Raw genomic sequence first — 57,671 nt, forward strand, 5'->3', positions numbered from 1 at the left:
CGTATCGTCCGATTATTTTTGAAGATGACATCTTTATCATTGCCCCACAGCTCATTGCGGTATTTGATGATCTTTTGCATATGGACCTTTTCACCGTGACTGCTGAATCTTTTACAAAAAAAGACTTTTTTAAAGTCCTGTATGATCCACATGGGGCTATGGAAGAATTTAGCGAAAGCCAATCCCTAACAATCAGCCCGCAAGAGTTCAAAGATGCGGTGATCGATGTGGCTTGGTTTATGTTCCAATACAAAAAAGCGGCTGGCCGGGGAAATGATGTATGGGCTTCCCGCATGTTGACCAGTTCGACGGACCATCTTGCACGAGTGTTAATGCATAAGTACAAACCGGAACGGGCACAGCTCGGTTTGAAAGCGATGAGTGATTCTTTGCCGAATAGAATCATGGACAGTCTCGTGGCAATATTGGAAACCATCACACCCGGCCGCCACGGGGAAGCGGTAATCGATTTAAGCAAATTGATCCATAACGATATGGAATGGATCATCGGGAAGCTCGAAGGCGACAAACAAACGGAAGAGCTCCTCAGAAGGATGGTTGAATTGCATTTGCCAGTGGAAGAGAAGATTTAAGTTTACAATATAAATATTATGCTCCTCCGCAAAAACAGCTGCCTAATTTTTAGGAAGCTGTTTTTTTAACCGGTTGGAATAGTAGAAGGGCGTACCCAAAGTTTCGAGAAATCCACATAGCCAAAATGACTGATGGAAATATTCATCAAGTCTGCAGAAAACGGAATTTGCCTCCTTTCGTAATAAAGAGGGACCATCAAGGAAGATTCGACCAAGTATTTTTCGAGTTCCAAGTTTAACTGGGCCCATTCCGAAAATGGGGTGGAAGCGTAGCGGTTTAATCGATCCGTTAGAATAGCATCTGTTTTGCAAAGGGATGCGAAGGGAGAATACCCATTTCTGAAAAAATGATAGAAAGAAAAACTTTGGTTCATTTCAAAAACTTCACCATGGACAAAAAGGTCGGCTTGTTGATCCAAGCCATTGTCGTCCATTTTGCCTTCAAACGAGAGATGCTGGATTTCGACAGGGATTCCTTCCTCTTCGAGCGCCTCTTTCAGCCATGCGGTGGCACCTTCCAAATAATCGGTCGTTTTAATGACGAGCGGCCGATCTAATTCAGGGCGAGCTGCGTTAGGAATTTCATAATTCGGGTTTTCGCCAATCAGGATGCTCTGGTAATTGGCTTTTGCCCTTGGGTAATAGGCTTCGATTTTATGGCGATGCTTGGCTATCGCGAAATGTACATAGTCGCGGACTTCTTTACGTTGGATGGCTGAATCCCGAAAAGCATTGAAAATCATCATGCCGACACCTGAATCACTTTCTACAATAAATGTATCGCATGCTGCGTCTTGAGTCGTCGATCGGTAAATGATCGAATCGAAATCTTTCGGTACCTGGATGAATTCCACGGCATCCAGCAAGGGGCGTTCCCGGAAATAATCGTTAAAAGCCCTAAGTGTTGTCTTGCTCTTTCCGTCCCCTTCAAAATAAAAAGGGCCTGTCCCAATCACGTCTCCTGAGATTTCCTTGAATACGCTGGAATTGATCATCCCGAGCATTTGAAGGCAATAACTGCAGCCTTCCGGAAAATTGATTTCCAAAACGAGCGGACCAACCGCTTTGATCGAAGTGATCGGTTTCCATAATTCGTGGAAATGGCTGTGTTCACGTAAACGGTTTAAGCATGTTGCAGCATCTTCAGCAGTTAGCGTGGAGCCGTCATGGAATTTCACATCTTTTCTCAAATACAGGACGAGTCTTGTATCACCCATTTCCCAGCTATGGGCTAGTTCCGGTTCTACAATGCCCAAACTGTCCACGGAAACTAAACGATTGAAGACATTGGCAATCATATTGGCACTGTAGATGTCTGCAGCTTCCAATGGATGTTTGGTCAGCAAAGGATTTTTCTTTGGGATGATCAGTTTATCGGCTTCACTGAGGTCATGAAAATAACCGAAGCTCATCCGGAATTTATCGATCAGGCGCATTTTGCTTTCCACTGACCAATCGTATAAAAGATACTTGCTGCTGACTTCGACCGACTCCTGTTCAATCATCTCCATCAATTCTGCCTCAAAGTATTTTTCTACGTTTTTCAGCCAATCAAGTTTGGATACTTTCCCTCTCCCTTTCCCTGCCGTAAAGACAAGCCAGCCTTCGTTGCTCCATTTTTGAAGAAGGCGTGATGTTTGCTTCAAACTCAAATCGAGGATTTCAGCGAGATCTTGTTTTTTGGCTGCTCCTGACGGAATGGCATGCCACATTTTCAATAATTGATTATCCATGAGCCGCTCCTTTTAAAGTGGACATTATTTTTGGAAAATGTCCATTTTCTAATTGTTTTGTCTAGTTTAATATACATAAGACAAAGGAGGTTGACAACATGAGATGGAAAGATTATCCACAAAACATTAAAGTCCGTTTAATCACCTCTTTCTTTAACCGGGCGGTATCTTCTGCGGTCATGCCTTTCATGGCATTATTTTTCGCGCAAGAAGTCGGAAAGATTTGGGCTGGGGCATTTTTAGTCTTTACAGTCATCATCGGTTTTTTTATCAATTTAATCGGCGGCTATGTTTCGGACCGTTTTCCGAGAAAACAAGTGGTCGTTTGGACTTCCGCATTGAGTGCGCTCTTTTTCCTGTTAATGACGATCAGCTTATTGCCTGATCAAAATTGGATTTTGCTTTTTGCTGCTGCATATTTATTTTTTGTAGTCACCAGCAGTTTAGGGCGGCCGGCTATGCACGCACTTATTATCGATTCCACTACTCCCGAGAACCGGAAAGCGGTTTACACAATCGAGTATTGGCTGACGAATCTTTCGATGGCAATCGGGGCAGCGCTTGGCGGATTGCTGTACGTTAATCATCAAATTGAATTATTCATTCTTTTGACCGTGACGGCTTCAGGGCTTCCGGTTGCTTTCCAAATCTGGTTGAAAGACGGCGGAGTGGAACAGCGGAAGCAGCAGCATAAAAACGTTTTTATGGATGTGCTGCAAAATTACCGTGTAGCTTTTCGCGATTTGCCTTTTGTTAAAGTCGTGGTTGGATCGATGTTCATCTTTGCGGCTGAATTTTCTTTGAACAGCTACATCGGTGTCCGATTGGCGGAGACGTTTGAAGCTGTCAGCATCGGCAGCTTTGAAATTGTCGGGGTGCGCATGCTCAGCATATTGAATATCCAGAACATGCTATTGGTCGTGTGCTTGACGTTTTTTGTCAGCCGGATCACAGATAAATTTTCAAAACAGAAAGTCTTGCTGACCGGCCTCATCATCTACAGTATCGGCTATATCACGATTACATCAGCGGATGCCTGGTATATCTTAATCGTATTCAACTTGATTGCGACAATTGGAGAATTGATTTATTCGCCGGTCCGCAATGCCGAGCAGGCGAATATGATTCCGGCGGACAAGCGCGGCTCGTACTCCGCCTTTTCAAATATTTCGTTCAGTGGAGCAGACTTGTTGGCACGTTCGACCATCATCATAGGCGCTTATCTTATGCCTTCCATGATGTCCGTGTATATCGGAGTCTTATTGATGATCGGAACATTCTTGGTTTATACAGGTTTATTCGTCAGAAATTATTCGGTTCATAAAGAAATAATTACCAAATTACCTTAGTAGAACGCAATAGAATAGTGTACTATTAATGAAAGAAATAAAAAATTCTGATTAATAGCAAGGAGGAAATAGCTGACTTAAGCTATTTCCTTTTTGTCGAGTCAGCTCGGTTTAAGGAGGAAGCAATTTATGCAGATCAGAAAAGCAGCACCGGAAGACGCAGAGAAATTAGTAAATTTAATGAAGCATGTAGAACAGTCGGAATTTATGTTATTCGAGCCGGGAGAACGAAAAACAGAGCCGGAACAATTGAGCAAAAGAATCGAAGCTCTAGGCGAAGACTCTGCCATTTTGTTAGCTGAAGATGCCAACTGCCTTGTCGGTTATTTGTTTGCCATGGGTGAAGGGGTAAGGCGAAAGCGGCACTCCGCATATATCGCTTTAGGCATTGCCGAAGGACAAAGAGGAAAAGGGATCGGAACCGAGTTATTTCGGGCATTGGACAGTTGGGCGGCTTTAATCAGCCTTCATCGCCTCGAACTGACGGTCATGGAAACAAATGCAGCTGGACTCGCATTGTATAAAAAAGCGGGATTTGAAGTGGAAGGGACGAAAAGAGATTCGCTCCTCATAAATGGCCAATTCGTCAATGAATATTATATGGCGAAAATTATCGGATAACCCAACTTGATAAAAGGAGATAGATACTTGATTATTCAAAATGAACTTCTTGCTATCCGTGAATTAACCCGCAAAGATAAAGACAATATGGTTCGTTGGCTATCAGACCCGCGTGTCCTCGAGTATTACGAAGGACGGGATAACCCCCACGATGAACAGCTAGTCGAGTCCCATTTCCTCAATCGGCAGGACGAAACAGGAAGGTGCATCGTGGAATATGAAGGGAAAGCGATTGGCTATATTCAATTCTATCCAGTCTTGGCGGAAGAACGGGAAATCTATGGTTACGGAAGCCAAGAGAAAATCTTCGGCACCGATCAATTTATCGGAGAACCGGATTATTGGAATAAAGGGATCGGCACCGACTTAGTGGGTTTGATCAAATATTATTTATTCGATTCATTAGGAGCCGATCGCATTGTTATGGATCCGCAGGCAGAAAATAAACGGGCCATTGCCTGCTACGAGAAATCCGGATACCGGAAAATAAAACTCCTTGAAAAGCATGAAATGCATGAAGGGGAGATGCGGGATTGCTGGTTGATGGAATGCAATCGGTCATAAAGAAAGGGTGATTTTATGGGGTGGGTGTTTATTATCGTGATAGCTTATCTTCCTATTTTTTATCGAATCCATAAACGTTTGGGTTCATTAGAAAATGAAGTGATGCGTTTAAAGGATGAGAAAAATCTATAGAGTGGATTGGCAAAGGGGATAAAGGTATGAAGAATAAAGCTGTTTTTGCTTTTTTAGTGGTGTTGACGACCAGCTTGATGGGATCCTCTTTTGCAGTCGGCAAAATCGGCTTGGAATACATTTCACCGCTGCTGCTGGTCGGCATGCGTTTCACGTTAGCAGGCATTATGATGGCGGTCATTGTAATAGTTTTAAAGAAAAAGCATCCTGTAAAAGTGAATGACTGGCTGAAAATCTTTTTAATCGGCGCTCTCCAGACGGCGGGCGTCATGGGTGCGATTTTTTTAAGCCTGCGAACGATTACAGCTGGGGAATCTGCAATTCTCACTTTCATGAATCCCTTGTTGGTCGTAATCTTCGGTACATTTGCCTTGAAGATCTCCTATCGATTATTGCAATGGGCAGGTGTGGTTTTAGGGTTTTTAGGTGTGGTCGTCACGATGGGCGGCCAAGTCCAGTTGGAAGTCGGAACTGTTTTCGGTTTTGCGAGCGCAGTTTTCTGGGCTATCGGAACTTTATTGATCAAAAAATGGGGCGGACAGTTTGATACATGGGTATTGACCGCTTACCAGATGTTTTTTGGCGGCATCCTTCTTTTAGCAGCGAGCTTGTTATTGGAAAATGCCGTCCCAGTCTTCACGTCAGCTTCCGTGGCTATTATTTTATGGCTGGCCATTCCGGCATCGATCGTCCAATTTTCCGTTTGGTTTTATTTGCTGCAAAATGGCAATCCCGGAAAAGTCAGTGCCTTTCTTTTCCTTGCGCCGTTTTTTGGCGTCATCACGGGTTGGCTATTGTTGGACGAAAAAATTGGAATCTCCCTTTTAATTGGCGGAACCCTAATTTTTGCAGGGATTTTCTTGGTGAATTGGCCTGATAAAAAGGCCGAAGAATCAGGAGAGGTTGAAGTTGTAAGAGGATGAAGAGGTGGAATATGGGAACTTACACGTTGCTGGAACATTTTTTATTTCCGCCGGTTCTATTCAATCGCCCAAAACTGGTGAAGGCATTGAGCGGCAAAACCATTTTGATCACGGGAGCGAGTTCTGGCATTGGCCGTTCACTCGCTTATTTGCTGGCAGATATTCCTTGCCATTTGATCTTAGTGGCCAGAAGAGAAACTATCCTTTTGGAGATCAAAGAGGAAATTGAATCTCCGCATACCGAGGTTAGTGTATTCGGCGCGGATTTGCGCAATCGGGAACAATTGGCGGGTTTGCTCAAGTTTCTTCATAAGCTGCCCAAAGGCTTGGATATAGCGGTCAGCAATGCAGGCATTTCCATCTATCGTCCGATTGAAGATTCTTTAGACCGCTTCCATGATTTCACCAGGACAATGGCGATCAATTATTTTGCACCAGTCGAATTGATGCTTTCCATCATTCCGCTGCTGAAGAAAAATAGCGGCCACGTTGTGAATGTTTCGACGATCAATGCCTTGCTCGTTCCGTTTCCTTTTTGGGCCGCGTATCAAGCATCCAAAAGTGCATTTGATGTCTGGTTCCGCTCAGCTTCACCGGAAATGAACGCAATGGGCATTGCGACGACGACGATCTACTTGCCTTTAGTGAAAACGCCGATGATCCTGCCGACTCCCGCATATCAAAAAGCCGCTGCAATGGAACCGGACCATGTTGCCAAACTGATCGGTACGGCTATCTACAAGAAGAAAAAGCGGCATATGCCATGGTGGCTGATTTTTGGACAGTTTGGCTCAGTTATTTTTAGGAGATTCTTTGAAACGGCACTTCCTCGGATCATCAGGAAAGGAGAAAGGCTTTGAACATCTTTAAACTAGTCCGTGTGCTGAAGCAAATTCAGCTGCTAAGCCGCGTAATTTGTTCGGTTTGTTAACCGCATTTTATCGCCAAGGCGTCAATTTAATGATGCTGGCCGATTTTGCCAATCAACTATATGGCCAAAAACCTGTCTTGACTTCTGACAAAGGAACCACGCTTTACTCAGTGCTATTTACGAGAAGCCAACAACTTTCAACCGTCCTCTATCAATCTTATGGAATCAAAAAAGGAAAGAAAATCGCCTTTTTGTGCAAAAACAACGACGCCTTGATTCCGTCGCTTATTGCAGGATCACGTCTGGGCGCAGATTTGTATTTATTGAATGCAGAGCTAGGACGGAAGCAATTCCTCCGATTGGTCGATCACCACAATTTCGATTTGCTGGTCTACGGCGAAGAACTGGAAGAAACGATCAGTCAAGCTTTGGAGGAAATGGATGTAATTTGTTTGCAGCTTCAAAAACTGGTAGCGAGTTTGTCCCCTGATCCGAGCGATTTTAATGGAGTTCCACGGACGTTTATGGGCAAATTGGTCTTAATGACCGGTGGGACGACAGGGCATGCGAAAGAGGCACAGCATAAGATTTCGCTCTTTGCTTACTTACATCCGTTTGCTGCGATCATTACGCAATTGAATTTATTATCCTGCCGGACAGCTTATATCGCGACCCCTCTTTATCATGGCTATGGCATTGCAGTGCTCCTGATCTTTTTCGTCCTTGGCAAACATGCCATCATCACAAAGGAGTTCCATGAAAAAGAGGCTTGCCGGCTGGTCGATGAACATCAGGCGGAAGTGATGACAGCAGTGCCATTGATGGTTCATAAAATGCTGCAAGAAAATCGGGAAGCGATGCAGTCTTTGAAATGCATTGTTTCCGGCGGCGCGGAACTCAATCCGCAGCTTGTAAAAAGGGTTGCTGGCGAATTAGGGCCGGTGCTTTTTAATCTATACGGGACGTCTGAAACCGGTTTGAACACGATTGCTGGCCCGGAAGATTTGGCGATTTCTGCTAAAACCATCGGCAAGGCGATTGACGGAGTAACCATACGAATAATGGATGCAGATGGCAGGATTATGCCTATTGGTGAAATCGGGCAACTGCATATTAAGAATAGAGGCGCAGTCAGCGCTTCCTCCGGTTCCTGGATCGCGACAGGAGACCTTGGCTATAGCGACAAGCAAAATAATTATTTCTTAGCCGGAAGAACGGATGACCGAATTGTATCGGCGGGCGAAAACGTTTATCCCCATGATTTAGCCGCCATCCTTTTCTTACATCCCGCCATTGAAGACTTGGCGGTAGTAGGGGTTCCAGACCCTGTCTTCGGACAGCGACTAAAAGCATTTATTCAACTGAAAAACGGTGTGAAAGAAACTCCGGAAGAAATTAAACAATGGCTTAAAGGCAGGGCTGCCAGATTCCAGATGCCGAAAGAACTGGTAATTGTCGATCAGCTTCCTTACACAGCAATCGGAAAACTCAATAAAAAAATGCTTTTACGCAATGAAGAAGCGAAAAGCGAAATTTGACCTGAACTTTCAGGTCTTTTTTTATTGATTTTTAATGAAAAGAGGTTTAAAGCAGAAAGGAAAAGTGTATACATAGTTGGGAGTTATGAAACGCATCACAGCATGAATTTGACATCACCTGAAAAAGAGGGGTAGCAGAATGTTAAGCCGATACAAGAAATCCTATAGAAAAATAGCGATGGGTCTTCTCGCTTTGGTTGTGAAAGAAAAAGAATTAAGAAGCCTTCAACAATTAATCGATCTTTATGAAAGCGATCCGCTTTATCAATTATATATTTGGAAAGAAAATGAAAAAATTGTCGGTTTAATCGGAGTTGTTAAAGAAGACGAGGATTTTAAAGTCCAGCATCTATCCATCATTCCTTCTTATGCAAAAGATGAAATCGCAGAAAAAATGCAAGCGAGCCTACAGGAAATTTCGCGATTTGAAAAAATGCGCCTTGCGAATGAAGTTGATCAGGCCCTTATGGAAGCGTTGCCTATTTCCAAAGGAAAAGGACCTACAGAACAAGCCATCTCATAAACCATTAAACTTCAAGTGGAATCCGTTGATTCCACTTGAAGTTTTTTTATTCCTTTTTCTTCTATCCAATCGGTGAATAAATTGGTGCTAGGACGAAAAGGAGGGTTGACTTGTAAAAAAGACATGATAAGATTTAAAGAAATTAGAAATGCGATAGAAAATGTTGAATGATGAAAAAGTAGTTTGATTGTGTGCAGCAGAAAGAGACTGAGCGGTTGGTGAAAGTTCAGGCAGCAAATCGAATGAATTACACCATCTGTCTTTTCAGCAAACAATGAAGTGGATGCATCGATTAAAGCGAGGCATCAAATTGGGTGGTAACGCGGAGAAAACCTTCGTCCCTTTACAGGGATGGAAGGTTTTTTTTATTTGCATAATCTAGTAAAGAATCAGTAAGAGGAGGCGTTTCCATGTTCCAGATCAAAGCAGTCATTTCACCAAGTTTTAAAGAAGCGATTGCCCTAACGGCTATGGTTGTGGCCATCATCAGTGTTTGCATCATCTTTTTTGAAGCGGCACCCCATATGCCTATATTATTTTCGATTTTTTTGTTGATTTGCTACGGGCTTGCAAAGAAAGTGCCTTACCGTGAACTTGAAAAAGGGCTGGTCGAAGGTGCCGGAGCTGGGATGAGTGCAGTTTTCCTGTTTTTCCTCATCGGAATTTTAATCAGCAGCTGGATGATGAGCGGTACGATCCCGACTTTGATCTATGCCGGCTTTAATCTGGTTACGCCCTTATTCTTTTTCGCCATCGTTTTTGTGGTGACTTCCTTAATCGGACTTTCAATTGGCAGTTCGCTGACCACTGTTGCAACAGTAGGAGTGGCTTTTATCGGAATAGCGGGGGCGATGGACTTGTCATTGGCGATCACTGCTGGAGCGATTGTATCCGGCGCTTTTTTCGGGGATAAAATGTCGCCGCTGTCTGACACGACGAATCTTTCAGCTTCCATTGTCGGAGTCGATTTATTTGAACATATTCGGAATATGGGGTGGACGACCATTCCGGCATTTGTTTTGACATTTCTTTTCTTTGCCATCCTTTCGCCGAGCGTGGAACTGAAAGATACGGCAAATATTGAAATTTTCAAGAGCGGCCTCGAAGGAACTGGCTTGATCCATTGGTATGCTTTGCTTCCTTTGCTTGTATTGATTTTCTTAACTTTGGCGAAAGTGCCAGCTTTGCTGACATTGGCCGTCAGTTCGATAAGTGCCGTCGGGTTGTCTTTCATTCACCAGAGCATCCCGTTTTCTAAAATGCTCGGAACTTTATTCGGTGGATATGTGTCTAAAACAGGGGTAGAGCAAATTGACGTATTGCTTACCCGCGGCGGAATGCAAAGCATGTTCTTTACAATCGGATTGGTGCTGCTTGCTTTAAGTATGGGCGGAATACTTTTCAAACTGGGCATCATTCAATGCTTGCTTGCCAAAATTGAAAGCTTATTAAGAAAAGTTTCCTCGGTCATTGCAGCATCCGCAATGACAGCAATTGGCGTCAATATTTTAATCGGCGAACAATACTTATCCATTCTTTTGACGGGCCAGGCTTTCCAGGAGTCCTATGCCAAGCTCGGACTTGCAGGCAAAAACTTAAGCCGGGTCATGGAAGACGCTGGGACCGTCGTAAATCCGCTAGTGCCGTGGAGCGTGTGCGGCATTTTCATTACATCTGTCCTTGGAATTTCTACGCTCGAGTATTTGCCATTCGCTTTTTTCTGTCTGCTTTCGCCAATTTTAACGGTCTTGTTTGGCTTTACCAATAAAACATTGACCTATATGGATAAGACGTGATTCTTTCGAAAGAGTTAAAAGTATCAGGAAATTAAATGGAAAGTTATAATGAAAAAATAGTTAGCTTTTAGCAAATCTACTGAAAATGGAGGAACGCCTGATGAACGAACTTCCGAATTGCCCAAAATGCAATTCTCCTTATACATATGAAGACGGCAATTTGCTTGTCTGCCCGGAATGCAGTTATGAATGGAATCCGGCTCCAGAAATTGAAATCCAAGACGAAACGAAAGTCAAAGATGCCAATGGCAATCTATTAGCAGACGGGGATTCTGTGACCGTCATTAAGGATTTAAAAGTAAAAGGGAGTTCTTCGGTGTTAAAGATCGGAACGAAAGTGAAAAATATTCGCCTTGTAGAGGGCGACCATAACATCGATTGTAAAATTGATGGATTCGGTCCGATGAAACTGAAATCGGAGTTTGTGAAAAAAGGATAAAAGGCACCTGAAAGTTAGGGGGAGTTTCAATGTACTGGACAGACAGATGGACAGAAGCAAATGGTGTGAAATTGCACTATATGGAAACCGCTATTTTCGACGATATGATGACTCCTTTAGTCTACGTGCCGGGAGCTTTGAACCATGCGGCACAAGCAACTGAGCTATTGGGCTATTTTAAAGACAGAAGGCGGATCAGCATGAGCTTGAGGGGAAGAGGCAAGAGCGAAGCGCCGCTTTCAGGCTATGCATTCAAAGATCATGTAACGGACATTGAAGCGGTAGTAGGCAGAAGCGGCGTAACAGAGTATTGCCTGCTCGCTTATTCTATGGGCGTCCCCTATGCCATTGATTTTGCTGCTCATAACCCCCATATAAAAGGGATGATTCTTTGCGATTATCCCTCCAAATATCCCGCTTTTCCAGAAGAGTGGAAAGCTCGAGTGAAAGCCGCTGGTTTTATCAGCGAGGAAAATTTCCATGTGCCTGAAGGGATCCAACGAGAATCAGCAGCGCTCAGCCTAGAAGACCAATTGGCAAAAATTGATGTTCCGGTTTTAGTCATTCGGGGAGAAAAGGATGGCTCGCTGTTAAAAGACAGCGACGTGGAATTTTACCAAAAGCACCTAAAAGACGTACGATTCATGACAGTAAAAGATGCAGGGCACGAACTTTGGGAGCCCGATAAGGAAAACTTTATCCGGTTAATTGCAGGGTTTCTGAAATGGTTGGATAAAAAAGAAAAATTTCTTGGATAAGCAGAAGCGGATGATTCGTTTAAAATCATCCGCTTCTTTTTCTTTTCGTAATTTATTAGACAAATATTCAATAATTGTTCATTTTCTGAAACCTTTTAGTTTGATTCCTCGTATATACTAATAGGAAAAACATAGAATATATGGAAGTTCTCATTATTGATATACATAAGAGGTTCAATTGAGGAGGCGCGTTGTGAAACACACTTGGGGATGGGTTTTAGGAATCGTATTGTTTAGCGGTTTGTTTTTTTACTTTACTACCTTCTTTTCTTATGAGGCATCGTCGGCCGCATTATCAGGATTTCCCGTGCCGAAAAGCGCAAAGCTGACAGAAGAAAATGAAGTGGCGAAATTGTACGAGTGGAACCGGGCATCTGAGGAAAACGGGATTCCTTTGGGCTATGAAGTGGTATTGAAAGCGAATGGATGGGAAAAAGGTTCAAGGCAAGGCGCTTCTGTACGCTACACGAAAGGCCAAGAACAAATAGATGTTATTTCAGCTACAAATCGTTTAATCTTGATCCGAATCCAATAAAATATTGCGTAGACATATCAAAAGCTGTATCCAGAACTTCTGGATACAGCTTTTGAACTTTTACCGGCGTCCGATATCTGATCCGACATCCGTTTTCCCCGAATCTTGGAGCGGTGTTTTATCGCCGACAATATAATCATTGGGGCTATTGCTTTCTAATTCGTCGCTTGTACGGTATGTGCTGGCATCGATATCATTGTCTTCGACATCTTCTGTGCGCACGACCAATACATCGCATTTAGCAGAACGGACGATATGTTCAGAAACGCTGCCGATCAAGAAACGTTCAACTGCGTTCAATCCAGTAGCACCGCAAATAATTAAATCGGCAGTTACTTTTCCTGCTAGTTCCCGGGAAATCATCGTTTTTGGAGAACCGTAATCGACCAGAACGTTTTACTTTTTCAACACCTGCTGCCTGCGCTTCTTTTTTATATCCGCCAAGCAGATCTTCCGCGAATTTTTGGGCGCGGTCTGCAATGGATCGGTCATAAGCTTCGATTGCCGCAAATGAACGGGTGTCGATGATGTTCACCAAGTTCAATGTGGCATGGTTCCGCTTCGCAATCCCGACCGATTTTTTAAATGCCCATTCTGCTTCTTTGGAGCCGTCAACTGCTACTAAAATTTGTGAGTATTTCAATGTCATATTGCATTCCTCCTTGTCTATACTGTTTTAATTCTCTATAGGTATATGAAACTCCTTCATATTAATCAGAATTTAATACAGAAAAATGGCTATTTTGTGAAACGAATGTTTTAGTACAATAACTTTATCGCATTAGCGAATAAAGAAATTCAGTACTCCAAGAAGAATAAACGGAAAAGATGCATTAAAGACAGTAAAAGGGTAATACAGGTAATGAAGGCCGATGGAGCAAGGCCATTTATTTAGCAGTTTCAAGAAATGCTTCAAAAGTGTAATTTATTCCAATTGGAGGGTTTGATATGCGAATAGGTATACCGAAAGAAGTTAAGAATAATGAAAACCGGGTAGCGATGACCCCTGCCGGTGTGGTCAATTTGGCGATGCATGGCCATGATGTTGTGATCCAAACGGAAGCAGGGACAGGATCAGGATTTACGGATGCAGATTACCAGGCGGCTGGAGCGCAAATTGTGCAATCAGCAGAAGAAGCGTGGAGTCAGGAAATGGTGATGAAAGTAAAAGAACCGACTCCTGAAGAATACGGATACTTTAGAGAAGGCATGATTCTCTTTACGTATTTGCACTTGGCACCGGAACCAGAATTGACGAAAGCGATGCTAGAAGCAAAAGTGACAGGCATTGCCTATGAAACGGTGCAATTGCCGAATAATTCTTTGCCGTTGCTGACGCCGATGAGCGAAGTGGCGGGCAAAATGTCCACGCAGATTGGAGCGCAATTTCTTGAAAAAATCCATGGAGGCGGCGGGATTCTTTTAGGTGGCATCCCGGGCGTGTCGCGCGGAAAAGTCGCGATAATCGGTGGTGGAGTGGCCGGAACCAATGCTGCGAAAGTGGCCATTGGCATGGGGGCAAACGTGACCATCCTTGACTTGAATCCCGATCGCCTTCGTCAACTGGATGATTTGTTTGGAACAGACGTTCAAACCATGATTTCCAATCCGATGAATATTACAGAATCGGTGAAAGAAGCGGATCTCGTTGTCGGCGCTGTATTGATCCCGGGAGCGAAAGCACCAAAACTGGTGACGGAAGAAATGATTCAATCGATGAAACCGGGGTCAGTAGTCATCGATATTGCCATCGACCAAGGCGGCATATTTGAGACCAGCGACCGGATTACAACACATGACAATCCGACCTATATGAAGCATGGCGTCGTTCATTACGCAGTAGCCAATATGCCCGGGGCGGTTCCGAGAACTTCCACCATCGGTTTGACAAATGTCACCGTGCCCTACGCGGTGCAAATAGCAAATAAAGGATTTGAAAAAGCCATTTTGGAAAATGAAGCATTAAAAAAAGGCGTCAACACGTTTAATGGTTTTGTTACTTATAAAGCAGTGGCAGACGATCAAGGCGAAGAGTACCGATCAATCGATGAATTGATCGGATAATTGAAAAGGCGGTCCAGGAAAAAATCCTGGACCGCCTTTTTGCTTTTATGAATGATGGATTATCTGCAATTCTTTTGGAAACTTCGTCAACACTTCTACACCGGTTTCAGTAACTGCGACATCATCTTCGATGCGGACGCCGACTTTACCGGGCACATAAACTCCGGGCTCTAATGTAAAGACCATCCCAGCTTTCATTTCCATCTCATTGGAACCGTGAAGTGAAGGGAACTCATGGACGGAAATACCAAGGCCGTGGCCAAGGCGATGAGTGAAGTATTCGCCATATCCTGCTTTTTCGATTACATCGCGGGCTGTTTTGTCCAGTTCAGCAGCTGTCACCCCTGGTTTTACTGCGTTCAATGCCGCTTCTTCCGCTTGTCTGACAATTTCATAGATTTCTTTTTGCTCTGCAGAAGGTTCGCCGAGAGCCAAAGTACGTGTGATATCAGAACAATAGCCTTTATGGACGACGCCCAGGTCAAACAACACGAGATCGCCATTTTGGAGTTTTCGGTCTCCTGTTTTGCCGTGGGGAGAAGCGGCTTTAGAACCAGCTAAAACCGTTGTATCGAATGACATATGAGTGACTCCGCGTTTTTTCAGCGCCAGCTCAATTTCCGTCATCAGCTCGATTTCGGTGATGCCTTCACGCAAATTTTTTGCAGCCACTTCGATTGCGTAGTCTGCAAGTGCCGCCGCTTCTCTTAAAATTTCCAACTCTGCTTCATCTTTGATGACGCGCATCGCGTTTACTTTGTCGTCTAATGCAGAGAATGACGGATTGCCGAAAAATTCGTTCAATGCTTCGTATCGGTCCACTGTCATATGAGATTTTTCTATCGCCAATGTACGGATGGACTCCGCTTTAGCTGAAGCTGTGCGGTGAAGGACTTCTATCGCATTTTCAGTATCTACGTGTCCGACGATGTCGCCAGACCAGCCGGCGCTTTTTGCATCCGGAATTTCCATCTGCGGGCAAATCAGGAACGGTGCCGCATTTTTGAAAACCATCACACCAAGAAGGCGCTCATGCGGATCACTCTTGAAACCGCTGACGTAAAACACGTTATCCGGGTTGGTGATAAACGCTGCATCGATTTCCATTTCGTTCAAATAATTTTGCAATTGTTCAATTTTATTCATATGTATTCCTCCTTGTATATGTGTAGCATATCAAAATTCTGGGTATAATACAGCTTGGAAAGATTGATAATAAGAGCTGGAGGGGATTAAATGAAGGTATCATTCCATGGGCATTCTGTAGTGAAAATTCAAACAGCAGGTAAAGTTATTTTAATTGATCCATTCATTTCCGGAAACAGTTTGACAGATTTAACGGCTAGCGAAGAAAAGCCGGATGCCATTCTGTTAACGCATGCGCATAACGACCACGTAGGCGATACGATCGAACTTGCGCTGCGGAATAATTCGCAAGTCGTGGCGCCGGTAGAGCTCGCTAACTACCTGGCTGGCCAAGGTGTTGAAACAGTTGGCATGAACCTTGGCGGCGCAAAAGAATTTGAATTTGGCACTGTCAAATACACGAAAGCCTTCCACAGTTCTTCGTATACCACACCAGAAGGCGAGGCCATTTACGGTGGAATGCCAGCGGGCATCCTTTTCAAAGCGGAAGGGAAGACGATTTACCATGCAGGTGATACCGAAGTGTTCGGTGACATGGAAATCATCGGGAAACGCCATGGAGTGGATTTGGCATTCGTGCCGATCGGCGATTTCTTCACGATGGGGCCGGATGACGCAGCTTATGCTGTGGAGTTGATCAACCCGAAAACTGTTGTGCCGATCCATTACAATACGTTCCCGCCGATCAAGCAGGACCCTGAGTATTTCAAAGGGCTTGTAAAAGGCGCTGAAGTCAATATCATGCAGCCTGGAGATGTAATCGAATATTAATCGGCAACCCTTGAGAATTTTCTCAAGGGTTTTTTATTGCTTGCCGGTTCAGTCTGTTTTTTCTATGACTTATGATACACTTGAAAGTATAGAATGCGAGAAAGAACAGGTGAAATTATGGCGACGAAACATGAACAGATACTGGAGTATATCGAAACGCTCCCAGTCGGCGAAAAGATCTCCGTACGCCGTATTGCAAAGGATCTCCAAGTCAGTGAGGGGACGGCTTACCGGGCGATCAAGGAAGCTGAAAACCAGCGTCTTGTTTCGACGATTGAGCGGGTTGGGACCATCCGGATCGAGCGGAAGAAAAAAGAGAATATCGAGCGGCTCACCTATGCGGAAATTGTCAATATCGTCGATGGCCAAGTGATGGGCGGAAGATCCGGATTGCATAAATCGTTGAACAAATTTGTCATTGGAGCCATGCAGCTGGACGATATGATGCGCTATACAGAAGCCGGGGAACCTGTTGATTGTCGGCAACCGCTACAAAGCACATGAATACGCCTTGCAGGCGAGTGCTGCGGTTCTTGTGACTGGCGGTTTTGAAGCTTCGGAAACAGTGAAAAGATTAGCCGATGAATACGAGCTGCCTGTTATTTCAACAAGTTATGATACGTTTACCGTAGCGACGATGATCAACCGGGCTATCTACGACCAATTGATCAAGAAAGAGATTTTGCTAATCGAAGATATTTTGATTCCTTTGGAAAATACAAACTTCCTGCAGGATAAAGACACCATCAGAAACTACCACGAATTGAATAAGGAAACCACGCATGGCGGATTTCCGGTCGTCGATGAAAACGGCAAATTGGTCGGCATCATCACCTCACGAGATGTTATCGGCCACGGGGATACCGAATTGATCGAGAAAGTGATGACGAAAGACCCCATTACGGTTTCCATGCAGACAAGCGTGGCTTCTGCGGGGCACCGGATGATCTGGGAAGGCATCGATCTATTGCCGGTGGCAGACGACCACGGCAAACTGAAAGGCGTCATCAGCCGGCAAGATGTATTGAAAGCCATCCAGATAGCCCAGCGCCAGCCGCAGCAAGGCGAGACGATCGATGATTTGATCATGGGCCAAATGCATCTTCAGTCGACAGACAAAGTGACGCTGAATTTCCGCGTTACACCGCAAATGACGAATGCTTATGGTTCGATTTCGTATGGCGCCTATTCCGCCATATTAATAGAAGCCGCTTCAACGGCTTTAAAAACAAAAAATCGGAAAGACAGTGCGCTTGAAAAACATGACGGTCTATTATTTGAATCCTGTTCAATTGGATTCAACAGTGGTGATCAAACCGGTAATTCTGGACATGAGCCGGAAATCCGCAAAAGTCGATGTCGAAGTGAGCTTTGAAAATAAGATCGTCGGAAAAGCGCTGTTAACTTTCCAATTGCTGGACCGTTAGAAAAGCGCAAGCGCCCGTTCAGCCCCGACAAGCGACATAAAAAAACCCCTCCTTTTCAGGAGAGGTCTCTTATTGGTTCAACCGTGCTTCTTCCGCTACGAATGAATGATAATGCTTAGCCGCTTTGTAATTGTAGACCATCAAAGCGAGACCAAGAATGATGAAGATGCCGGAAATGATGTAAGTCACGACCGATTGGAAAACAAACAATTGGTTGATGCCGAAAAACAGCACGAAGCTGCCAAGCGCTACAGAAGCGATAGAAGCATACCATTTCTTCCGGATTGGCAAAGTTGCACGGAATTGTTTTGTTTTATAATAAAAATAAAAAACAAATGATATAATTATCATACCTACTAATACGATCATTGGAGAACCTCCTGTATTCCATAACTCATTCCTATTGTACTGAGAAATGGACAAAAATGCGAATGGATTTCCTTAAAAAACGGAGGAACTGAAAAATGTATAGTCAAATCATCGACACAATTAAACAATACGAAACCATCATCATCCATCGCCATGTACGGCCAGATCCGGATGCATACGGCTCGCAGCTAGGCTTGAAATACTTGCTTCAGCACAATTTTCCGGAAAAGCGGATTTTGGCTGCGGGGGAGCATGACTTCACTTTAGACTTTTTGGATTTTCCGGACCAAGTGGAAGATGCCGATTTTAACGGAGCTTTAGTCATTGTGACGGACACTGCGAATACGGAGCCGGTCGACGATCAACGCTACGAGAATGGCGAGAAAATCATTAAAATCGACCATCATCCAAATGACGACGCATACGGCGATTTATTGCATGTGGACACGAATGCGAGTTCAGCATCCGAATTGATCTACGAATTGTATACATACGGCCATGAACAGGAAAACTGGGAAATGCCGGATATGGCTGCCCGTCTCCTATATGCTGGGATCATCGGGGATACCGGACGGTTCTTATTCCCGAGCACGACAGAAAAAACCTTTAAAATTGCCGGAGAATTGATCAAATACAATTTCAACCGCGATGAATTGCATAACGGCATGTACGAAATGGAGCGGAAACTGCTTCATTTGCAAGGCTATATCTACCAGAATTTCGTGATGAACGAAAGCGGTGCGGCGTATGTGAAAATCACGAAAGACGTGTTAAGCGAGTTTGATGTAACCGCATCGGAAACTTCTTTATTAGTGGGATCCCTTGGCAATGTCAAAGGCTTGAAAGCATGGGTTATCTTTATCGAAGAAGATACAGAAATCCGCGTTCGCCTGCGTTCAAAAGGGCCGGTCATTAATGGCCTTGCCAAAGAATTTGGCGGCGGTGGACATCCGATGGCTTCAGGAGCAACAGCCTATTCATGGGAAGAAGCCGAACAAGTCATTGAACGTTTAACAAAAATTTGCGCATCTTAATAAAGGAGGGATTGGATTGTCAATGGTTTACCCGCATATAAGCACCTCGGCAGATTTGCTGAAAAGTACGGTTCGCCTTGATGAACTTTTCCCTTTTCTGATAGAACAGGGAACGGCATCTGCAGCGATTGTCAATTCCAAATTATACGGCATCCTCCCTTTTTGGGAAGCTTGCCACAAGGCCGGCATCCATGGGGTGGTCGGCCTTTCTGTGTTTATCGAATTTGAAGGGCAGGAGTATCCAGCCGTGTTGTATGCCCAGTCAAATACCGGCTATAAAAATTTGCTTAAAATTACGTCCGCTTTATCCACGCGGACAAAGCGGCGATCCCTGAACAATGGCTGAAGGCGTACCGGCAAGGCTTGATTTGTGTTATTCCGAGTAAAGCGGAATGGGTGATGACTGATAGAAGCGAAGCGGTCCACTTTCTCCATGAAATTTTCGGCAGCCTTTGCTATGGCAGCATCGAACGGCCCGGAGGACAGCGCATAGAGCAAGAAGAAAACTTTATCGCTTTATGCGAAAATGAAAACTTGCGCATCATGGCGACACAAGAAAGCCGTTATTTGCACGAAAGCGATGCCTTTTCCCACGAAGTCGCTTCTGCAATCGGCCAAGGCCAGAAAATGAACGATCCGGAACGCAAGCGGCCTGAGCATCAAAAAGCGTATGTTCCTTCTGCAGCAGAATTTTCATCTTGGTTTTCAGAGCGGCCGGAATGGCTTGAGGAAACAAAAAATATGCTTGAAAGCTGTAATGTGACAATTCCTCTGCATCAGCAGCTGCTGCCTGTATTTCCATTGCCGGATGGTACAGACCGCTTAGCTTACATTTGGGATCTTTGTGTGGCTGGATTGTCCGAGCGAATTCCGAATTATGGTGAAAACTACATTGAGCGGTTGAAATACGAACTCTCAGTCATTCGGAAAATGGGCTTTATCGATTATTTTCTAATCGTTTCTGATTTTATGAAGTTCGCAAGAGACAACGAAATTCTGACAGGGCCAGGACGGGGATCTTCAGCCAGCTCACTTGTTGCGTTCAGCTTACGGATTACGGACGTTGATCCGTTGGAACACGATTTGCTCTTTGAACGTTTCTTGAATCCGGAACGGGTAACATTGCCGGATATCGATATTGACTTCGCTGATCACCGGCGCCATGAAGTCGTAGAATATGTCGCCAAAAAATACGGAGCAGTGCGGACTGCTCAGATCATCACATTCGGTACCTTGTCAGCGAAAGCGGTCGCCCGTGATACGGCACGCGTATTTGGATTTGAACCGGAAGAGCTCGATGCCATCTCGAAAATGATTTCGAACCGTCCGGGAACTACATTGCGGTCTGCCTTGAAAGAAAATCAGCGCTTGAATGATTGGATCATCGAAAAGGAAGAACGCAAAAGCTGGTTTAAAACAGCTTTGAAATTGGAGGGGCTGCCGCGCCATGCCTCTACCCATGCTGCCGGAGTGATTTTGAGCCCGACGCCGCTCGTCGACCATGTGCCGATTGAAAAAGGAAGCGAAGGCATTTATATCACCCAGTGGCCAATGGCTGAACTCGAAGCCGTCGGATTATTGAAGATGGATTTTCTCGGTCTCCGCAATTTGACGATTCTCGAGCAGATCCGGCGCTTGCTTTATCATGACACGAAAAAATGGATCGATTACCGCAAGCTGCCTTTGATGGATAAAGAAACCTATGCTCTTTTGGCGCAAGGGGATACGACGGGGATATTCCAATTGGAATCGGATGGCATGCGCGGCGCTTTAAGGCAGATCAAACCGACGGCTTTTGGGGATATCGTGGCAGTCAACGCGCTTTTCCGTCCAGGTCCGATGGAATTTATCCCTTTATATGCGAGACGGAAGCATGGCCAGGAAAAAGTGGAGTATATCCATCCGATGCTTGAGCCGATTTTAAGTGAAACTTACGGCATTATTGTTTACCAAGAGCAGATTATGCAGATTGCTTCCCGCATCGCTGGATTTTCACTTGGCGAAGCGGATTTGCTGAGAAGGGCAGTCAGCAAGAAAAAGCGGGAAATACTCGATGAAGAACGGGTCCATTTTACACAAGGGGCCGTGAAGAAAGGGTTTACCGCAACGGAAGCTTCCGAAGTCTATGATTTGATCGTCCGATTTGCGGATTATGGTTTTCCGAAAAGCCATGCCGTGGCCTACAGCATGATTTCTTATCAGCTAAGTTATATGAAAACACATTACGCCGTTTACTTTTATGCAGCTCTACTTGCGAACAGCGCAGGCAATGCTGAAAAGACCGGCCAGCTCTTGCAGGAAATCAAGGACAAGGGAATAGCGGTTCTTCCGCCTTCTATTCAAAAGAGCCGCTATTCGTTCTCTGTGGAAGAAGGCAAGATCCGTGTCGGCTTAAACGCAGTGAAAGGCGTACCGGGAAGCGCTATAAAAGCTCTGGTGTCGGCCCGGAAAGAAGGTCCGTTTTCCAGCCTCTATGCCATTGCAGAACGCATTTCGGCCATCCATTTTACCCGGAAGGCCTTTGAACCACTAGTGAAAGCTGGAGCTTTAGATGATTTTGAACTGGATCGTTCAACTTTGCTTGCCTCACTCGATAGTGCCGTCAAGCATGCCGAATTGGTAAAACCCAATGAAGACCCCGGGTTGTTTGATGAAATGGGGTCGAGCTTTATGAAGCCGAAATACATCAAAGCTTCTCCTATTCCAGAAACTTTAAAACTCGATTATGAAAAAGAGGCCCTCGGATTTTATTTGTCGACGCATCCGATCGCGAGAGAAAAGCAGCAGCGCAATAAACCTTATGCGGATTTGAAGAGTCTGAGGAATTCTCAAGACAGAAAATCGGTGACGGTTCTTGGAATGGTCGACGACATCAAGCGAATTCGAACCAAAAAAGGGGATGCAATGGCTTTTGTGAGCTTGCAAGATGATACAGGCCAGGCTTCTGTGACGCTGTTTCCAGCTGAATACGCCAAGTACAATCATTTGCTCGAGCCTAACAGCGTCTTAGAAGTACAAGGGACTGTAGAAAACCGTAACCATAAAACTTCTATTATTTGTAAATCTATTCATACTTGACTGCCTTTCTTCTTAGAAAGGCAGTTTTTTCTTTACGGCAGCCGAAAAGTTTTGTATTCTAGAAAATATGAGTGGCCAGACCACTTTCAAATTTATGGAAGTAAGGAGCTATCATGAATCAGTCAAAACGATTTTTAGATATAGTAACAGACATTCGTGACATGATTCGACGCGAGAAAATCAAACCGGGCAATCGCATCCCATCCGAAAGAGAACTGGCCGAGAAATTGCAAGTCGGCAGGTCGACGCTCAGAGAAGCGTTGAGAAGTTTGGAGCTACTGGGTTTGATTGAGACGAGGAGAGGGGAAGGCACCTTTCTTTCCGACCACCGCAACCATCAATTGGTGGAAGTCTTATCGACGTTTATCTTACAGGATACCCAGTCTCAGGAAGATGTCTGGCAAACGAGATTGATCCATGAAATATCCGCTATCCGAACCATTTGCCAAAATAGCAAATTAGCAAGTTTGAAGGTTTGGGATAGTTTCAGAAATCGGCTGAATGAAAATGAAAGCCTATACCGGGAGGATTTTGTCCGCGAACTGATGGTTCTATCCGGGAACCGATTATCACTGAAAATCTGGTTCTTACTGCAGCAATACAGCGGAAATCCTTATCAGGAGCCCGTTACAGAAGATGAAAAAGAAATGTTACTACCATTATTGGCTGCGCTTGAGCAGCAAGATATGAGCTCAGCAATTGATTTATTCAAAACTTGGAGCAGTTGGTTACAAAAGGGGAGAATGCAAAATGGCAATGATACGCGAGATCTTTAAACGCAACAAAGACAAACAAGGAACGACTATGCCAAACAAAGATTCAAAAGATATTCCGGAAGGATTGATGACAAAATGTCCTTCATGCAAACAAATTACGCTAACAAAAGAATTGAAGAACCTTCATAAAGTCTGCCCAAAATGTGACCATCATTTTAAAATGACAGCGTATGAGCGAGTTGAGAGTTTACTAGATGAAGGTTCTTTCGAATCGATCGATGACCATATTAAATCGGAAAATCCGTTGGGCTTCCCAGGATACACGGATAAAATCCGTTCGGATAGCGAGAAAACAGGATTGAATGAAGCGGTCTTGACCGGAACCGGGAAGTTGAACAACCAAGAAATCGTGGTAGCTATCATGGATTCCCATTTCCGGATGGGATCGATGGGATCTGTAGTCGGGGAAAAAATTACACGCGCGGTAGAAGCCGCAACCGCTAAAAACCTCCCGTTCATCATCTTTACAGCAAGCGGCGGAGCCCGTATGCAAGAAGGTGTATTGTCATTAATGCAGATGGCTAAGACAAGTGTCGCGCTAAAACGCCATAGCAATGAAGGCTTGTTGTTTGTTTCCGTACTAACGCATCCTACTACTGGCGGCGTATCTGCGAGTTTTGCATCTGTCGGGGATATTAATATTGCCGAGCCGAAAGCGTTGATCGGTTTTGCTGGGCGCCGGGTCATTGAACAGACTGTGCGCGAAAAGCTGCCGGAAGATTTTCAAACTGCGGAATTTCTATTGGAGCATGGCCAGCTTGATGCTGTTGTCCATAGAGCGGATATGAAAGAAAAATTGAGTACAATCGTGCGCTTGCATACGAAAGGAGCTGTCCAAAATGGCTAAAAAAAATTCAGCTCCAAAAACTTTGGGATTTGAAGAACCTCTCATTCAATTGCGAAAAAAAATTGAAGAGCTTAAAGAATATACCGCAACAGCAGATGTCGACCTCAGTTCGGAAATCGACAGTTTGGAAGAGCGTTTGGCCAGCCTGGAAAATGATATTTACGAGAATATGAAGCCTTGGGACCGTGTCCAAGTAGCCCGGCATCCAGAGCGTCCGACAACTTTGGATTACATTCCATTGATTTTTAAAGATTTTATCGAATTGCACGGAGACCGCACATACGGAGACGACGAAGCCATTGTCGGCGGCATCGGTTCGTTTGATGGGCAGCCGGTCACAATCATTGGCCATCAGCGCGGAAAAGATACAAAAGAGAATATTCGCCGCAACTTCGGAATGCCGCATCCGGAAGGCTATCGAAAAGCGCTTCGTTTGATGAAGCAGGCCGAGAAATTTAATCGCCCGATCATTTGCTTGATCGATACGAAAGGCGCGTATCCTGGAAAAGCGGCAGAAGAGCGCGGACAAAGCGAAGCGATTGCAAGAAACTTGGTTGAGATGGCTGGCCTTGAAGTGCCGGTTCTTTCGATTGTTATTGGCGAAGGCGGAAGCGGCGGCGCGTTAGCCCTTGGCGTCGGCAATCATATTTTGATGCTTGAAAACTCCACGTTCTCGGTGATTTCGCCTGAAGGGGCAGCCTCAATTTTATGGAAAGATTCCGCATTGGCGCAAACAGCTGCCGAAGCGATGAAGATTACAGCGCCTGATTTACTGGGAATGCAAATCATCGAAGCGATCATTCCAGAGGTTCGTGGAGGCGCGCATCATAATTACGAAAAGCAAGCTGAAATGATTGCACAAGCGATCCGGAAATCGTTTGAAGAGTTAAAAGGGCTATCAGGCGAAGAACTGGTCGACCAGCGCTATAAAAAATTCCGTTCAATCGGTATTTTCAGCGAATAAACGCGAACAACTGACAGCCAGGCTTAAATGCCTGGCTGTTTCATTTATTGCAGGAAATTTACTATGAATAAAAAATATAAGCGCTTACAGTTTTTTAAAGATAAAAAAAACCAGTTCTTAATAGAAGTATTGTGGTTTCGAGACTGACAGTAAAGGCTTTGCATGGTAAGGTGAAAAGAGTACAAGGATTAGTGGGAGGCGAAACAAATGAAGCGAATTGGTGTATTAACAAGTGGAGGCGATTCTCCAGGAATGAATGCTGCAATACGGGCAGTTGTTCGGAAGGGGATTTTCCACGGGTTAGAAGTCGCTGGCATCTATCAAGGGTACCAAGGGTTGATCGAAGGCAAAATTGAAACCTTGGAAGCTAGAGATGTGGGGGATATTATTCAACGAGGCGGTACGAAGTTGTATTCTGCAAGATGCGAAGCTTTCAAAACGGAAGAAGGGCAATTAAAAGCGATTGAACAAATGAAAAAGCACGGTTTGGAAGGGCTTGTCGTCATTGGGGGCGATGGTTCTTATCGGGGTGCAATGGCTTTGACAAAACGCGGATTCCCATGTGTTGGCGTTCCAGGCACGATTGATAATGACATTCCGGGCACTGATTATACGATCGGTTTTGATACGGCTTTAAATACAGTGATTGAAGCGATTGATAAAATCCGCGATACTGCAACAAGCCATGAACGGACTTTCATTATAGAAGTAATGGGACGCGATGCAGGAGATTTGGCTCTTTGGGCAGGTCTTGCCGGCGGAGCGGAAACCATTTTAATTCCAGAAGATGATTTTGACCTTGATGAAATCATTGATCGTTTAGAACAAGGCAGAAAACGCGGCAAGCGCCACAGTATCATCATTGTGGCTGAAGGCGTCATGAACGGCAATGCACTAGCTGATTTGATCACATCTAAAGCGGATATTGAAACGCGTGTTTCGGTTCTTGGCCATATCCAGCGTGGCGGTTCACCGACAGCGAGAGACCGTGTGCTTGGCAGCTTGTTCGGAGCCCATGCAGTAGAAGTTCTCCTTCAAAACATTGGAGGCCGGGCAGTTGGCATGAAAAATCACCTAGTGGTAGACTATGATATGACTAAGGCATTTACGACGAAGCATGAAACAGATATGAGTTTGTACACCTTATCCAAAGAACTATCAATTTAATACGGCAAATGGAGTGAGTATATTGAGAAAAACAAAAATCGTATGTACGATCGGACCAGCAAGTGAATCACCGGAATTACTCGAATCGTTGATCGAGGCAGGCATGAATGTGGCCCGTTTAAACTTTTCGCACGGAAGCCATGAAGAGCATGCTTTGCGTATTCAGCGCATCCGGGATGCTGCGGCTAAAACAGGCAAAATCGTCGGGATTCTATTGGACACGAAAGGCCCTGAAATCCGCACGCATAAAATGGAAAATGATTCGATTGAATTGGTGACGGGACAGGACATCGCAATTTCCATGACAGAAGTTGTCGGGACAAGCGAAATGTTCTCTATCACTTATGAACAGCTGATCGAAGATGTGCAAGAAGGATCAATTATCCTGCTTGATGACGGCTTGATTGAGCTGCGCGTGAAGAGCATCGACAAAGCAAATGGATTAATCCATACGTTCGTTGAAAATGCAGGGACGTTAAAAACGAAAAAAGGCGTAAACGTTCCAGGCGTTTCCGTACAATTGCCGGGGATCACTGAAAAAGATGCACAAGATATTCTTTTCGGAATTGAGCAAGGCGTCGACTTTGTAGCTGCGTCATTTGTTAGAAGAGCTTCTGATGTAATGGAAATCCGCAGTTTGCTAGAAAATAATGGCGGCTCTCATATTCAGATCATCCCTAAAATCGAGAACCAGGAAGGCGTCGACAATATTGATGAAATCATCGTAGTGTCTGATGGCTTAATGGTAGCCCGAGGATCTTGGGGTGGAAATTCCTGCGGAAGAAGTGCCGCTTGTTCAAAAATCCTTGATCGAAAAATGCAATAGCGCTGGAAAACCGGTTATTACAGCGACTCAGATGCTCGATTCCATGCAACGCAATCCGCGTCCGACGCGAGCGGAAGCAAGTGATGTTGCCAATGCAATTTTTGACGGAACAGATGCGATCATGCTGTCAGGTGAAACTGCAGCGGGTATTTATCCGGTAGAATCTGTAGAAACGATGCACCGCATTGCGATGACGACAGAAGATGCCTTGAACTACAAACAAATCGTTTCAAACAGAAGAAAAGAAAAAGAGTCGAATATGACAGAAGCAATTGGCCAAGCTGTCGCTTATACGGCGTTAAACTTGAAAGTTAAAGCCATTATCGCTCCTACAGAAAGCGGCCATACTGCGAAAATGATCTCGAAATATCGCCCAGGTGCGCCAATTATCGCTGTTACTTCATCTGATATTCCGTCTAGAAAATTGACGCTTGTATGGGGAGTTCAGCCGATTGTCGGATCGAAAGTCCATTCAACGGATGAATTGCTTGAAAATGCTGTAGAAGAAAGCTTGAAGCATCATTACGTGAAACACGGCGATCTTGTCGTAATCACAGCAGGTGTTCCAGTCGGACAAGCGGGTACAACAAACTTGATGAAAGTCCATTTGATCGGTGACAGCATTGCTCAAGGGCAAGGCATCGGCAAATCAGTTGCTTTCGGAAACACGCTTGTCGTGAGAAATTCAGAAGAAGCATTAGCTTACGATACAACTGGTAAAATTATCGTGACAATTGGAACGGACCGCGAAATGATGCCAGCTATCGAAAAATGTGCAGGAATCATTACGGAAGAAGGCGGATTGACTAGCCATGCGGCTGTTGTCGGTTTGAGCCTTGGAATTCCGGTTATTGTTGGAGTGAAAGACGCAACATCTTTGATCAAAAATAATTATGATATTACAATTGACGCTGCATCAGGCATCATTTACGACGGCCACGCAAGCGTTCTATAAAACGGAGTGATTATCAGCTTTTCTAGCTGATAAGCGGCCTGGATTTTCGATTTCAGAAAGCCGGCGAGCATTGTTCAAATGCTTGCCGGCAGCAAAATCGGAATCGAACGATATAGGGGGACTAGTCAAACGATGAAATGGATTTTCTTAGCTCTGATCATTGTACCGACACTGGAATTGGCCATTTTGATTTGGGCCGGGGGAGCTATTGGGTTTTTCCCGACATTATTAATGATTTTGGGAACAGGTTTGCTGGGAGCTTTTTTAGCGAAAAAACAAGGCTTAAAAGCAATACGGGATATACAGGAGAGCTTCAATAGATTTGAGCCGCCGGGGGATCAATTGCTGAAAGCAGCTTTTGTCTTGGTAGGCGGTGTGATGCTATTGACTCCAGGGTTTATCTCGGATGCGATCGGTTTATCTTTATTGTTTGCTCCGACACAGAAAATCTACAAACCATTTATAATGAAACTTTTGAACAATAAGATGAAAAACAGCTCGGATTATCGTACGATAATTCCGAGTGAATTCATCGTTTTAAAGGAATTTCTAATAAAAACAAGCGTTTTCATTCACAAATTCTTCAACATTGATTATAATGGTCTAGTAAGGCATTCAGCGGAAGTCTACAAAAGGACAGATAACCCATCATTTCGGGCTTTTTTTTTGGAGTGATGAAATATACTGGAGAAGGAGCGAATTATATGACATCGGCAAAAGGTTTAGAAGGTGTAGTAGCTACACAATCTGCCATCAGTTCAATTATTGATGACACACTTACATATGTTGGCTACGATATCGATGATTTAGCAGTCAACGCAAGTTTTGAAGAAGTGATTTATTTGCTTTGGCATCAACGCTTGCCAAAAGCTGATGAATTGGCAGAGCTTAAGCAGCAATTAGCAGACAACATGGCGGTGCCGCAAGCAGTTCTTGATCATTTCAAAACATACGATATTAAAAAAGTACATCCCATGGCTGCTCTTCGCACAGCCGTTTCAATGCTTGGCTTATTCGATGAAGAAGCGGAAGTAATGGAAACTGAAGCGAACTACCGTAAAGCAATTAAAATCCAAGCGAAGATCTCGACGCTTGTAACTGCTTTCGGCCGCATCCGCAATGGCCAAGAGCCGGTAGCTCCTAAAACAGATTTAAGCTTTGCAGCTAACTTCCTTTATATGTTGTCTGGCACAATGCCAGAAGACATCGAAGTGGAAGCTTTCAACAAAGCGCTTGTTCTTCATGCTGACCATGAATTGAATGCATCGACTTTCACAGCTCGCGTTGCGGTTGCGACTTTATCTGATGTATATTCAGGCATCACGGCTGCAATCGGAGCTTTAAAAGGGCCATTGCATGGTGGAGCAAACGAACAAGTAATGAAAATGTTGACAGAAATCGGTTCTGTAGAGAACGTAGAATCTGTCATCACTGAAAAACTTGCAAACAAAGAAAAAATCATGGGCTTCGGACACCGCGTATACCGCAAAGGTGATCCTCGTGCCAAACACTTGCGTGAAATGTCTCAAAAACTGACAAAAATCCGTGGTGAAGAAAAATGGTACGATATGTCGGTCAAAATTGATGAAATCGTAACTGGACAGAAAAATCTTCCACCGAACGTTGATTTCTATTCTGCATCGGTTTACCATTCACTGAACATTGAACACGACTTATTTACACCGATTTTTGCTGTTTCACGTACTTCAGGCTGGTTGGCTCATATCCTTGAGCAGTATTCAAACAACCGCTTGATCCGTCCGCGCGCAGAATACATCGGACCTGGCATGCAAAAATACATCCCGGTTGAAGAACGATAAGATTAGCGTAAAAGCATCATAACCAATAGGGCTTGCACCTTGTGCAGCCCTATCAATTTGAACTCAGGAGGCAATTACACATGACAAACGGCGAAAAAATCACAGTTGAAAACGGCGTATTGAACGTTCCAAACCAAGCAGTTATTCCATTCATTATCGGTGACGGTACTGGCCCGGATATCTGGAATGCAGCTTCACGCGTTTTAGAACAAGCAGTAAACAAAGCTTATAACGGTGAAAAAGCGATTGTATGGAAAGAAGTACTTGCTGGCCAAAAAGCATTCGACGAAACTGGCGAATGGCTTCCACAAGAAACACTTGACGTAATCCGCGAATACTTGATCGCGATCAAAGGACCTCTTACAACGCCAATCGGCGGCGGTATCCGTTCATTGAACGTGGCTCTTCGCCAAGAATTGGATCTTTACACTTGCTTGCGTCCAGTTCGTTACTTCGAAGGTGTACCTTCACCGGTTAAACGTCCTGAAGACACTGACATGGTCATCTTCCGTGAAAACACTGAAGATATTTATGCAGGTATCGAATACGCTAAAGGTACTGAAGAAGTTGAGAAATTGATTTCATTCCTTAAAGACGAAATGGGCGTTAACAAAATCCGCTTCCCTGAAACTTCAGGAATCGGGATCAAACCAATTTCAGAAGAAGGAACAAAACGTTTAGTACGTGCTGCGATCAACTACGCAATCACTGAAGGCCGCGAATCATTGACATTGGTTCACAAAGGGAACATCATGAAGTTCACTGAAGGAGCTTTCAAAAACTGGGGCTACGAAGTGGCTGAGCAAGAATTCGGCGATAAAGTCTTCACTTGGAACCAATACGATGCGATTAAAGACGAGCAAGGCACTGACGCTGCAAACAAAGCGCAGGAAGAAGCTCTTGCTTCTGGAAAAATCCTTGTTAAAGATTCAATCGCTGATATCTTCTTACAGCAAATTCTTACACGTCCAAGCGAGTTCGATGTTGTTGCAACAATGAACTTGAACGGAGATTACATCTCTGATGCTTTGGCTGCACAAGTTGGCGGAATTGGTATCGCACCTGGTGCGAACATCAACTACATCACTGGCCACGCAATTTTCGAAGCGACTCATGGTACTGCTCCGAAATATGCGGGACAAGATAAAGTAAACCCTTCATCTGTCATTTTGTCAGGCGTATTAATGCTTGAACATTTAGGATGGAACGAAGCGGCTAAATTGATCACAAACTCAATGGAGAAAACAATCGCTTCTAAAGTTGTAACTTACGACTTTGCACGTCTAATGGACGGCGCTACAGAAGTGAAATGCTCTGAGTTTGCTGACGAATTGATCAAAAACCTATAAGAAAAAGAGAGGGAGGCAATCCCTCTCTTTTTTTATACCTACTTTAACCATAAAGGAGAGTTTTTATGACATTGAAGCGTAAAAAGATTTCAGTTATCGGTTCAGGCTTTACAGGGGCGACTACGGCTTTTTTATTGGCCCAAAAAGAATTAGGCGATGTCGTATTGGTGGATATTCCTCAAATGGAGGATCCCGCTAAAGGAAAAGCGCTCGATATGGCTGAAGCATCTCCTGTACAAGGTTTTGATGCACAGGTGAGCGGAACATCCAATTACGAAGATACGAAAGACTCGGATTTGGTCATTATTACTGCGGGAATTGCACGCAAACCGGGGATGAGCCGAGATGACCTTGTACAAACGAACCAGAAAGTCATGAAAGCTGTTACAGCGGATATTGTAAAACACTCACCTCAAACAACAATCATCGTTTTGACCAATCCGGTGGATGCGATGACGTATACCGTTTTTAAAGAATCCGGATTTCCAAAAGAACGCGTGATTGGCCAATCCGGGGTTTTGGATTCAGCACGTTTCCGGACTTTTGTGGCTGAAGAATTGAACGTATCGGTCAAAGATGTCACAGGATTTGTTCTAGGCGGACATGGAGATGATATGGTGCCGTTAGTCCGCTATTCCTACGCGGGCGGAATTCCTTTAAAAACCTTGATACCGGAAGCGCGGCTTTCAGAAATTGTTGACCGCACCCGTAAAGGAGGCGCAGAAATCGTCAATCTATTAGGAAACGGCTCCGCTTATTATGCCCCGGCTGCATCATTGGTTGAAATGGCTGAAGCCATATTGAAAGACCAACGGCGCATTTTGCCTTCCATCGCCTATTTGGAAGGCGAGTACGGTATGGATGGCATCTATTTAGGTGTACCGACCATTTTAGGTGCAGGCGGAATTGAAAAAATTCTAGAGATCGATTTAAATGAAGAAGAAAAAACCTTATTAAACAAATCCGCAGAATCAGTCAAAGCGGTCATGAAAGTTCTGGCTTGACGCTATTTTGAACCGGGCAGGAGAAATCCGAGCCCGGTTTTCTATTCCGTAAAATTTTTCTGGAATAGTCGTAAAGGCCTGAGACGCAATGATTGTCTAGGCGCTTGCACTTTTCATCACATAATTGATACTATAAGAGTATTAAGATTGGGGAGGGAACTTATTATTGCTTGGAAAAAAGCGTGAATTAGGCCGTAAAATAGAAGACCTGAAAATAGGGGAGAATCTGCAGTTGACAGAAACGATTGAAGACAAAGATCTTCTTCTTTACCTCGGACTTACCAACGATGGAAACCCGCTATACATCCAGCATGATTTTGCTGCACAAACGGCTTTCGAAAAACCGGTCGTGCCCACCATCATGTTGACGGGAATTATCACTTCGGCCATTTCAAAATATTTACCGGGCCCTGGATCTTATATTAATGAACAGCGAATAAAATTTCATCGGCCGGTCTATCATTATTCAACCTTTAATTTCTTTTTGGAATTAGCAGAGATTGATATAGAAGACAACGAGGTCACCATAAAAATCGAAGCATCAGATGAAAAAGGCAATTTATTGATTTCGGGAACTGTTCTCGTTAATCCGCCTAAACTGGAGAACCAGTTGGCACAGCATTGATAATTAAGTAGTAAAGCGGTTTGAAATGGGGGTTTCAAACTGAATGTGGAGGATGTTAAATGCTGAACAAAATATTGATTATTGAAGATGAACATTCGATTGCGACTTTATTATCTTATAATCTGGTGCAGGCAGGCTATGAAACGATTGTCGCTTATGACGGGAAGGAAGGCTATGAGATGGCGATCAGTGAAAAACCTTCTCTCATTGTCCTTGATTTGATGCTGCCTTCTATGGATGGAGTCGAAGTCTGCAAATCGCTTCGCCAGCAAAAAATCAATACGCCAATCATCATGCTGACGGCAAAAGGCGACGAATTCGATAAAGTACTGGGCTTGGAATTGGGTGCTGACGATTACATGACAAAACCTTTCAGCCGCGTGAAGTCGTAGCCCGTATCAAAGCGGTTCTCAGAAGAGTCCAGACGACACCGACAGAAGCGCATGATTCATCTGCTCCTTTAATATTGGGGAATCTAAGTGTTTATCCGGAACGGTTTGAAGTATTTTTGAATGATGAACAAATTGAATTTACACCAAAAGAGTTTGAACTCCTCGTATATTTGATGGAAAATAAAAACCGGGTATTAACGAGAGACCAGCTATTAAGTGCGGTTTGGAAATACGATTTTGCGGGAGACACGCGGATTGTAGATGTACATATTAGCCATTTACGTGAAAAAATAGAAGAAAATAGCCGAAAACCCGTTTTTATAAAGACGATTCGGGGGCTTGGATATAAATTCGAGGAGCCAAAAGCAGGATGAAGTCATTCAGGCATAGGCTTCTGCTGACCATACTCGCATGGATCGGCTTGCTTTTGGCATGCCTTCTTATTATAATTATCCAACTTTTTCCTATGTATGCAGAGGCTGAAGACAAAACAGAAGTATGGATTATTTTGGCACTGGTTTTTATCGGTGCTTTGCTGTTTTCAGCACTTGTCGGGTATCGGATCATCAAAGTACAAGCTCTTCCAATTGAAAATGTTACCCAAACCGCTTTGGAGCTCGTTAAAGGAAATTACCGGGCTCGGGCTTTTGAATATGGAAATGTTGGCGCGGTTCAATTAAGTTCCACGATCAATATATTGGCGCGGAATTTGCAGGAAATCACGGCCGTCCGTGAAATGGAGCAGGAACGCTTAAAAACCTTGATTGAGAACATGGGAAGTGCTTTGATCATGATTGACCGGCAAGGCGGTGTGGCTTTGGTCAATAAATCTTTTATGGATGAGTTCAACTTGAAAGAAGAACAAATCCATCAAAAATTTTACAAAGAAATTCCGCTGCCGGAAATGTTCGAGCGATTTATCGAACAAGTTTTCATGACAGAGCAGGCGGCACGAGATCAGCTGGAATTTAATCAGGGCATCCAGACCAAGAATATTGACGTATATGGTGCACCAGTGCTTGGAGACCACGAACAATGGCTTGGGATCGTAATCGTTTCGCATGACATCACCGAATTAAAACGGCTTGAACAAGTGCGCAAAGATTTTGTGGCAAACGTTTCACATGAACTGCGTACGCCGGTGACTTCTATTAAAGGTTTTTCCGAAACTTTGATTGATGGTGCTCATGCGGACGAAGCGACATTGCTGTCATTTCTCGAAATTATCCATACAGAGAGTAATCGGCTTGAAATGCTAATCAACGATTTATTGGATCTGTCGAAAGTGGAACAAGCCGGATTCCAAGTCAATGCGCTCCCAACAGATATGGAAAAAGTGATTAAACGGGCAGAAGAAATGGTGAGCAGAAGAATCGAAGAAAAGCATATCAAATTGGATCTTCAACTGGAGCCGGTTACTCTGTTAGGAGATCCGGACCGCCTGCTGCAGGTAATGATGAATCTTTTAGTCAACGCGATCACTTACTCATCTTCTGAAACTACCGTCACAGTTAGGTTATATGCAAAAGGCAAGTTTGCCTTGATTGAAGTGGAAGATCAGGGAATCGGGATTGAAGCTTCTGAAATTGGACGCTTGTTCGAACGTTTTTACCGGGTTGACCGGGCAAGAAGCCGGAATTCCGGCGGCACCGGATTAGGGTTATCAATTGTAAAACATTTAATAGAGGCACATCATGGAAAAGTAGAAGTGGAAAGCACCGTAGGAGTGGGAACCAAATTTACTGTTCAATTGCCTTTAGGGAGTTAATTTAGGAGGAAAGCATGGATACATTACCTTTTTTGCCAATCATTGTAGGAACAGATATGAATGCTTACAATATGGCGATTTCATTTCACGAAGCTTATGGGATTAAACCGATTTTAGTCGGAAAAGAACCATTATCATTTACATCAATGAGCAATATTACAGAGACGATCGAATTGCGCTCCGGCTTGGCTGATTCTGCTCAATTTGCATCAATTCTAACCGATATTGCCCGTAAATACCGAACACCGGGCAAAACATTATTGCTGATCGGTACGAACGATTTATATGTTCGGCTGATCATCGAGAATGCTTCCGTTTTAAAAGAGCATTTTGTTTTTAATTACATCAATGAAGATTTGATGAATCAACTTCAAGTAAAAGCGAATTTCTATAAGCTTTGTAAAGAACACGGTATTGAAACGCCGACTACGTTCTTCTATGATTGCCGTTCAGGTGTGCCGTTTGAAGAACAGATGATGTATCCGGTCATTGTCAAACCGAGCAACGGAATCCAATACAATCTCAATAAATTTGCGGGCCAGCAAAAAGTGTATAAAGTTGAAACGCCGCAAGAGCTGAAGAACGTCATCGATACGATTATTGCGAGCGGCTATGATGACGAGCTGATCATCCAAGATTTCATTCCTGGCGATGATACGTATATGTGGGATTCAGTTATTTATGCTAGTTCAAAAGGCAAAACACAGCTTGTAACATTTGCCCAAGTGGTGCTGCAAGAACATACGGTTACGGCAATCGGCAATTATACAGCATTGATTACCCGCTTTGATAAAGAAATGATGGTGAAGCTCCAGAATTTCCTTGAAGCGGTTGGCTATACAGGATTTGCGAATTTCGATTTAAAATACGATGAACGGGACGGGAAATTCAAAGTCTTTGAAGTGAATATCCGTCAAGGGCGTTCGAGTTATTACGTCACAGCGCTCGGTCATAATATGGCTTCTTATTTCGTCGACGACCTCATTTACCATGTTGAAAAACCGGTCACTTATTTAAATGAAGATTTCCTATTCACGGTAGTGCCGAAAATCGTCTTGAAAAAATTTGTGGACAATAAAGCCGTACAGCGTGATATCAAAGAATTATTGAAAAAAGGCAAATACGGTAATCCGCTATTCTATAAAAAGGATACGCATTTAAAACGGAAGCTGTATTTGTTTGCACGGCAAATCAACTACTATAAGAAGTATAAAAATAATCAGTGGTAATATTTACAAAACATTAATACTGACTTCACAATAGAATGTTATGGTTACTAAGAACCCCCCTTTAAACCGCATAAATAGAAAACGAGCCCTCTAACCCGGGGCTCTTTTTCGTTTGCAATTCAAAATGCAAGAGAGATTCAAGTGAGATTGCCTAATTTTATGAAACTATTTTAATATTGCTTCGTAGAATAAGTATACATAATAAAAAAGGGGGTCATTACATGACTACGAAAAAAGTGCTAAGCGTCATCGCTTTAGCTGTCTTAGGAATCATCCTATTAATCGCAATTTTTACTTCATGGTATACAGTAGATGAATCCGAACAAGCTGTCATCATCACATTCGGGGTAGCGAATGAAACCGTTACAGAATCGGGGCTGCATTTTAAATTGCCATGGCCAATCCAAAAAGCTGAAGTCCTTTCAAAAGAAACCTACAGCTTGCAATTCGGCTATAACCAGAACGAACAAGGGGAAATCACTTCTTATGATGCAGAAACCAAAATGATTACAGGAGATGAAAATATCGTCCTTGCGGATTTGATTGTCCAGTGGAAAATTACAGATCCTAAAAAATACTTGTTCAGCTCAGAAGCGCCTAGGGAAATTCTCCATGATGCCACTTCCGCTTCCATCCGTTCCATCATCGGCAGCTCATTGATCGACGATGCCCTGACTTCAGGGAAAGCAGAAATCGAATCGGAAACACGTGATTTGTTGGCATCGCTCATCGATAAATACGATATCGGCATATCTGTTTTGGCAGTTAAACTCCAAGACGTGGAATTGCCGAATGAAGAAGTGCGTGCTGCATTCACCAATGTGACGGATGCCAGAGAAACGATGAACACAAAAATTAATGAAGCTAAAAAATATGAAAATCAGAAACGCAATGAAGCGCTAGGTGAAAAAGCGGCCATTAATTCACGCGCTGAAGGGCAAAAAGTGTCGCGTGTTGAACAAGCGGGGTGACGTCGCAGTATTCGATAAACTTTATGCTGAATACCGTACAAATCCTGAAGTAACGCAACAGCGCCTGATCATTGAAACATTGGAAACGGTTTTGCCGAACGCGAAACTTTATATTATGAATGATGAAGGCGGAACAATGAAATATTTGCCGCTTGAGAGTATGCAGTCTGTCGTGCCGCCAGCGGCTGAAACTGAAGAAGAAGGGAGCGGAAACTAATGGAGCCGAACAAACCGATAACAGGATCTCCGAAGCCGAATCCATGGGAAAACCCCAAAAAGCCAAAAAAGAAAAAAGAGCCGAAAGAGCCGATCAATTTTAAAAAGCATTGGAAACTTATTGTCGGCGCAGTTGTCGTACTCGCGGCATTGCTCATCATCTTGACAAATGTATATGTTGTAAAAGAAAACGAATACCGCGTAGTGCGCCAATTCGGTGAAGTCGTCGATATTCATGAAGAACCCGGCATAAAAATGAAGATTCCTTTTATTCAAAGCGTGACTACTTTGCCGAATTACCAAATGACCTATGATGTTTCAGAAGCCGAAATCAATACAAAAGATAAAAAACGAATTATTATCGATAATTACGCGGTATGGGAAGTTGTAAATCCGATCGATCTGATCTCCAATGCCGGAACGATCATTAACGCAGAATCCCGTATGGAAGAGTTTATCTACTCAGTTGTCCGAGCGGAACTTGGCCAATTGAATTACGAGGATATCATCAACGATGAAAACTCATCACGCGGCAGCGTGAATGACAATGTCACAAAAAAAGTGAATGAATTGTTAGAGAAAGACAAATACGGCATACAAGTCATCGACGTTCGCATTAAACGCACCGACTTGCCGGAAGAAAACGAGCAGTCCGTCTATACGCGGATGATTTCTGAACGCGATTCCACAGCCCAGGACTATTTGTCGCAAGGCGATGCGAAAAAACGCGAAATCGAAGCCCAGGCAGACCGCGAAGCCCAAGAATTGATCGCAACTGCCCGTAAAGAAGCAGCATTGATCCAGGCAGAAGGCGAATCTGAAGCGGCTAAAATCTACAATCAGTCGTTCTCGAAAGACCCTGATTTTTATCAGCTGTACCGGTCTTTGGAGTCCTATACGAAAACTATTGGCGAGGATACAGTCATCATCTTGCCATCAGATTCCCCTTACGCAAATATCTTAACAGGGAATTTGGAATAAAACAGAGCCGTCATTTCTATTCTTTTTGCCTGCATGGTAAAATGATAGGAATGATGGCTTATTTATTTTCATCGAAGACATTGAAGCCGCCAAATGTTTTGGCGAAGCAGAGAACGATTCTTTTGAAGATCGTCAGTAGTGAGAGGGGTAATATTGTGGCGAAGAAAATTCTTTTATTGGATGGAAACAGTTTGGCGTACCGCGCGTTTTTTGCGCTGCCATTGCTTACGAACGAACACGGCATCCACACAAACGCAGTTTATGGGTTTACGATGATGCTGCAGAAAATCCTTGAAGAAGAGCAGCCGACGCATATGATCGTAGCATTCGATGCAGGGAAAACGACGTTCCGGCATGAGACGTTCAGCGATTACAAAGGAGGGCGCCAAAAGACGCCGCCTGAGTTATCCGAGCAATTCCCTTATTTGAGAAAGTTGATCGATGCCTACCGCATTAAACGGTATGAATTGCCGAACTATGAGGCGGATGACATTATTGGCACATTGAGCTTAGAAGCTGAACAAGCAGGCGATGAAGTGATTGTAATTTCCGGCGACAAGGATTTGACGCAGCTTGCTTCTCCGTCGACGACTGTTTACATCACCCGTAAAGGCATTACAGATATTGAAAAATACACGGTTGAACACATTAAAGAAAAGTATGGGCTGACACCAGCGCAGATCATTGATATGAAAGGCTTGATGGGAGATGCTTCAGATAATATCCCAGGCGTACCGGGCGTAGGTGAAAAAACAGCGATTAAATTGCTTGCTGCCCACGGTTCAGTAGAAGGCGTCTATGAAGCCATTGACCAGCAAAAAGGCAAGTTGAAGGAAAAGCTGGAAGCCAATGAGGATTTGGCATTGATCAGTAAAAAACTGGCTACTATTGAACGCCAAGCACCGATTGAAATAGCGATTGATGAACTTTCTTATGATGGACCGGACCAGGATGAATTGGTGAAAGTCTGGAATGAGTTAGCGTTTAAATCTTTGCTGGAAAAGATGGAATACACCGCTGAAGAAACCGAAAAAGAAGAATTGGTCTTTGAAGTGCTGAGTGAAATCGATCCGTCTATTCTTGAAGATGAAATGGCTGTCCATCTGGAGCTGTACGATGAACAGTACCATACATGCGACTTGCTCGGCGTTTCTTTGGCAACAGCCGAAAAAACGTACGTGATTCCAATGGATGTCATCAAAGAATCGCAAACGTTCAAAGATTGGTTCAAAGATGATTCGAAGAAGAAATACATGTCCGATTCCAAAGCATCGACTGCCGCCTTTTTCCGCTGCGGCGTCGATGTGGACGGCGTCGACTTTGATTTGATGCTGGGTGCGTACATTGTCAATCCTTCGCTGACCTATACCGATTTGGCGAATATCGTTCAAGAATACGGCTATACGGAGGTCTCGCAAAACGAACAGATTTACGGAAAAGGCGCAAAAAAAGCGGTGCCGAACGACGCGATCCTGCATGAGCACATTGCGAGAAAAGCGCGTACAATCTGGGCAGTGCGGCCCTTGGTGCTGAATAAATTAAAAGAAAACGAGCAATACGATTTGTACCGCAATTTGGAGTTGCCGCTTGCAACCATTCTAGGCGCAATGGAATCGCTTGGCGTCACCGTGGATAAAGAGCAATTAGTGGCGATGGGCGAGGAGCTATCCGGTAAACTCGTGAAAATCGAATCGGAGATCCACAGTTTGGCTGGAGAAGAATTCAACATCAATTCACCGAAGCAATTAGGTGTGGTACTTTTTGAAAAACTGGGGCTGCCGGTTCTTAAGAAAACAAAAACCGGCTATTCAACAGCTGCCGATGTGTTAGAGAAGCTGAATGGCCAGCATGAAATCATTTCACATATCCTTTTATACCGCCAGCTCGGGAAAATCCTTTCTACTTATATTGAAGGGCTATTAAAAGAAATCCATGAAGACGGCAAAGTGCATACACGCTTCCAGCAAGCCTTGACGACGACAGGGCGTTTGAGTTCCATTAACCCGAACCTCCAGAACATCCCTGTACGTTTGGAAGAAGGCCGGAAAATCCGCAAAGCCTTTATTCCTTCCTTCCCTGACTGGGTAATGGTAGCGGCCGATTATTCACAGATTGAATTGCGCGTCCTGGCTGAAATGTCGAAAGACGAGCGGCTGATCGAGGCTTTCAAAAACGACCGGGATATCCATACAACGACGGCAATGGACGTGTTCCATGTGCCGGCTGAGGAAGTGACCGGCGATATGCGCCGTGCAGCAAAAGCGGTTAACTTCGGCATTGTCTATGGCATCAGCGATTATGGCCTTTCCCAGAACTTGAACATCACCCGTAAAGAAGCACAAGCATTTATCGACCGGTATTTTGCAAGCTTCCCGGGAGTTAAAGGGTATATGAACGATATCGTAGCGGGTGCCAAGAAAAATGGTTTTGTGACAACACTCATGAACCGCCGGCGCTATTTGCCGGATATAACAAGCTCGAATTTCAATTTGCGCAGTTTTGCAGAACGCACAGCGATGAATACGCCGATCCAAGGCAGTGCTGCTGACATCATTAAAAAAGCGATGATTGATATGGCCGATGCCTTGGAGCGCGAAGGGCTGAAAACGCGTATGCTGCTGCAAGTGCACGATGAGCTGATTTTTGAAGCACCGCCGGAAGAATTGGAGAAATTGAAGGAATTGGTTCCACAAGTAATGGAACATGCAGTAGAGCTGAATGTTCCATTGAAAGTGGATTTTGCATTTGGCGATACATGGTACGATACAAAATAACAGGAGGCTTATGAATGCCTGAACTTCCAGAAGTTGAAGGCGTCGTCCGCCAGATCCGTCCTGCCGCAATCGGCAAGAAAATTGAAGAAGTCTTTGTTTCAGATACGATTCGGGTGTCAAAGACGAGCGGCAAGGAAGCGATCATCAAACGGATGGAGACCGACATGTTCATCAGCCGTTTGATGGGCGCACAGATCATCAGTGTAGAACGGCGCAGCAAATACATTTATTTCACATTAAAAAAAGATGGCGAATTTTTACTGGTCAACCACCTTGGCATGTCTGGGGCATGGTTTTATGTGGATAGCCTGCTGTCAATCGGCGAAGAGAAATTCCGCAAGCACGTCCATGTGGTGCTGAGCTTGAGCGACGGCAATTTACTGGCTTTCTCCGATATCCGCCGCTTTGGCGAAATGCGGGTATTAAAGGAAGAAACGGATTTTCCTCCGCTGCTTTTAATGGCTCCGGAACCATTTGAAGAAAGTGCATTGGCGCATTTTCTTCAAATGGCCGAAAGTCCGAAATACCAGAACAAACCGATCAAAGAAGTGATCATGGACGGACAAGTGATATCAGGCTGCGGCAATATATACGCAACTGAAGCCTTGTTCAAAATGAAAATCCATCCCAATCGGGCAGCAAAGCGAATCAGCAGAACGCGTAAAGTGGAGCTGTTCCAAACGATTGTCGCGATTTTGCTTGAAAGCATCGAAGCAGGGGGAAGCACGATTTCCGACTATCGCAATGTCAACGGGGAATCTGGCAATATGCAGAACCGGTTCGGCATGTACGGCAAAAAACAATGCATGGAATGCGGCAGTATGACCAAATCTCTGCAGATTGGCGGAAGAACTTCGGTCTACTGTCCGACCTGCCAAAAGTGAGGGCAAGAAGATGATTATAGGATTGACTGGCAGTATTGCGAGTGGAAAAAGCACCGTCTCGAAAATGCTCGAAGAATTAGGGTATCCTATTATTGATGCCGATCAAGTGGCGCGATTAGTGGTGGAGCCAGGGCAAGAGACCTTGGTGAAGATCGCTGCTTTATTCGGAGAAGGTGTGATCAAAGAAGATGGGACTATGGACCGGGCTAAAGTCGGTGAATTGATTTTCAACGACCCGGCTAGCCGCAAAAGTTTGAACGATGTCATCCATCCAGCTATCCGGCAAGAAATGCTTCGGCAGCGCAGTGAACTCCTGGAGCAAGGGCATGAAACCATCATCATGGACATCCCTTTGCTGTTTGAAAGCAGGCTCCAGCATTTCGTTGATAAGATTCTGGTCGTCAGTGTCACAGAAGAAAACCAGCTGAACCGCTTAATGGAACGAAATGAGTTGAGTGAAAAAGAAGCGCGTGCACGCATCGCTTCTCAGTTGCCGATGTCGGTGAAAGAAGAAGGGGCCGATGCCGTAATTTACAATAACGGCACCTTCGACGAAACAAAATGGCAGCTGAACCGCATCTTAGACAAATGGCGTGAGGAACTGTCGGGAGAGTAGAGCGGAAACAGATTGGTTTTGCATAAAGTGTGAAAGATCTAAGCCGGGCACATGTTGCCTGGCTTTTTTTATTGGGATAGATTTAAAGGTTCCATAAAACAGCAAATGTGTTATACTATATAAGAAATTAAAAATTAACAGTATGACTTATTTAAATGGGGGTCTCATAAAATGACAATTTCTATTGCGATTAACGGATTTGGCCGTATTGGCCGCATGGTTTTCAGACAGGCAATTTTGATGGATGACATTAAAATCAGTGCTGTAAACGCTGGTTACCCTGCTGAAACTCTCGCGCATCTTATTAAGTATGACACAAATCACGGCACCTTTGCGGGTGACGTCTCTTCTGAGGAAGACGCATTAATCGTTAACGGCAAACGAGTTCAACTCGTTAACGAAAGAGATCCTTTGAATCTCCCATGGAAAGAAATGGACATCGACATCGTAATCGAAGCAACTGGAAAATTCAATTCCCGTGAAAAAGCGGCACTTCATTTAGATGCGGAGCCCGTAAAGTCATATTGACTGCACCGGGGAAAGATGAAGACATCACCATCGTGATGGGGGTCAATGAAGACAAATTCAACGTCGACGAGCATAGCATCATCTCCAATGCGAGTTGCACAACCAATTGCCTTGCGCCTGTCGCAAAAGTACTGAACGATGCTTTTGGCATCGAAAATGGCCTAATGACTACCGTCCATTCTTTTACGAATGACCAGAAAAATTTAGACAATCCGCATAAGGATTTGAGACGAGCGCGTGCGTGCAGCCAGTCGATCATCCCTACTTCTACGGGCGCTGCGAAAGCGCTGTCATTGGTGCTGCCGGAACTTGAAGGGAAACTTCATGGAATGGCGCTTCGTGTGCCGACTCCAAACGTTTCGCTCGTGGATTTAGTCGTGGATTTAGAGCGTGATGTGACGGTGGACGAAGTGAACGAAGCCTTTATCAAAGCTTCAGAAGAAGGTTTGGAAGGGATTTTGGCTTTGACGATGGAACCATTAGTATCCGTGGATTTCAACACGAACCCGAAATCTGCTGTGATTGACGGACTTTCTACGATGGTCATCGGCAAACGGAAAGTGAAGGTTTTGGCTTGGTACGATAATGAATGGGGCTATTCAGCCCGTCATCGACTTGACGAAAAAAGTGGCGGATGCATTGGTTTTCGCTGAAGCTTAATTGCAAATACCGCGTTTCTGCTTGAGGAACGCGGTATTTCTTTGTCTTTAGCCAGTCTGGGAATCACAGAAAAAAACTTGCGTTAAATTTATTGCATTTAGCACAGATACACCTTATACTAACATTCGTAGTTGAAAAATTAACTACCAGCTTCTATGTTTTCAGGAAACTTGATGAAGGCATTCAGGGAGCATGTGTTTTATTCACATGACTGCTTAAAGGGTTAGGACCTCTTTGGACTAACTTTCCCCCGTGGTAGTCAACTTTGAATATTTTGAGCACGAAAACAAAATGATATCAAAGGGGGAAACGAACCATGGAAACAATGGGACGTCACGTAATTGCAGAACTTTGGCAGTGTGATTTTGACAAATTAAACGATATGGATTATATCGAACAAACTTTTGTTGATGCAGCACTGAAATCCGGAGCGGAAATTAGAGAAGTAGCTTTTCACAAATTTGCACCTCAAGGTGTAAGCGGAGTTGTAATCATTTCTGAATCGCATTTGACAATCCACAGTTTTCCGGAACACGGTTATGCAAGTGTAGATGTTTATACTTGCGGCGATCTTGATCCGACTATTGCAGCGGAGTATATCGCTAAGGCGCTTAACTCACAAGCGAGTGAAGTTACCGAATTGCCACGCGGCATGGGTCCAGTTGGTACTGGAGAAACAAAAGTTTCAGTAACTGTATAATCCATTATTTTGAAAAACATCAAGCAGGGGATAAATTCCTCTGCTTTTTCTATTTTCCCAAAGAAATTTTGTTATACTAGAAAAAACAGATAGAAAGTTTAGGGAGATGTCGAAATGAAATGTCCGGCTTGCCAGCACAATGGTACACGCGTAGTTGATTCGCGGCCAGTTGATGATATGAAGTCCATAAGAAGGCGCAGGGAATGTGAAGCTTGCGGCTATCGTTATACGACGTTCGAAAAAGTGGAAGAGATGCCGTTGATTGTGGTGAAAAAAGACGGGTCCCGTGAAGAATTTAGCCGCGAGAAAGTTTTGCGAGGCTTGATCCGTGCTTGTGAAAAACGCCCTGTGCCGCTCGAGGTTCTTGAAAGCGTTGTATTCGATATTGAAAAAGATCTTCGGCGCCAAGGGAATGCCGAAGTAAAATCTGAAGAAGTCGGTGAGTTGGTCATGGACCGTTTAGCTGGCATCGATGAAGTCGCTTATGTTCGATTTGCATCAGTCTACCGCCAGTTTAAAGACATTACTGTATTTATCGATGAATTGAAGGATTTATTGAAAAAGAGTCCGGATGATAAGAAGTCCGAGTAAGGCGGTGAATCATGACAGCTATGTATAAGGAACTCCAGCCTGCAGATTCTTTCCGAATTGTTATGCCATATCCTTTTTCGAACTACGACCGCCAGCTGTTGACGCTTCTCTATCAGCCGCTTGTCGGTGCAGAAGCCATCGCTTTTTACTTGACGCTTTGGGCGGAAGGGGAAGAAAGCACAGATGAAGCGACGCATTATATGTTAATGAATACGCTTGGCGTCTCCATTTCCCGGATTTTCGAATCGCGGATCCAATTGGAAGCGATCGGCTTATTGAAGACGTACCGCAAAGACCAAGAAAACCGTTCGTTTGTCTATGAGCTTTGTCCGCCGCTCGATCCGAAAAGTTTTTTTGCGGATCCGCTGCTGTCGATGTTCCTTTTTAGCAAAGTGGGGGAAACGACGTACCGGAAAGTAAGAGACCGTTTTGTGGTCCATCGTGAAATCATGGAAGGCTATGCGGAAGTATCCCGGACATTTACGGACATTTTCCAGCCGGTCCATGCGAAAGCGGGCTATCCGTCCCAAACCGATAATTTGCAGGAACGCAAAAAGGGTTCTTATGAAGCTGAAGGGGAATTTGATTTTTCATTATTGCGCCAAGGTTTGTCTGAACAGTTGGTGCCGCATAAAGTGCTGACGGCGAGCATCCGGGAACTCATCGCAAAACTCGCGTTCCTGTATAGCTGGGGTCCCCTCGAAATGCAGAAAGTCATTTTGCTCGCAATTGACGATGATTACAAATTGACGCTTGAGAGTTTAAAGAAAGCGGCAGCTGATTATTATAAATTGACCGTAGCCACGACAGCCCCTCAATTGGTTCAAGTGAAGAAAAAAGAAACGCCGAAAAAGGAAGCGCCGAAAACAAAAGAAGATGAATTGATCGATTACCTCGAATCGGCTTCTCCGGTTGAAGTGTTAAGAGACATTGCGAATGGCAAGGAGCCGTTGCCGGCAGATGTCCAGCTAGCGAATCAACTGGTTATCCAGCACGGCATGGAGCCTGCTGTCGTCAATGTCCTCTTGCAGTATGTCTTGCTGCGGACCGATATGAAGTTGACAAAGGCATATGTTGAAAAACTCGCTTCCCATTGGCTTCGAAAAAACGTCAAAACGGCGAAGGAAGCGATGGATCTTGCGCGGATCGAGCACGAACAGTATTTGAAATGGAAATCGGAAGGATCTCCGACAGCAAAAACGAGAAGTTCTTCTTCCAGCCGGAAACCGGTGAGGGAAGAGAAACTGCCGGAATGGTTTTATAAGAAAGACGATGTTCAGCCAGCGAAAGAGGCGGACAACACGGAAGACCTCGAAGCGGCAAAACAAAAATTATTAGCGAAATATGCGATGAAGAAAGGTAAGGGTGATTAAATGGAACCGATCCGGGAGACCTTAAAACGTGTCGTGAATGCCCCTGCTTTTTCCGAACGCTATAATGCGATGCGGCAGGAAGTACTGGAGCATCCAGGCGTTCAGCATTTTTTAGATGAACATTCTTCGGAAATTGATAAAAACATTGTCGACAAAGGCATGCACAAACTCTATGAATACATCGACCAATCCCATGACTGCAATAAATGCCCGAGCCTTGGTGCCTGCATCAACCACTTAAAAGGGTTTGAACCGAATTTGGTTCTTGAACGCAGCAATATCGGGATTTCGTATACGCCGTGCCGCCTGAAAAACGAGCACGACAACAAACGCCGGGCGTCGTCATTGATCCACAGCATGTATATGCCGAAAGAAGTCATGGAAGCGACGTTGTCCGGTTTTGAATTGGATGCGAGCCGCTTAGAAGCGTTTAATGCCGTCGATTCGTTCCTGGATGCCACTAAGGGTCCAGGGGAGATGCCGGAAAAAGGCTTATACCTTTACGGCAAGTTCGGCATCGGCAAATCTTATTTGCTGAGTGCTGTAGCAAATGCGTTGGCCGAAAAGAACATTAAATCGGTTTTGGTATTCGTCCCTGAATTCATGCGTGAAATGAAACAGGCAATCGGCGACCAAACCTTGCAGGAAAAAGTGGATTATGTCAAAAAAGCGGATGTCTTGATGTTGGATGATATCGGAGCAGAAGCGATGTCGAGCTGGACGCGCGATGAAGTGCTCGGAACGATTCTCCATTACCGGATGGCTGAAAAGCTGCCGACTTTCATGACATCGAATTTCAGTTATTCGGAACTTCAGCATCATTTGACGTATTCACAGCGCGGCGAAAAAGAAGATTTAAAAGCGGCGCGCGTAATGGAACGCATCCGTGCCTTGACGGCTCCGGTTATGTTGGACGGGCGAAACCGACGAATTTAATCACACAAGGTGTTGTCTTTTTAAAGTTTTCGTCGTATAGTAAAAACAATCGATACAATATAATGCGTTGACAAGGACAAGAGTGGATTTGTACGGCTTATAGAGAGAGAAGCCCCGGCTGAAAGCTTCTTAGTACGGCAAACACACTTACCACCTTTGAGCAGCAATTGTGAAATCTTTCAGTAGCAATTGACGGTACCGGCCCGTTAGCCGATGCAGAGCTTCATTTTGAATTGGATTCGTCCGTTCAAGATAGAAGAAGGGTGGAACCACGAACTTAAGCTTCGTCCCTTTGGGATGAGGCTTTTTTTATTGGTTTCATTTAGGGCAGACATCTTGGAAGCCGAGAACTAAGGCTAGATGTTCGGCCTAGAACATAAAAAAGGAGAGAGCAGAATGTCAGACATGATTCAATTAACATTCCCAGACGGTGCAGTAAAGGAGTTTCCGAAAGGCACAACAACTGAAGAGATTGCCCAGTCGATCAGCCCGGGCCTTCGCAAGAAAGCACTTGCCGGTAAAGTAGGCGAGCATTTGGTTGATTTGAAATCACCGATTGCAGAAGACGGCAGCATTGCAATCATTACGCCGGAATCAGATGAAGCGTTGGAAATCCTTCGCCATTCATCTGCCCATCTATTGGCACAAGCGATCAAACGCATTTACAAAGATGCGAAACTTGGAGTCGGCCCGGTCATTGAAAACGGCTTCTACTACGACATCGATACAGCAGAATCGATTTCAGCAGAAGACTTGCCTGCCATCGAAAAAGAAATGAAGAAGATCATCAACGAAAATATTGAAATCGTTCGCCACGACGTTTCGCGTGCAGAAGCTCAAAAACGGTTTGCAGCGATCGAAGATCCATATAAATTGGAACTTTTAGAAGCGATTCCAGAAGACGAGCAAGTATCGATCTATGAGCAAGGCGAATTTTTCGACCTTTGCCGTGGAATCCACGTGCCGTCGACTGGCAAATTAAAAGAATTCAAATTGCTGAGCGTGGCGGGTGCATACTGGAGAGGCGACAGTGACAATAAAATGCTGCAGCGCATCTACGGTACTGCTTTCTTCAAAAAAGAGGATTTAAAAGCGCATCTTGAAATGCTTGAAGAAGCGAAAGAACGCGACCACCGCAAAATCGGGAAAGAATTGAATCTATTCATGAACTCCCAAAAAGTGGGCCAAGGCTTGCCGATGTGGCTGCCAAAAGGCGCGACTATCCGCCGCATCATCGAACGCTATATCGTTGATAAAGAAGAAAGCCTAGGATATGACCATGTGTATACTCCGGTTATGGGAAGCGTGGATCTTTATAAAACAAGCGGCCACTGGGACCATTACCAGGATGATATGTTCCCGGTCATGCAAATGGACAACGAGGAATTGGTTCTTCGCCCAATGAACTGCCCGCACCATATGATGATTTTCAAACAAGGCATCCATTCATATCGCCAGCTGCCGATCCGCATCGCGGAACTAGGCTTGATGCACCGCTACGAAATGTCTGGTGCATTGTCTGGATTGCAGCGTGTTCGCGGCATGACATTGAACGACGCACACATTTTTGTACGCCCGGACCAAATCAAAGAAGAATTTAAACGCGTTGTCAACTTAGTGATCGATGTTTATAAAGACTTTGATCTTAAAGATTATTCTTTCCGCGTTTCCTACCGCGACCCGGCAGACAAAGAGAAATACTTTGACGACGATGCAATGTGGGAACGTGCGCAATCCATGCTGAAAGAAGCAATGGACGATCTTGGACTGGATTACGTGGAAGTAGAAGGCGAAGCAGCATTCTACGGTCCGAAACTTGATGTCCAAGTCAAAACAGCTCTAGGCAAAGAAGAAACACTTTCAACTGTCCAGCTGGATTTCTTGCTTCCTGAGCGCTTCGACCTGACTTATATCGGAGAAGATGGCAAACAGCACCGTCCAGTCGTTATCCACCGCGGCGTTGTTTCGACTATGGAACGTTTTGTCGCTTTCTTGATCGAAGAATACAAAGGGGCATTCCCGACTTGGCTGGCTCCAGTTCAAGTGGAAGTGATTCCGGTATCGCTCGATGCACACAGCGACTACGCGAAAAACGTCCAAGAGAAATTGCAATCTCATCGATTGCGCGTCGATATCGACGAACGCGATGAGAAGCTTGGCTACAAAATCCGCGAAGCGCAGATGCAAAAAGTTCCTTATATGCTGGTTCTTGGAGACCAGGAAGTTGAAAACGGTTCGGTCAACGTCCGCAAATACGGCGAACAGAAATCCGAAAGCATGCCGTTTGACGATTTCTTGAAAATGATTCAAGGTGAACTTCGCTAAAGTGTTGACATGCCTTTAGGTGCATGGTATTATGAATAAGGTTATAGAATACTTATATGTGCAAGCAGGAGCACCCGCTTCTCACCTGATCGACCAGTTGTTGGCAGGTAGACACGATTTTGACTTTATCACGCTGCGGCGTGCTGTCATAAATTGCGGGTGGGCCGAACGAGGCCCATCCGCTTTTGTTTTGGATCGGACCTGTAAGCCGACATGGTCGGTTACACATGTTAAGCTATTCGCGACACTATCCGGAGGTGGATTAATATTAGCAAAGACATCAATGTAAATGAAGGTATTCGTGCACGTGAGTTACGGGTTATTGATCAGAACGGTGAGCAACTCGGTATTAAAACACGTAACGAAGCACTTGAAATTGCTGCACGTGTCAACTTGGATCTTGTACTAGTGGCTCCTCAAGCTAAGCCGCCGGTCGCACGTATCATGGACCATGGTAAATTCAAGTTCGAACAGCAAAAGAAAGACCGTGAAATTCGTAAAAATCAAAAAGTGATCGTAGTGAAAGAAGTGCGTTTGAGCCCTTCAATCGACGAACACGATTTTAACACGAAACTTCGCAATGCGATTAAGTTCCTTGAAAAAGGGGACAAAGTCAAAGCTTCAATCCGCTTTAAAGGCCGTGCGATCACGCACAAAGAAATCGGACAGCGCGTCCTTGAACGCTTCGCAGAAGCATGCAAGGAAGTTGCGACGGTTGAACAGCGCCCTAAAATGGATGGCCGCAGCATGTTCTTGATGCTTGCGCCAGTTAACGAAAAAGAATAACAGATCAATTGTTTAGGAGGAACTCGAAATGCCGAAAATGAAAAGCCACCGCGGTGCGATGAAACGTTTCAAGAAAACTGGAACTGGTAAAGTAAAACGCAACCGTTCACACACAAGCCACTTATTTGCAAACAAATCGACTAAGCAAAAACGTCACCTACGTAAAGGGAAACTTGTTTCTGCAGGCGACTTGAAACGCATCAAATCTCTTATCTATAACATGAAATAATAGCGAAAGCGCTCGTCTAGTAAGAGACAGGCTTCGCCAAACACACGAACAAAAAATCGAATTTTATATATTCAAGCAGGAGGTAATGTGATATGCCACGCGTAAAAGGTGGAACAGTGACGCGCCAGCGTCGTAAAAAGGTCATTAAATTAGCAAAAGGTTATTATGGTGCAAAGCACATCCTTTTCAAAGTAGCAAACCAGCAGGTAATGAAGTCAGGTAACTATGCTTACCGTGACCGTCGCAATAAAAAACGTGATTTCCGTAAACTATGGATCACGCGCATCAACGCAGCAGCTCGTATGAACGACATTTCATACAGCCGTCTAATGCACGGTCTTAAAGTTGCTGGAATCGACATCAACCGCAAAATGCTAGCTGAAATCGCTGTATCTGATGCAGCTGCTTTCACAGCATTAGTAGATGCTGCAAAAAAAGCAGTAGCTAAATAAGAAAAGCGAAAATGGCCGTTAAGATTCGATAGGCATAAGACGGTTTGGCGAAGCGGCATTTATGCCGCACAGCCGAGCCGGCTTATGACCCGAGAATCTGGCCATTGCAGCTAGACAAGAAAAGCGAAAGCGCCTGTACAGCTCCGACAGGCTTAAGGCAGAACACGTAGGAAATCCTGATTTCCGGAGTGGGCTGACTTAAGATCCCGAGGAGCTAGGCGCTGCAGCTAGACAATAAAAAAGACTGACGAATTTCGTCAGTCTTTTTTTCATGGAGGGATTCTTTTGTTCTTGATAATAGCCGGGTATTTCACTGTGCTGTCACTGCTTGCACTCATCATGATGAAAGTGGATAAATCGCAGGCACAGCGGCGCGGCCAGCGGATACCTGAGAAAAATTTATGGTCAGTCGCCATTCTTGGCGGCGGCATCGGCGCCTATATCGGCATGATGATGTTCCGCCATAAAACAAAACATACCAATTTCCGCGTAGGCTTCCTGATGCTGGCTGTGATTGATGCAGCCGCATTAATTTGGAGCTACCTAAATTTCGTTTGATTCACTGTTTCATCAGCTGTTCGATCGGGTTTTTCCAATTGATCTTGGCAGCAGGGTAATTCATCTGAATTTCTTTTTCCAGGAAGTAAAAGTCTTCTTTCGTAAAGCCCTGCAGCATGTCGGGGTTTTCAGCCCATACGAAAATGGAAACGACTTCAAAAGCATCTTCGGTCGTCCCTAAATATTTTTCGCCTTCAAACACCGCGCCTCTAAGCGTGATGAAAAAATTCTTGCGGACATTTTTTACATCATCGTAGAAGTAATACGTGTTCGCTTCAATGGCAGCGTCTAACTTCCGTTTTGGGTCCACTACATAGCGGATCAATCGATAAAATAAATAAATGATAAGTGCGATGACAATGAGGCGTATAAAAAAAGCCATGAGAAATCCCCCATCTCTATAGGTTCTATTATATAATACGGACGAAAAGTACTTTGGTTTCAAGATTTTATTGAAAAAAGGAGGGTTTTTATGAACTTGCATCAATTATTCGAAATGCAGGAAGAATTGGACCGTTTTATCCAGTCTAACCACGGAATCGAAGAAGATGTATTCCGCAAAAAAGGGTTGGCGCTCTTGATCGAATTGGCGGAGCTGGCAAATGAAACGCGCTGTTTTAAGTTCTGGAGCACAAAACGGCCTTCAGCTCAAGAAGTGCTATTGGAAGAATATGTGGATTCCATCCATTTCCTTTTATCCCTTGGCATCGAAAAGAACCTGAATATGTTGGAAACTTGGCCAAGTGCCGTGAACCACAAAGATTTAACAGAGCTTTTTTTGGGTACGCAAGAAAAAATTCTGAAGTTCATGGACAACCATTCGATGTCGGCGTATCAGGAAGTTTGGAGCTGGTATGGCGGGATTGCTTCAGCACTCGGCTTTAGCTACGAGGATGTGTTAGAAGCATATTTTGCAAAAAACGAAAAGAATTACCGCCGGCAGAGAGAAGGGTATTAAACGAATTTTTTGATAAATGAAAGCTCATCTATTATAATAAACAAGTACAAATTATTTAGGAGGTCGAAATAATGGCTAAAATGGATGAAACCGTATTGATGCTGAAAGAACTAACTGACGCTAACGGGGTGCCAGGCAATGAACGCCAATCCCGCGAAGTGATGAAAAAATACATAGAGCCTTACGCTGACTCGATTGAAACAGATGGTCTGGGGAGCTTGATCGCACGTAAAGAAGGGTTGGCAGACGGACCCAAAATCATGGTTGCCGGACATTTGGATGAAGTCGGCTTCATGATTTCTCAAATCGACGATAAAGGCTTTTTGAAATTCCAACCGCTGGGCGGCTGGTGGAACCAAGTGATGCTCGCGCAGCGTGTGACAATCACAACGCGCAGCGGAAAAGAAGTGACCGGCGTCATCGGCTCGAAACCGCCGCATATCCTATCGCCGGAAGCCCGCAAGAAACCGGTTGAAATCAAAGATATGTTCATTGATATCGGTGCATCTTCACGCGACGAAGTAAAAGAGTGGGGAGTAGCTCCCGGAGATATGGTCACGCCGTATTTCGAATTCACTGTTATGAACAATGAAAAAATGCTTTTAGCGAAAGCATGGGACAACCGCATTGGCTGTGCGATCGCCATCGATGTCCTAAAAGGGTTAAAAGGGCAAGAACACCCGAACATCGTTTACGGAGTCGGCACTGTTCAAGAAGAAGTGGGCCTCCGCGGAGCAAAAACGGCGACTGCTAAAATTCAGCCGGATATCGGTTTTGCTGTTGATGTCGGAATTGCTGGCGACACACCGGGAATCACGCAGCAGGAATCCACAAGCAAAATGGGTGCTGGCCCGCAAATTCTTTTATTCGACGCGTCGATGGTTTCGCACCGCGGCTTGCGTGAATTAGTGGTCGATACCGCAGAAGAAGCCGGCATCCCTTATCAATTCGAAACGATTGCAGGCGGCGGAACCGATGCCGGATCCATCCACTTGACGGCAAACGGCGTACCGGCATTGTCGATTGGTGTGGCAACGCGCTACATTCACTCACACGCTGGCATCCTGCACCGCGACGACTACGAGAACGCGGTGAAATTGATTGTTGAAGTCATCAAGAAATTAGACAAAGACACAGTAGCGCGCATTACGTTTGAATAAATGATTTTCCCCTTCCGCATATCGCGGAGGGGATTTTTTTGTGTGAAAATGAGGGGGTGAGCATAGAAAATAGAAAAGTGCTCATAGAATTTCGAAAAGTGCTCATAGAAAGTAGAAGACCGCTCATAGAACTCCGGGAAGTGCTCATAGAAAGCAGAAAACCGCTCATAGAACTCCGAGAACCGCTCATAGAAAATAAAATAACAAAACATAGGTTGAAGTGCTATAATCCGATTAAGCTGAAAGGGGGAAACAATGAAATTAACGAGAATCGATATGCTGAAAAGAGCAATTCGCAGATTGCCGCTTTATTCACAGGAACGAATTTTTCTGGAGAAAGAGTTATTTAATACAGAAGCTGGCATTCGAGGCGAAACAAGGCTCAGGAAAAAATTTGTTGAGTTTTATTCCACAGAGCCATATGAAATACTTTGGAATACGAGTCTGACATTGGGCAAATGGCCAGTGCAAATTGATGGTTTGCTGTTGACGTCGAAAGTAGCCCTTATCATCGAGTCGAAAAACATAAGCGGCGAATTGCATTTTGACAATGGCACGGGTGAATTTTATCGTATTGATTCAAACGGAGTCAAAACGGTCATGGATAATCCGGCCATTCAAGTAGAAAAACATATCCGCTTTATGCAAAACTGGTTTGCAGAAAAACATATCCATTTAGCTGTGGACGGTTTGCTCGTTTTTACCGCCGTGCAAGCTGAACTTTGTACAATTCCTCATGCTATTCACACGTGTCGCCACCACCAGATGATTGAGTTTGCCTTTAGAATCCTCAAAGGGTATTCATCCAGCCCCCAACTTCATAAACAGTCACTTAAAGAAATTAAACAAATGATCGAAAATGAAAATACACCATTTCTACAAAAACCCATTGCTCAGCAATATTCTTTTCATCCCCTTCTTTTTGAACAGGGCATTTATTGTGAAGCTTGTGAAACTTTAAATGTTTTGAGAGAGAGTGGTGCATGGCGATGTTTAAAGTGCGGAAACAAGTCAAAAAGTGCAGCGGATGAAGCAGTATTGGATTACTTCGCCTTATTTGGCAACCAAGCAAAAAATGAAGCGATTCGCCAGTTTATAAAAATCGACGATCGCCATCTTGTTAAGCGGTTGCTGTCCAAAAACAGTATTTTGAAACATGGAAACAAGCGGCATAGTAAATATTCTCTGGATGCAGCTGAAATTATAGAGTGAATGATCATAGAATTTCGGAATCTGCTCATAGCGTTTCAGAAAGTGCTCATAGAACTTCGAAATCTGCTCATAGAAATAAAAAGGTTTGCTATTTATATGGCAAACCTTTTTTAATTCAGAATGTTAACTATACTTGACTTTATGTTAAGTGTAATATACATTATGTTATATAAACCGAACATCTACACAGGGAGGATGAAGTGGATGCTTAGAAACCGCGTGAAGGAATTGCGGGCGCGCTATGGATTTACGCAAAGTGATCTTGGCAAGCGGGTGGATGTGACGCGGCAGACGATTGCGTTTATTGAGAAAGGGGAATTTTCGCCTTCGATTACGCTCGCTTTGAAACTCGCTAGCACATTGGAAACAAAGGTGGACGACTTATTTTGGCTCGAAGGGGAGGAGCACAATGAAAAATGATTTCCGCTTAAACTATCCATTATGGATGATGGCATTTATTTTATTGTTAGGGGTGTTGGCGTTCGGTTTGAATTCGCCGATAACGGAATTTGTCAATACCGAGACTGAAACGAGCGTTACGATTAAATTAGAGGCGCTGGAAGGCTTTGTCGTGTTTTGTTCGATCATCCTTTACTTCGCTTTTCTTGTGATTTTCATGGCACGGCTCAAAAAGCACAATAAAGAAAATCCGACACAAAAGATTTCGCCGCTCGCTATTCGCCCTCCAGAGTATTTGGAACAGGACGAAGGCATGACATACATCACGCGAAAAGCGGTTCAGAAAGTCTATAGCTTTATCACGTTAGCGCTGCCATTTTTAGCGACGGTCGTCATTGTGTTTCCGTTGCCGAAACTTGCCATCATCTATGGAATTTTGGCCATCGCTTTTGGCCAATACTTGATTTATTACCTCGAAATCCGAAAACATTTCAAGGAGGAAACTGAATGATTTATGAATACTTTCTTGTTTTCCTGGGAGCAGCCATACCCTGGCTCGAAATTGCATTGGTCATTCCGCTCGGCATCGTCTGGGGCTTGTCTCCTTTTTGGGTAATGGTCATGGCGTTTGTCGGCAACATGTTGACAGTGCTCGCTTTGATCATCGGATTTGATAAATTCAAGGATTGGTATTTAAAACGGCAAGAAGCGAAAGGAAAGGCGAATTCGAAGAAAAACGAACGGGCAAAGAATATATGGAATAAATACGGATTGCCTGGGCTTGCTCTTTTAGGTCCGATTCTCATCGGTACGCACATCGCGGCATTTATCGGCATGACGCTCGGCGCAACAAAACGAAACACGACCATTTGGCTTACCATCAGCATCGGCTTGTGGACACTTGTTTTCGGTCTTGCGACAGCTTTCGGTTTCGACTTTTTCACACGTGAACTTTAACCCGGCCGCCTCCGCTTTTCTGGTGTCCAGACTCCAGCGGCCAGATTCTCGGGACATAAGCCGAGTTGGCTACACGGCAAAGGACGCCGCTTTGCCAGCTCATCTTATGCCTGTCGAATCTAAACGGCCGCCTCCGCTTTTCCTTAATATGCTATACTTGAGCTATTCTGAAATAAAGGCGTGAACTGCAAATGAAAAGAATTGAATCAACACAAAACTCGCTTGTGAAGCATTGGAAGAAATTAGTCACTACCCGTAAAGAACGGGATAAATTCACGGAATTTCTAGTGGAAGGCTTTCATTTGACGGAAGAGGCGTTGAAGAAAAAAGAATCCATCAAATCCTTGATCGTCCGGGAAGGCGTCGATATTCCCGCTGGCTGGAATGTCGACGATGTGCCGATGTATTCCGTGACGGCAGCGGTAGCGAAAGAAATTTCCGAAACGGAGCATTCCCAAGGGATTTTCGCGCATTGTGCGCAGCCTGAATTCACAGAAGCAGACCAGCAGCAATGGAGTAAACTGTTGTTGGTCGATGCAGTCCAAGATCCTGGCAATATTGGAACGATGATCCGTACAGCATCTGCAAGCGGCATCGACGCGGTCATTTTAGGGAAAGGCTGTGCGGATCCGTTCAATCCGAAAACGGTTCGTTCAGCGCAAGGCTCCCATTTCCAAATTCCGGTTGTCAGAGGCGAATTGGAAGAATGGACCGCAGAGCTGAAAGAACGCAATATTCCTTTATTCGGTACAGCGCTGATCAATTCAACGCCGGTGCACGAAGTGGAAAGCCAAGAAGCGTTCGCTTTGATCGTCGGCAATGAAGGAAGCGGTGTAGATCCGGTCTTGCTGCAGAAGACGGACCGCAATTTAATGGTGCCGTTATACGGCGAAGCGGAATCGCTGAACGTGGCTGTTGCCACTGGAATTCTGCTTTATAGTTTAGTGCCAAAAAACAAATTTGATTAAATGAACGCAATTTCGTATACTTAAAGGGTAAATAAGAAAAGCTGTGACCGGGAAAAGTATGTTGTGCCGTTGCATCAAGAGAGTCTGCGCCTTGGCTGGAAGCGCGGATATGCGAGAAACTTCAGAAGTTCACCCCGCGAGCTGCCTGTCGGGACCAGCAAATGCTGTAAAGATGGGCCGGTGAAGAGCCGTTACGTAAATAAGTGATTGCCTATTTTGGCGATAACTAGGGTGGTACCGCGAATAATGCCTCGTCCCTTTTTGGGATGGGGCTTTTTTACGTTTAAGGAGGAGAAAAAATGGAAGCACAATTGCAGGCATTGAAAACAGAAGCGCTTGAAAAAATTGCATCAGCGGCGAATGTAAAAGAATTGAATGACGTCCGTGTCGCTTATTTAGGGAAAAAAGGGCCAATTACTGATCTATTAAAAGGCATGGGGAAATTACCGGC

Annotated in this window: 51 protein-coding genes, 7 pseudogenes and 3 other annotated features (2 of these 61 running past the window's edge); of the genes and pseudogenes, 53 read left to right on the forward strand and 5 right to left on the reverse strand. The window is 44.4% G+C overall.

Annotated features, from left to right (window positions below; translation table 11 throughout):
- Positions 1 to 593, forward strand: the 3' portion of a protein-coding gene (locus L0M13_RS07060) for a nucleotidyltransferase domain-containing protein (RefSeq protein ID WP_235198889.1). It extends 193 nt beyond the left edge of the window; only the last 593 of its 786 coding nucleotides appear in the window; the start codon falls outside the window, past its left edge; it ends in the stop codon at positions 591 to 593.
- A gap of 65 nt (positions 594 to 658) precedes the next feature.
- Here the strand turns inward: L0M13_RS07060 and L0M13_RS07065 are convergent, their stop codons facing one another.
- Positions 659 to 2,326: an ABC transporter substrate-binding protein gene (locus L0M13_RS07065; protein ID WP_235198890.1), complete on the reverse strand. Its 1,668-nt coding sequence runs from the start codon at positions 2,324 to 2,326 to the stop codon at positions 659 to 661.
- Positions 2,327 to 2,424: 98 nt separating this feature from the next.
- On the opposite strand from L0M13_RS07065, the gene L0M13_RS07070 reads away from it, so the two are divergent.
- The 11 genes from L0M13_RS07070 to L0M13_RS07120 all read left to right on the forward strand — a co-directional run bounded on the left by L0M13_RS07070 (position 2,425) and on the right by L0M13_RS07120 (position 12,375).
- Positions 2,425 to 3,675, forward strand: coding sequence for an MDR family MFS transporter (locus tag L0M13_RS07070; protein ID WP_235198891.1), 1,251 nt, complete (start codon positions 2,425 to 2,427; stop codon positions 3,673 to 3,675).
- Positions 3,676 to 3,804: 129 nt separating this feature from the next.
- A complete protein-coding gene (locus tag L0M13_RS07075; protein ID WP_235198892.1) occupies positions 3,805 to 4,296 on the forward strand; it encodes a GNAT family N-acetyltransferase in 492 nt (163 codons plus the stop codon).
- A gap of 27 nt (positions 4,297 to 4,323) precedes the next feature.
- Positions 4,324 to 4,860, forward strand: coding sequence for a GNAT family N-acetyltransferase (locus L0M13_RS07080; protein WP_235198893.1), 537 nt, complete (start codon positions 4,324 to 4,326; stop codon positions 4,858 to 4,860).
- 158 nt (positions 4,861 to 5,018) lie between these two features.
- Complete coding sequence (locus L0M13_RS07085; protein ID WP_235198894.1) at positions 5,019 to 5,915, forward strand: DMT family transporter; 897 nt, start codon at positions 5,019 to 5,021, stop codon at positions 5,913 to 5,915.
- 11 nt (positions 5,916 to 5,926) lie between these two features.
- Positions 5,927 to 6,775, forward strand: coding sequence for an SDR family NAD(P)-dependent oxidoreductase (locus L0M13_RS07090; protein ID WP_235198895.1), 849 nt, complete (start codon positions 5,927 to 5,929; stop codon positions 6,773 to 6,775).
- Positions 6,776 to 6,830: 55 nt separating this feature from the next.
- On the forward strand, positions 6,831 to 8,324 hold the full coding sequence (locus L0M13_RS07095) for an AMP-binding protein (RefSeq protein WP_235198896.1): 1,494 nt from the start codon (positions 6,831 to 6,833) through the stop codon (positions 8,322 to 8,324).
- Positions 8,325 to 8,463: 139 nt separating this feature from the next.
- Positions 8,464 to 8,847, forward strand: coding sequence for a GNAT family N-acetyltransferase (locus L0M13_RS07100; RefSeq protein ID WP_235198897.1), 384 nt, complete (start codon positions 8,464 to 8,466; stop codon positions 8,845 to 8,847).
- A 410-nt stretch (positions 8,848 to 9,257) separates the two neighbouring features.
- Positions 9,258 to 10,643, forward strand: a complete 1,386-nt coding sequence (nhaC, locus tag L0M13_RS07105) for a Na+/H+ antiporter NhaC (RefSeq protein ID WP_235198898.1) — start codon at positions 9,258 to 9,260, stop codon at positions 10,641 to 10,643.
- 100 nt (positions 10,644 to 10,743) lie between these two features.
- The gene (locus tag L0M13_RS07110; protein WP_235198899.1) at positions 10,744 to 11,082 is read left to right on the forward strand and encodes a zinc ribbon domain-containing protein YjdM; all 339 of its coding nucleotides are present in this window, start codon (positions 10,744 to 10,746) and stop codon (positions 11,080 to 11,082) included.
- Between the two features lie 29 nt (positions 11,083 to 11,111).
- Positions 11,112 to 11,840, forward strand: coding sequence for an alpha/beta fold hydrolase (locus L0M13_RS07115; protein ID WP_235198900.1), 729 nt, complete (start codon positions 11,112 to 11,114; stop codon positions 11,838 to 11,840).
- Positions 11,841 to 12,033: 193 nt separating this feature from the next.
- Positions 12,034 to 12,375, forward strand: a complete 342-nt coding sequence (locus L0M13_RS07120) for a hypothetical protein (RefSeq protein ID WP_235198901.1) — start codon at positions 12,034 to 12,036, stop codon at positions 12,373 to 12,375.
- Positions 12,376 to 12,582: 207 nt separating this feature from the next.
- Here the strand turns inward: L0M13_RS07120 and L0M13_RS07125 are convergent.
- Positions 12,583 to 13,024, reverse strand: a pseudogene (locus L0M13_RS07125) (universal stress protein); the annotation flags it as partial.
- Positions 13,025 to 13,323: 299 nt separating this feature from the next.
- Here L0M13_RS07125 and ald point away from each other — a divergent pair.
- Positions 13,324 to 14,439, forward strand: coding sequence for an alanine dehydrogenase (gene ald, locus L0M13_RS07130; protein ID WP_235198902.1), 1,116 nt, complete (start codon positions 13,324 to 13,326; stop codon positions 14,437 to 14,439).
- Positions 14,440 to 14,484: 45 nt separating this feature from the next.
- Here ald and L0M13_RS07135 read toward each other — a convergent pair whose 3' ends face one another.
- Entirely contained in the window at positions 14,485 to 15,585 is a 1,101-nt protein-coding gene (locus L0M13_RS07135; protein ID WP_235198903.1) for a M24 family metallopeptidase, read from the reverse strand.
- Positions 15,586 to 15,675: 90 nt separating this feature from the next.
- On the opposite strand from L0M13_RS07135, the gene L0M13_RS07140 reads away from it, so the two are divergent.
- Positions 15,676 to 16,356, forward strand: a complete 681-nt coding sequence (locus tag L0M13_RS07140; RefSeq protein WP_235198904.1) for a metal-dependent hydrolase — start codon at positions 15,676 to 15,678, stop codon at positions 16,354 to 16,356.
- Positions 16,357 to 16,473: 117 nt separating this feature from the next.
- Positions 16,474 to 17,783, forward strand: a pseudogene (locus tag L0M13_RS07145) (DRTGG domain-containing protein).
- Between the two features lie 69 nt (positions 17,784 to 17,852).
- Here L0M13_RS07145 and L0M13_RS07150 read toward each other — a convergent pair.
- Positions 17,853 to 18,152, reverse strand: coding sequence for a YtpI family protein (locus L0M13_RS07150; RefSeq protein WP_235198905.1), 300 nt, complete (start codon positions 18,150 to 18,152; stop codon positions 17,853 to 17,855).
- 95 nt (positions 18,153 to 18,247) lie between these two features.
- Here L0M13_RS07150 and L0M13_RS07155 point away from each other — a divergent pair, with 95 nt between their 5' ends.
- The 30 genes and pseudogenes from L0M13_RS07155 to L0M13_RS07300 all read left to right on the forward strand — a co-directional run bounded on the left by L0M13_RS07155 (position 18,248) and on the right by L0M13_RS07300 (position 51,566).
- Entirely contained in the window at positions 18,248 to 19,186 is a 939-nt protein-coding gene (locus L0M13_RS07155; protein ID WP_235198906.1) for a DHH family phosphoesterase, read from the forward strand.
- 16 nt (positions 19,187 to 19,202) lie between these two features.
- Positions 19,203 to 22,264: pseudogene (gene dnaE, locus L0M13_RS07160) on the forward strand (DNA polymerase III subunit alpha).
- Positions 22,265 to 22,377: 113 nt separating this feature from the next.
- Complete coding sequence (locus tag L0M13_RS07165; protein WP_235198907.1) at positions 22,378 to 23,040, forward strand: FadR/GntR family transcriptional regulator; 663 nt, start codon at positions 22,378 to 22,380, stop codon at positions 23,038 to 23,040.
- On the forward strand, positions 23,015 to 23,887 hold the full coding sequence (gene accD, locus L0M13_RS07170) for an acetyl-CoA carboxylase, carboxyltransferase subunit beta (protein ID WP_260107744.1): 873 nt from the start codon (positions 23,015 to 23,017) through the stop codon (positions 23,885 to 23,887). The genes L0M13_RS07165 and accD overlap by 26 nt, the downstream gene beginning before the upstream one ends.
- A complete protein-coding gene (gene accA / locus L0M13_RS07175; protein WP_235198908.1) occupies positions 23,880 to 24,851 on the forward strand; it encodes an acetyl-CoA carboxylase carboxyl transferase subunit alpha in 972 nt (323 codons plus the stop codon). Before accD ends, accA begins: the two co-directional genes overlap by 8 nt.
- A 207-nt stretch (positions 24,852 to 25,058) precedes the next feature.
- On the forward strand, positions 25,059 to 26,018 hold the full coding sequence (gene pfkA, locus L0M13_RS07180) for a 6-phosphofructokinase (RefSeq protein WP_235198909.1): 960 nt from the start codon (positions 25,059 to 25,061) through the stop codon (positions 26,016 to 26,018).
- 22 nt (positions 26,019 to 26,040) lie between these two features.
- Positions 26,041 to 27,799, forward strand: a pseudogene (pyk, locus tag L0M13_RS07185) (pyruvate kinase).
- A gap of 132 nt (positions 27,800 to 27,931) precedes the next feature.
- Positions 27,932 to 28,474 (forward strand): FxsA family protein, encoded by a 543-nt coding sequence (locus tag L0M13_RS07190; RefSeq protein ID WP_311195637.1) that lies wholly within the window; start codon positions 27,932 to 27,934, stop codon positions 28,472 to 28,474.
- A 29-nt stretch (positions 28,475 to 28,503) separates the two neighbouring features.
- A complete protein-coding gene (gene citZ / locus L0M13_RS07195) occupies positions 28,504 to 29,619 on the forward strand; it encodes a citrate synthase (protein ID WP_235198910.1) in 1,116 nt (371 codons plus the stop codon).
- A gap of 80 nt (positions 29,620 to 29,699) precedes the next feature.
- Positions 29,700 to 30,968 carry an NADP-dependent isocitrate dehydrogenase gene (gene icd / locus L0M13_RS07200; protein ID WP_235198911.1) on the forward strand — a complete coding sequence of 423 codons (1,269 nt, stop codon included), beginning with the start codon at positions 29,700 to 29,702 and terminating at the stop codon, positions 30,966 to 30,968.
- Between the two features lie 65 nt (positions 30,969 to 31,033).
- Positions 31,034 to 31,972: a malate dehydrogenase gene (gene mdh / locus L0M13_RS07205; protein ID WP_235198912.1), complete on the forward strand. Its 939-nt coding sequence runs from the start codon at positions 31,034 to 31,036 to the stop codon at positions 31,970 to 31,972.
- Positions 31,973 to 32,138: 166 nt separating this feature from the next.
- Positions 32,139 to 32,597, forward strand: coding sequence for a MaoC/PaaZ C-terminal domain-containing protein (locus tag L0M13_RS07210; RefSeq protein ID WP_235198913.1), 459 nt, complete (start codon positions 32,139 to 32,141; stop codon positions 32,595 to 32,597).
- Between the two features lie 59 nt (positions 32,598 to 32,656).
- Positions 32,657 to 33,363 (forward strand): annotated as a pseudogene (locus L0M13_RS07215) (response regulator transcription factor).
- On the forward strand, positions 33,360 to 34,757 hold the full coding sequence (pnpS, locus tag L0M13_RS07220) for a two-component system histidine kinase PnpS (protein WP_235198914.1): 1,398 nt from the start codon (positions 33,360 to 33,362) through the stop codon (positions 34,755 to 34,757). The pseudogene L0M13_RS07215 and the gene pnpS overlap by 4 nt, the downstream one beginning before the upstream one ends.
- 14 nt (positions 34,758 to 34,771) lie before the next feature.
- A complete protein-coding gene (locus L0M13_RS07225) occupies positions 34,772 to 35,986 on the forward strand; it encodes a carboxylate--amine ligase (protein ID WP_235198915.1) in 1,215 nt (404 codons plus the stop codon).
- Between the two features lie 221 nt (positions 35,987 to 36,207).
- Positions 36,208 to 37,174 (forward strand): annotated as a pseudogene (gene hflK / locus L0M13_RS07230) (FtsH protease activity modulator HflK).
- A complete protein-coding gene (gene hflC / locus L0M13_RS07235; protein WP_235198916.1) occupies positions 37,174 to 38,154 on the forward strand; it encodes a protease modulator HflC in 981 nt (326 codons plus the stop codon). Before hflK ends, hflC begins: the two are co-directional and overlap by 1 nt.
- 152 nt (positions 38,155 to 38,306) lie before the next feature.
- Positions 38,307 to 40,928, forward strand: a complete 2,622-nt coding sequence (gene polA, locus L0M13_RS07240; protein ID WP_235199281.1) for a DNA polymerase I — start codon at positions 38,307 to 38,309, stop codon at positions 40,926 to 40,928.
- Between the two features lie 14 nt (positions 40,929 to 40,942).
- Positions 40,943 to 41,812 (forward strand): bifunctional DNA-formamidopyrimidine glycosylase/DNA-(apurinic or apyrimidinic site) lyase, encoded by an 870-nt coding sequence (gene mutM / locus L0M13_RS07245; protein ID WP_235198917.1) that lies wholly within the window; start codon positions 40,943 to 40,945, stop codon positions 41,810 to 41,812.
- Positions 41,813 to 41,822: 10 nt separating this feature from the next.
- Positions 41,823 to 42,428, forward strand: a complete 606-nt coding sequence (gene coaE, locus L0M13_RS07250; protein WP_235198918.1) for a dephospho-CoA kinase — start codon at positions 41,823 to 41,825, stop codon at positions 42,426 to 42,428.
- Positions 42,429 to 42,599: 171 nt separating this feature from the next.
- Positions 42,600 to 43,616 (forward strand): annotated as a pseudogene (locus L0M13_RS07255) (glyceraldehyde-3-phosphate dehydrogenase).
- Between the two features lie 316 nt (positions 43,617 to 43,932).
- Positions 43,933 to 44,316, forward strand: coding sequence for an adenosylmethionine decarboxylase (gene speD / locus L0M13_RS07260; protein ID WP_235198919.1), 384 nt, complete (start codon positions 43,933 to 43,935; stop codon positions 44,314 to 44,316).
- A 114-nt stretch (positions 44,317 to 44,430) separates the two neighbouring features.
- Positions 44,431 to 44,907 (forward strand): transcriptional regulator NrdR, encoded by a 477-nt coding sequence (nrdR, locus tag L0M13_RS07265; protein ID WP_235198920.1) that lies wholly within the window; start codon positions 44,431 to 44,433, stop codon positions 44,905 to 44,907.
- Positions 44,908 to 44,918: 11 nt separating this feature from the next.
- Positions 44,919 to 46,280: a replication initiation and membrane attachment family protein gene (locus L0M13_RS07270; protein WP_235198921.1), complete on the forward strand. Its 1,362-nt coding sequence runs from the start codon at positions 44,919 to 44,921 to the stop codon at positions 46,278 to 46,280.
- Positions 46,281 to 47,216 (forward strand): primosomal protein DnaI, encoded by a 936-nt coding sequence (gene dnaI / locus L0M13_RS07275; RefSeq protein WP_235198922.1) that lies wholly within the window; start codon positions 46,281 to 46,283, stop codon positions 47,214 to 47,216.
- 58 nt (positions 47,217 to 47,274) lie between these two features.
- Positions 47,275 to 47,511: a binding site (T-box leader), on the forward strand.
- Positions 47,512 to 47,612: 101 nt separating this feature from the next.
- Positions 47,613 to 49,541 carry a threonine--tRNA ligase gene (gene thrS / locus L0M13_RS07280; protein WP_235198923.1) on the forward strand — a complete coding sequence of 643 codons (1,929 nt, stop codon included), beginning with the start codon at positions 47,613 to 47,615 and terminating at the stop codon, positions 49,539 to 49,541.
- A 56-nt stretch (positions 49,542 to 49,597) separates the two neighbouring features.
- Positions 49,598 to 49,738: a sequence feature (ribosomal protein L20 leader region), on the forward strand.
- 82 nt (positions 49,739 to 49,820) lie between these two features.
- The gene (gene infC, locus L0M13_RS07285; protein WP_235199282.1) at positions 49,821 to 50,327 is read left to right on the forward strand and encodes a translation initiation factor IF-3; all 507 of its coding nucleotides are present in this window, start codon (positions 49,821 to 49,823) and stop codon (positions 50,325 to 50,327) included.
- A 28-nt stretch (positions 50,328 to 50,355) separates the two neighbouring features.
- The gene (gene rpmI / locus L0M13_RS07290; RefSeq protein WP_033541514.1) at positions 50,356 to 50,556 is read left to right on the forward strand and encodes a 50S ribosomal protein L35; all 201 of its coding nucleotides are present in this window, start codon (positions 50,356 to 50,358) and stop codon (positions 50,554 to 50,556) included.
- Between the two features lie 92 nt (positions 50,557 to 50,648).
- Positions 50,649 to 51,008: a 50S ribosomal protein L20 gene (gene rplT, locus L0M13_RS07295; RefSeq protein WP_052651989.1), complete on the forward strand. Its 360-nt coding sequence runs from the start codon at positions 50,649 to 50,651 to the stop codon at positions 51,006 to 51,008.
- Positions 51,009 to 51,293: 285 nt separating this feature from the next.
- Positions 51,294 to 51,566, forward strand: a complete 273-nt coding sequence (locus tag L0M13_RS07300) for a DUF1294 domain-containing protein (protein ID WP_235198924.1) — start codon at positions 51,294 to 51,296, stop codon at positions 51,564 to 51,566.
- A 1-nt stretch (position 51,567) separates the two neighbouring features.
- Here the strand turns inward: L0M13_RS07300 and L0M13_RS07305 are convergent, their stop codons facing one another.
- On the reverse strand, positions 51,568 to 51,948 hold the full coding sequence (locus L0M13_RS07305) for a sigma-w pathway protein ysdB (protein WP_235198925.1): 381 nt from the start codon (positions 51,946 to 51,948) through the stop codon (positions 51,568 to 51,570).
- A 90-nt stretch (positions 51,949 to 52,038) separates the two neighbouring features.
- Between L0M13_RS07305 and L0M13_RS07310 the strand changes: the two genes are divergently transcribed.
- The 8 genes from L0M13_RS07310 to pheS form a co-directional block, all read left to right on the forward strand.
- The gene (locus L0M13_RS07310; RefSeq protein ID WP_235198926.1) at positions 52,039 to 52,524 is read left to right on the forward strand and encodes a dUTP diphosphatase; all 486 of its coding nucleotides are present in this window, start codon (positions 52,039 to 52,041) and stop codon (positions 52,522 to 52,524) included.
- A gap of 71 nt (positions 52,525 to 52,595) precedes the next feature.
- Positions 52,596 to 53,684, forward strand: a complete 1,089-nt coding sequence (locus L0M13_RS07315) for a M42 family metallopeptidase (RefSeq protein ID WP_235198927.1) — start codon at positions 52,596 to 52,598, stop codon at positions 53,682 to 53,684.
- Positions 53,685 to 53,939: 255 nt separating this feature from the next.
- Positions 53,940 to 54,896 (forward strand): nuclease-related domain-containing protein, encoded by a 957-nt coding sequence (locus tag L0M13_RS07320; RefSeq protein WP_235198928.1) that lies wholly within the window; start codon positions 53,940 to 53,942, stop codon positions 54,894 to 54,896.
- 204 nt (positions 54,897 to 55,100) lie between these two features.
- Positions 55,101 to 55,316, forward strand: a complete 216-nt coding sequence (locus tag L0M13_RS07325) for a helix-turn-helix transcriptional regulator (RefSeq protein WP_235198929.1) — start codon at positions 55,101 to 55,103, stop codon at positions 55,314 to 55,316.
- Positions 55,306 to 55,806, forward strand: coding sequence for a hypothetical protein (locus L0M13_RS07330; RefSeq protein WP_235198930.1), 501 nt, complete (start codon positions 55,306 to 55,308; stop codon positions 55,804 to 55,806). Before L0M13_RS07325 ends, L0M13_RS07330 begins: the two co-directional genes overlap by 11 nt.
- A complete protein-coding gene (locus tag L0M13_RS07335) occupies positions 55,803 to 56,252 on the forward strand; it encodes a small multi-drug export protein (protein WP_235198931.1) in 450 nt (149 codons plus the stop codon). Before L0M13_RS07330 ends, L0M13_RS07335 begins: the two co-directional genes overlap by 4 nt.
- A gap of 191 nt (positions 56,253 to 56,443) precedes the next feature.
- Positions 56,444 to 57,220 carry a TrmH family RNA methyltransferase gene (locus L0M13_RS07340; RefSeq protein WP_235198932.1) on the forward strand — a complete coding sequence of 259 codons (777 nt, stop codon included), beginning with the start codon at positions 56,444 to 56,446 and terminating at the stop codon, positions 57,218 to 57,220.
- A 34-nt stretch (positions 57,221 to 57,254) separates the two neighbouring features.
- Positions 57,255 to 57,482, forward strand: a binding site (T-box leader).
- Between the two features lie 37 nt (positions 57,483 to 57,519).
- Positions 57,520 to 57,671, forward strand: partial view of a phenylalanine--tRNA ligase subunit alpha gene (gene pheS / locus L0M13_RS07345; RefSeq protein ID WP_235198933.1) — the start only. Its footprint extends 886 nt past the window's final position; 152 of the gene's 1,038 nt are visible here — the first part of the coding sequence; it begins with the start codon at positions 57,520 to 57,522; its stop codon lies off the right edge, out of view.

This window comes from Planococcus sp. 107-1, assembly GCF_021513255.1.
Classification (GTDB): Bacteria; Bacillota; Bacilli; order Bacillales_A; family Planococcaceae; genus Planococcus.

Coding starts and splice junctions, on each gene's coding strand:
- L0M13_RS07065 (WP_235198890.1), bottom strand. CDS start 2,326: ATGGATAATCAATTATTGAAAATGTGGCATGCCATTCCGTCAGGAGCA.
- L0M13_RS07070 (WP_235198891.1), top strand. CDS start 2,425: ATGAGATGGAAAGATTATCCACAAAACATTAAAGTCCGTTTAATCACC.
- L0M13_RS07075 (WP_235198892.1), top strand. CDS start 3,805: ATGCAGATCAGAAAAGCAGCACCGGAAGACGCAGAGAAATTAGTAAAT.
- L0M13_RS07085 (WP_235198894.1), top strand. CDS start 5,019: ATGAAGAATAAAGCTGTTTTTGCTTTTTTAGTGGTGTTGACGACCAGC.
- L0M13_RS07090 (WP_235198895.1), top strand. CDS start 5,927: ATGGGAACTTACACGTTGCTGGAACATTTTTTATTTCCGCCGGTTCTA.
- L0M13_RS07100 (WP_235198897.1), top strand. CDS start 8,464: ATGTTAAGCCGATACAAGAAATCCTATAGAAAAATAGCGATGGGTCTT.
- nhaC (WP_235198898.1), top strand. CDS start 9,258: ATGTTCCAGATCAAAGCAGTCATTTCACCAAGTTTTAAAGAAGCGATT.
- L0M13_RS07110 (WP_235198899.1), top strand. CDS start 10,744: ATGAACGAACTTCCGAATTGCCCAAAATGCAATTCTCCTTATACATAT.
- L0M13_RS07115 (WP_235198900.1), top strand. CDS start 11,112: ATGTACTGGACAGACAGATGGACAGAAGCAAATGGTGTGAAATTGCAC.
- ald (WP_235198902.1), top strand. CDS start 13,324: ATGCGAATAGGTATACCGAAAGAAGTTAAGAATAATGAAAACCGGGTA.
- L0M13_RS07135 (WP_235198903.1), bottom strand. CDS start 15,585: ATGAATAAAATTGAACAATTGCAAAATTATTTGAACGAAATGGAAATC.
- L0M13_RS07140 (WP_235198904.1), top strand. CDS start 15,676: ATGAAGGTATCATTCCATGGGCATTCTGTAGTGAAAATTCAAACAGCA.
- L0M13_RS07150 (WP_235198905.1), bottom strand. CDS start 18,152: ATGATCGTATTAGTAGGTATGATAATTATATCATTTGTTTTTTATTTT.
- L0M13_RS07155 (WP_235198906.1), top strand. CDS start 18,248: ATGTATAGTCAAATCATCGACACAATTAAACAATACGAAACCATCATC.
- L0M13_RS07165 (WP_235198907.1), top strand. CDS start 22,378: ATGAATCAGTCAAAACGATTTTTAGATATAGTAACAGACATTCGTGAC.
- accD (WP_260107744.1), top strand. CDS start 23,015: ATGGCAATGATACGCGAGATCTTTAAACGCAACAAAGACAAACAAGGA.
- accA (WP_235198908.1), top strand. CDS start 23,880: ATGGCTAAAAAAAATTCAGCTCCAAAAACTTTGGGATTTGAAGAACCT.
- pfkA (WP_235198909.1), top strand. CDS start 25,059: ATGAAGCGAATTGGTGTATTAACAAGTGGAGGCGATTCTCCAGGAATG.
- L0M13_RS07190 (WP_311195637.1), top strand. CDS start 27,932: ATGAAATGGATTTTCTTAGCTCTGATCATTGTACCGACACTGGAATTG.
- citZ (WP_235198910.1), top strand. CDS start 28,504: ATGACATCGGCAAAAGGTTTAGAAGGTGTAGTAGCTACACAATCTGCC.
- icd (WP_235198911.1), top strand. CDS start 29,700: ATGACAAACGGCGAAAAAATCACAGTTGAAAACGGCGTATTGAACGTT.
- mdh (WP_235198912.1), top strand. CDS start 31,034: ATGACATTGAAGCGTAAAAAGATTTCAGTTATCGGTTCAGGCTTTACA.
- pnpS (WP_235198914.1), top strand. CDS start 33,360: ATGAAGTCATTCAGGCATAGGCTTCTGCTGACCATACTCGCATGGATC.
- L0M13_RS07225 (WP_235198915.1), top strand. CDS start 34,772: ATGGATACATTACCTTTTTTGCCAATCATTGTAGGAACAGATATGAAT.
- hflC (WP_235198916.1), top strand. CDS start 37,174: ATGGAGCCGAACAAACCGATAACAGGATCTCCGAAGCCGAATCCATGG.
- mutM (WP_235198917.1), top strand. CDS start 40,943: ATGCCTGAACTTCCAGAAGTTGAAGGCGTCGTCCGCCAGATCCGTCCT.
- coaE (WP_235198918.1), top strand. CDS start 41,823: ATGATTATAGGATTGACTGGCAGTATTGCGAGTGGAAAAAGCACCGTC.
- speD (WP_235198919.1), top strand. CDS start 43,933: ATGGAAACAATGGGACGTCACGTAATTGCAGAACTTTGGCAGTGTGAT.
- nrdR (WP_235198920.1), top strand. CDS start 44,431: ATGAAATGTCCGGCTTGCCAGCACAATGGTACACGCGTAGTTGATTCG.
- L0M13_RS07270 (WP_235198921.1), top strand. CDS start 44,919: ATGACAGCTATGTATAAGGAACTCCAGCCTGCAGATTCTTTCCGAATT.
- dnaI (WP_235198922.1), top strand. CDS start 46,281: ATGGAACCGATCCGGGAGACCTTAAAACGTGTCGTGAATGCCCCTGCT.
- thrS (WP_235198923.1), top strand. CDS start 47,613: ATGTCAGACATGATTCAATTAACATTCCCAGACGGTGCAGTAAAGGAG.
- rpmI (WP_033541514.1), top strand. CDS start 50,356: ATGCCGAAAATGAAAAGCCACCGCGGTGCGATGAAACGTTTCAAGAAA.
- rplT (WP_052651989.1), top strand. CDS start 50,649: ATGCCACGCGTAAAAGGTGGAACAGTGACGCGCCAGCGTCGTAAAAAG.
- L0M13_RS07305 (WP_235198925.1), bottom strand. CDS start 51,948: ATGGCTTTTTTTATACGCCTCATTGTCATCGCACTTATCATTTATTTA.
- L0M13_RS07310 (WP_235198926.1), top strand. CDS start 52,039: ATGAACTTGCATCAATTATTCGAAATGCAGGAAGAATTGGACCGTTTT.
- L0M13_RS07315 (WP_235198927.1), top strand. CDS start 52,596: ATGGCTAAAATGGATGAAACCGTATTGATGCTGAAAGAACTAACTGAC.
- L0M13_RS07320 (WP_235198928.1), top strand. CDS start 53,940: ATGAAATTAACGAGAATCGATATGCTGAAAAGAGCAATTCGCAGATTG.
- L0M13_RS07325 (WP_235198929.1), top strand. CDS start 55,101: ATGCTTAGAAACCGCGTGAAGGAATTGCGGGCGCGCTATGGATTTACG.
- L0M13_RS07330 (WP_235198930.1), top strand. CDS start 55,306: ATGAAAAATGATTTCCGCTTAAACTATCCATTATGGATGATGGCATTT.
- L0M13_RS07335 (WP_235198931.1), top strand. CDS start 55,803: ATGATTTATGAATACTTTCTTGTTTTCCTGGGAGCAGCCATACCCTGG.
- L0M13_RS07340 (WP_235198932.1), top strand. CDS start 56,444: ATGAAAAGAATTGAATCAACACAAAACTCGCTTGTGAAGCATTGGAAG.